44 protein-coding genes (1 of these 44 running past the window's edge) are annotated in these 57671 nt (G+C 69.7%); 18 read left to right on the forward strand and 26 right to left on the reverse strand.

From position 1 onward, the window contains the following. Window positions 1-2 precede the first annotated feature (2 nt). The 6 genes from budA to ACT3S3_RS09150 all read right to left on the reverse strand — a co-directional run bounded on the left by budA (window position 3) and on the right by ACT3S3_RS09150 (window position 6383). Window positions 3-734 carry an acetolactate decarboxylase gene (budA, locus tag ACT3S3_RS09125; protein ID WP_441579872.1) on the reverse strand — a complete coding sequence of 244 codons (732 nt, stop codon included), beginning with the start codon at window positions 732-734 and terminating at the stop codon, window positions 3-5. A gap of 42 nt (window positions 735-776) precedes the next feature. Next, window positions 777-1772, reverse strand: a complete 996-nt coding sequence (locus ACT3S3_RS09130; RefSeq protein ID WP_301441645.1) for an aldo/keto reductase — start codon at window positions 1770-1772, stop codon at window positions 777-779. Then, window positions 1769-2965 (reverse strand): glycerate kinase, encoded by a 1197-nt coding sequence (locus ACT3S3_RS09135; protein WP_301441646.1) that lies wholly within the window; start codon window positions 2963-2965, stop codon window positions 1769-1771. The genes ACT3S3_RS09130 and ACT3S3_RS09135 overlap by 4 nt, the downstream gene beginning before the upstream one ends. Before the next feature lie 34 nt (window positions 2966-2999). Then, window positions 3000-4829: a phosphoenolpyruvate carboxykinase (GTP) gene (locus tag ACT3S3_RS09140; protein WP_301441647.1), complete on the reverse strand. Its 1830-nt coding sequence runs from the start codon at window positions 4827-4829 to the stop codon at window positions 3000-3002. A 73-nt stretch (window positions 4830-4902) separates the two neighbouring features. After that, window positions 4903-5457, reverse strand: a complete 555-nt coding sequence (locus ACT3S3_RS09145; RefSeq protein WP_444626692.1) for a DUF6802 family protein — start codon at window positions 5455-5457, stop codon at window positions 4903-4905. Further along, on the reverse strand, window positions 5454-6383 hold the full coding sequence (locus ACT3S3_RS09150; RefSeq protein WP_444626694.1) for a hypothetical protein: 930 nt from the start codon (window positions 6381-6383) through the stop codon (window positions 5454-5456). Before ACT3S3_RS09150 ends, ACT3S3_RS09145 begins: the two co-directional genes overlap by 4 nt. A gap of 106 nt (window positions 6384-6489) precedes the next feature. Here ACT3S3_RS09150 and trmB point away from each other — a divergent pair, with 106 nt between their 5' ends. From trmB to ACT3S3_RS09175, 5 genes are read left to right on the forward strand one after another with little or no spacing between them, the layout of a single operon-like run. Then, window positions 6490-7275, forward strand: coding sequence for a tRNA (guanosine(46)-N7)-methyltransferase TrmB (gene trmB, locus ACT3S3_RS09155; RefSeq protein ID WP_301441650.1), 786 nt, complete (start codon window positions 6490-6492; stop codon window positions 7273-7275). Next, complete coding sequence (locus ACT3S3_RS09160; RefSeq protein WP_301441651.1) at window positions 7272-7937, forward strand: NYN domain-containing protein; 666 nt, start codon at window positions 7272-7274, stop codon at window positions 7935-7937. Before trmB ends, ACT3S3_RS09160 begins: the two co-directional genes overlap by 4 nt. A 15-nt stretch (window positions 7938-7952) precedes the next feature. After that, the gene (locus ACT3S3_RS09165) at window positions 7953-10430 is read left to right on the forward strand and encodes an MMPL family transporter (protein ID WP_444626696.1); all 2478 of its coding nucleotides are present in this window, start codon (window positions 7953-7955) and stop codon (window positions 10428-10430) included. 6 nt (window positions 10431-10436) lie between these two features. Next, entirely contained in the window at window positions 10437-11732 is a 1296-nt protein-coding gene (locus ACT3S3_RS09170; RefSeq protein WP_444626698.1) for a lysylphosphatidylglycerol synthase transmembrane domain-containing protein, read from the forward strand. A gap of 37 nt (window positions 11733-11769) precedes the next feature. After that, the gene (locus tag ACT3S3_RS09175; protein ID WP_301441654.1) at window positions 11770-12189 is read left to right on the forward strand and encodes a DUF3054 domain-containing protein; all 420 of its coding nucleotides are present in this window, start codon (window positions 11770-11772) and stop codon (window positions 12187-12189) included. On the opposite strand, the gene ACT3S3_RS09180 is transcribed toward ACT3S3_RS09175, so the two are convergent. Next, complete coding sequence (locus ACT3S3_RS09180) at window positions 12164-13063, reverse strand: LysR family transcriptional regulator (protein ID WP_301441655.1); 900 nt, start codon at window positions 13061-13063, stop codon at window positions 12164-12166. The two genes, ACT3S3_RS09175 and ACT3S3_RS09180, sit on opposite strands and share 26 nt — an antisense overlap. 120 nt (window positions 13064-13183) lie before the next feature. On the opposite strand from ACT3S3_RS09180, the gene ACT3S3_RS09185 reads away from it, so the two are divergent. The 3 genes from ACT3S3_RS09185 (at window position 13184) to ACT3S3_RS09195 (ending at window position 16560) form a co-directional block, all read left to right on the forward strand. Further along, entirely contained in the window at window positions 13184-14413 is a 1230-nt protein-coding gene (locus tag ACT3S3_RS09185; RefSeq protein WP_441579733.1) for an MFS transporter, read from the forward strand. Window positions 14414-14542: 129 nt separating this feature from the next. Beyond that, window positions 14543-15112 (forward strand): DUF6230 family protein, encoded by a 570-nt coding sequence (locus ACT3S3_RS09190; protein WP_301441657.1) that lies wholly within the window; start codon window positions 14543-14545, stop codon window positions 15110-15112. After that, window positions 15112-16560: a DUF6114 domain-containing protein gene (locus ACT3S3_RS09195; protein ID WP_444626700.1), complete on the forward strand. Its 1449-nt coding sequence runs from the start codon at window positions 15112-15114 to the stop codon at window positions 16558-16560. The genes ACT3S3_RS09190 and ACT3S3_RS09195 overlap by 1 nt, the downstream gene beginning before the upstream one ends. 105 nt (window positions 16561-16665) lie before the next feature. Here ACT3S3_RS09195 and ACT3S3_RS09200 read toward each other — a convergent pair whose 3' ends face one another. The 12 genes from ACT3S3_RS09200 to ACT3S3_RS09255 all read right to left on the reverse strand — a co-directional run bounded on the left by ACT3S3_RS09200 (window position 16666) and on the right by ACT3S3_RS09255 (window position 37702). After that, window positions 16666-18282, reverse strand: coding sequence for an acyl-CoA carboxylase subunit beta (locus ACT3S3_RS09200; RefSeq protein ID WP_301441659.1), 1617 nt, complete (start codon window positions 18280-18282; stop codon window positions 16666-16668). A gap of 10 nt (window positions 18283-18292) precedes the next feature. Beyond that, entirely contained in the window at window positions 18293-23317 is a 5025-nt protein-coding gene (gene pks13 / locus ACT3S3_RS09205; RefSeq protein WP_441588171.1) for a polyketide synthase Pks13, read from the reverse strand. 157 nt (window positions 23318-23474) lie between these two features. After that, on the reverse strand, window positions 23475-25349 hold the full coding sequence (locus ACT3S3_RS09210) for a FadD32-like long-chain-fatty-acid--AMP ligase (RefSeq protein ID WP_301441660.1): 1875 nt from the start codon (window positions 25347-25349) through the stop codon (window positions 23475-23477). 77 nt (window positions 25350-25426) lie between these two features. Further along, window positions 25427-26371 carry a cutinase family protein gene (locus ACT3S3_RS09215; RefSeq protein ID WP_301441661.1) on the reverse strand — a complete coding sequence of 315 codons (945 nt, stop codon included), beginning with the start codon at window positions 26369-26371 and terminating at the stop codon, window positions 25427-25429. 69 nt (window positions 26372-26440) lie between these two features. Beyond that, window positions 26441-28792, reverse strand: a complete 2352-nt coding sequence (locus tag ACT3S3_RS09220) for an alpha/beta hydrolase-fold protein (RefSeq protein ID WP_301441662.1) — start codon at window positions 28790-28792, stop codon at window positions 26441-26443. A gap of 351 nt (window positions 28793-29143) precedes the next feature. Continuing rightward, entirely contained in the window at window positions 29144-29665 is a 522-nt protein-coding gene (locus ACT3S3_RS09225; protein ID WP_444626703.1) for a DUF732 domain-containing protein, read from the reverse strand. Continuing rightward, window positions 29662-31644: an alpha/beta hydrolase-fold protein gene (locus ACT3S3_RS09230; RefSeq protein WP_301441664.1), complete on the reverse strand. Its 1983-nt coding sequence runs from the start codon at window positions 31642-31644 to the stop codon at window positions 29662-29664. Before ACT3S3_RS09230 ends, ACT3S3_RS09225 begins: the two co-directional genes overlap by 4 nt. 296 nt (window positions 31645-31940) lie before the next feature. Continuing rightward, window positions 31941-32573 carry a PAQR family membrane homeostasis protein TrhA gene (gene trhA, locus ACT3S3_RS09235; protein ID WP_301441679.1) on the reverse strand — a complete coding sequence of 211 codons (633 nt, stop codon included), beginning with the start codon at window positions 32571-32573 and terminating at the stop codon, window positions 31941-31943. Window positions 32574-32768: 195 nt separating this feature from the next. Continuing rightward, on the reverse strand, window positions 32769-33818 hold the full coding sequence (locus ACT3S3_RS09240; protein ID WP_301441665.1) for an alpha/beta hydrolase: 1050 nt from the start codon (window positions 33816-33818) through the stop codon (window positions 32769-32771). A 172-nt stretch (window positions 33819-33990) separates the two neighbouring features. Further along, on the reverse strand, window positions 33991-35091 hold the full coding sequence (locus ACT3S3_RS09245; RefSeq protein ID WP_301441666.1) for a decaprenyl-phosphate phosphoribosyltransferase: 1101 nt from the start codon (window positions 35089-35091) through the stop codon (window positions 33991-33993). After that, the gene (locus tag ACT3S3_RS09250) at window positions 35088-35648 is read right to left on the reverse strand and encodes a phosphatase PAP2 family protein (RefSeq protein ID WP_301441667.1); all 561 of its coding nucleotides are present in this window, start codon (window positions 35646-35648) and stop codon (window positions 35088-35090) included. The genes ACT3S3_RS09245 and ACT3S3_RS09250 overlap by 4 nt, the downstream gene beginning before the upstream one ends. Continuing rightward, window positions 35645-37702, reverse strand: a complete 2058-nt coding sequence (locus ACT3S3_RS09255; RefSeq protein WP_301441680.1) for a glycosyltransferase — start codon at window positions 37700-37702, stop codon at window positions 35645-35647. Before ACT3S3_RS09255 ends, ACT3S3_RS09250 begins: the two co-directional genes overlap by 4 nt. A 188-nt stretch (window positions 37703-37890) precedes the next feature. Between ACT3S3_RS09255 and ACT3S3_RS09260 the strand changes: the two genes are divergently transcribed. Together ACT3S3_RS09260 and ACT3S3_RS09265 are read left to right on the forward strand one after the other, a co-directional pair. Next, window positions 37891-38727, forward strand: coding sequence for an SDR family NAD(P)-dependent oxidoreductase (locus ACT3S3_RS09260; RefSeq protein ID WP_444626705.1), 837 nt, complete (start codon window positions 37891-37893; stop codon window positions 38725-38727). A gap of 42 nt (window positions 38728-38769) precedes the next feature. Further along, window positions 38770-40542, forward strand: a complete 1773-nt coding sequence (locus ACT3S3_RS09265) for an acyl-CoA dehydrogenase (RefSeq protein ID WP_301441669.1) — start codon at window positions 38770-38772, stop codon at window positions 40540-40542. A gap of 31 nt (window positions 40543-40573) precedes the next feature. On the opposite strand, the gene ACT3S3_RS09270 is transcribed toward ACT3S3_RS09265, so the two are convergent. From ACT3S3_RS09270 to ACT3S3_RS09280, 3 genes are read right to left on the reverse strand one after another with little or no spacing between them, the layout of a single operon-like run. Beyond that, the gene (locus ACT3S3_RS09270; RefSeq protein ID WP_441578819.1) at window positions 40574-41665 is read right to left on the reverse strand and encodes an ABC transporter substrate-binding protein; all 1092 of its coding nucleotides are present in this window, start codon (window positions 41663-41665) and stop codon (window positions 40574-40576) included. A 58-nt stretch (window positions 41666-41723) separates the two neighbouring features. After that, window positions 41724-42551, reverse strand: a complete 828-nt coding sequence (locus tag ACT3S3_RS09275; protein ID WP_301441671.1) for a helix-turn-helix domain-containing protein — start codon at window positions 42549-42551, stop codon at window positions 41724-41726. Then, entirely contained in the window at window positions 42548-43468 is a 921-nt protein-coding gene (locus tag ACT3S3_RS09280; protein WP_444626707.1) for a siderophore-interacting protein, read from the reverse strand. The genes ACT3S3_RS09275 and ACT3S3_RS09280 overlap by 4 nt, the downstream gene beginning before the upstream one ends. Window positions 43469-43661: 193 nt before the next feature. Between ACT3S3_RS09280 and ACT3S3_RS09285 the strand changes: the two genes are divergently transcribed. Continuing rightward, complete coding sequence (locus tag ACT3S3_RS09285; RefSeq protein WP_301441673.1) at window positions 43662-44648, forward strand: ABC transporter substrate-binding protein; 987 nt, start codon at window positions 43662-43664, stop codon at window positions 44646-44648. Window positions 44649-44669: 21 nt separating this feature from the next. On the opposite strand, the gene ACT3S3_RS09290 is transcribed toward ACT3S3_RS09285, so the two are convergent. Beyond that, the gene (locus ACT3S3_RS09290; RefSeq protein ID WP_301441674.1) at window positions 44670-45752 is read right to left on the reverse strand and encodes an ABC transporter substrate-binding protein; all 1083 of its coding nucleotides are present in this window, start codon (window positions 45750-45752) and stop codon (window positions 44670-44672) included. 47 nt (window positions 45753-45799) lie between these two features. Further along, entirely contained in the window at window positions 45800-46810 is a 1011-nt protein-coding gene (locus ACT3S3_RS09295; RefSeq protein WP_301441675.1) for an ABC transporter substrate-binding protein, read from the reverse strand. 190 nt (window positions 46811-47000) lie between these two features. On the opposite strand from ACT3S3_RS09295, the gene ACT3S3_RS09300 reads away from it, so the two are divergent. Beyond that, window positions 47001-48653 carry an ABC transporter transmembrane domain-containing protein gene (locus ACT3S3_RS09300; RefSeq protein ID WP_441578818.1) on the forward strand — a complete coding sequence of 551 codons (1653 nt, stop codon included), beginning with the start codon at window positions 47001-47003 and terminating at the stop codon, window positions 48651-48653. Further along, window positions 48650-50401, forward strand: coding sequence for an ABC transporter ATP-binding protein (locus ACT3S3_RS09305; protein WP_441578817.1), 1752 nt, complete (start codon window positions 48650-48652; stop codon window positions 50399-50401). Before ACT3S3_RS09300 ends, ACT3S3_RS09305 begins: the two co-directional genes overlap by 4 nt. 469 nt (window positions 50402-50870) lie before the next feature. Here ACT3S3_RS09305 and ACT3S3_RS09310 read toward each other — a convergent pair whose 3' ends face one another. Then, window positions 50871-52571, reverse strand: a complete 1701-nt coding sequence (locus tag ACT3S3_RS09310) for a long-chain-fatty-acid--CoA ligase (protein ID WP_444626708.1) — start codon at window positions 52569-52571, stop codon at window positions 50871-50873. Window positions 52572-52647: 76 nt separating this feature from the next. Between ACT3S3_RS09310 and ACT3S3_RS09315 the strand changes: the two genes are divergently transcribed. From ACT3S3_RS09315 to ACT3S3_RS09330, 4 genes are read left to right on the forward strand one after another with little or no spacing between them, the layout of a single operon-like run. Then, entirely contained in the window at window positions 52648-53091 is a 444-nt protein-coding gene (locus tag ACT3S3_RS09315; RefSeq protein ID WP_301443833.1) for a VOC family protein, read from the forward strand. Between the two features lie 59 nt (window positions 53092-53150). Further along, the gene (locus ACT3S3_RS09320; protein ID WP_301443832.1) at window positions 53151-53828 is read left to right on the forward strand and encodes a response regulator transcription factor; all 678 of its coding nucleotides are present in this window, start codon (window positions 53151-53153) and stop codon (window positions 53826-53828) included. Between the two features lie 4 nt (window positions 53829-53832). Next, window positions 53833-55182, forward strand: coding sequence for a sensor histidine kinase (locus ACT3S3_RS09325; protein ID WP_301443831.1), 1350 nt, complete (start codon window positions 53833-53835; stop codon window positions 55180-55182). 57 nt (window positions 55183-55239) lie between these two features. Continuing rightward, window positions 55240-55917 carry a hypothetical protein gene (locus ACT3S3_RS09330; protein ID WP_301443830.1) on the forward strand — a complete coding sequence of 226 codons (678 nt, stop codon included), beginning with the start codon at window positions 55240-55242 and terminating at the stop codon, window positions 55915-55917. 157 nt (window positions 55918-56074) lie between these two features. Here ACT3S3_RS09330 and glf read toward each other — a convergent pair whose 3' ends face one another. Then, complete coding sequence (gene glf / locus ACT3S3_RS09335; protein WP_441578815.1) at window positions 56075-57250, reverse strand: UDP-galactopyranose mutase; 1176 nt, start codon at window positions 57248-57250, stop codon at window positions 56075-56077. Window positions 57251-57320: 70 nt separating this feature from the next. On the opposite strand from glf, the gene ACT3S3_RS09340 reads away from it, so the two are divergent. Continuing rightward, on the forward strand, window positions 57321-57671 hold the 5' end (the start) of the coding sequence (locus ACT3S3_RS09340; RefSeq protein WP_301443986.1) for a zinc-binding alcohol dehydrogenase family protein. Its footprint extends 687 nt past the window's final position; the window shows 351 of its 1038 coding nt (coding positions 1-351); the start codon lies at window positions 57321-57323; its stop codon lies off the right edge, out of view.

The following is a 57671-nucleotide window of genomic DNA, read 5'->3' on the forward strand; positions in this document are numbered from 1 at the left end:
GCTCAGTCCTTGACCTCGGTGGCGTGCAGTTGCTCGTCGAGGTCCTCCGGGTCGAGGTTCGCCTCGGAGAACGTCGAGTTCAGCGGCAGCCGCAGGTCCAGGTCGGTGCCCGGGCACAGTTCGATCTTGCCCTCGGCGAGGGTGAAGTCCAGGACGTGCCCGCCGACGGTGCGGCCGTCGTCGATGAAGTGCACGTGGCACCCCGGTACCGAGATGCCCTTCTCGAACACCGGCGTACGGAAACCGGCGATGACCCCGGAGACGTCGGTGAAGTGCTGTTCGGCGTCGTCGCCGACGGCCTGCGTCATCGGCGGGTACGGCTTCGACTGACGCACCACGGTGCGGGTCGTGACGTCGCTGAAGCGTCCGGTGATGCGCACGGCGTACATGTAGTTCGCCGAGGGGGTCATCTCGTCGATGAAGTCGGAGAGCTCGGAGCGCCGGATGTTCTCCGGTGCCCGACGCCGGATCCGCGGCACGAAGTTCGTCGCTACCGCGTAGGGGCTGCGTGCCTCCAGGTCGGCGCGGGTGGCGCTGCCGTCGTGTCGCAGCTGGTAGCAGGTGCCGTCGATGATGACCATCTCCCCGTCCAGGGCGTCGAACGTGCCCAGGCCGAAATTGCCCTTGCCGAGCAGCTCGCCGACGGTCATCTCACCGTCGTAGATGCCGTCGAGCAGGGCGGTCATCAGGGAGTTCTGGAAGATGGTGTGCCGGGTGACGGGGCGGTCAGTCATGCCACCCAGGGTAACCGTCACCCGCCCTACACGGCAGGACCGTCACCAGGCGTAGGACATCGGGGCCTCCCCCGGGCCGGGCCAGATGCGGTCCAGCTCGTCCAGCGTGGCCTGGTCCAGGGTCACGCCCAGCGCATCGACCGCGGCGTCGAGGTGAGCGACCGTACGCGACCCGGCGATCAGGGTGGACACCGCTGGCTGGTGCAGCAACCAGGCCTGCGCGACCTCTGCCGGGGTGTGGCCGAGTCGTGCGCACAGTGCCTCGTAGGCCTCGAGCTGCCCGGCGAGCGCACCATATTGCTCACCGAGGGCACCGCGACGCTCGGTGTGCTCGCCGTCCTTCGGCCGGCCGGCCAGCAGCCCCGCGTCCAACGGGCTCCACGGGATGAGGCCAACTCCGAAGTACTGCAACGCCGGGATGAGCTCCTGCTCGACCGCGCGGTTCGCCAGGTTGTAGATGCTCTGCTCGGAGACCAGCCCCATGAAATTGCGCTGACGGGCGGTCATCTGGGCGGTGGCGACGTCCCAGCCCGCGTAGTTGCTCGAGCCGACGTAGGTGATCTTCCCTTCGGCCACGAGCTGTTCCATGGCCTGCCAGATCTCCTCGAACGGGGTCGCCCGGTCGACGTGGTGCATCTGGTAGACGTCGATGTGGTCGGTCTTCAGTCGCCGCAGGCTCGCCTCGCAGGCGCGTTTGAGGTGGTAGGCCGACAGGCGACGGTCGTTGGGCCCCAGCCCCATCGGCTGGTAGGCCTTGGTGGCCAGCACGATGTCGTCACGCCTGCCGGACCTGGCCAACCAGTTGCCGACGATCTCCTCGGAGGTCCCGTAGCCCTGCGCCATGTCCGGCGACTGGGGACCGCCGTAGACGTCGGCGGAGTCGAAGAAGTTCACGCCGCGCTCCACGGCGCGGTCCATGATGCCGAAGGCGTCGTCCTGGCCGGTGGCGTCGCCGAAGTTCATCGTTCCCAGCCCGATCCTGCTGACGAGGAGTCCGGACCGGCCGAGGTGTGCGTACTGCATAGTCGTGTCGCTCATGGTCCCGACGATACGTACGTGCACCCGATCTCCGCCCCGATGCGTTCCAGGATCGGCAGCGGGTTGCGCATGCACTCCGCCACGTCCGGTTCGTGGTCGGTGAGGGCGTGGATGGCGGTGAAGAGACCACCGTCGTCGGACGCCGCGAGCCGGTTCTCCCCGCACACCGCGATGACAGGAACGCCTTGATCCCCGTGGACACGGTGGTCACGGTGGCCACGGGCGCGTTCGGCGACACCGGCCGGCGCCTTCCCGCTGAGCGTCTGGGAGTCGATGCGCCCCTCCCCGGTGACGACCAGGTCAGCCCGTCCCAGGGCGTCGGCGAACCCGGTCTCCTCGAGGATCAGCTCGACCCCGGAGCGCATCTGCGCGCCCGCCAGCGCCATGGCCATGAACCCGAGCCCACCGGCGGCGCCGGCGCCGGGGCGTCCCGCCACGTAGGACGTCCCGAGCGCGTCCTCGACGACGGTGGCGAAGTGCGCCAACGCCGCGTCCACGTCGGCGACGTCGCCTGCGGCGATGCCTTTCTGCGGTCCGTAGACCGCGGCCGCACCGTCCGGCCCGCACAGCGGGTTGCGCACGTCCGAGGCGATCACGACCTCGACCTGTGCCAGGCGCGGGTCGAGGTGGCTGAGGTCCACGACCCGGACGTCACCGAGGTCGGCCACGGAGTCCACGCTGGAGCAGTTCACGCCGGGGAACTCCACGCCGAGGGCACGGGCCATGCCGAAGCCGGCGTCGGTGGTGGCGCTGCCGCCGAGGCCGAGGATGATGCGCCGGGCGCCGTCGTCGAGGGCAGCGCGCACGAGCTCGCCGACGCCCCAGGAACCGGCGGCCCGGGCGTCCTGCGCCGAGGGGGTCGCGCCGCCGGGCGAGACCATGTCCAGCCCGCAGGCGCGGGCGACCTCGATCACGGCGGTGGGGACGGCAGGCGCTGAAGACTCGGTTGTGTCGGTACCCAGCGCGTACTCGGCGTCCACCGGCCTCCCGCCGGAGTCGCGTACGCGGGCGGTGCGGCGACGGAAGCCGAGGTCGTCGAATACCTCGAGTGTGCCGTCACCGCCGTCGGCAAGGGGCCTGATCAGCACGCGGCAGCCGGTGGACTCCAGTCCGCGGCCCAGTGCGGAGGCCACCGCGCGCGACGACGCCGACCCCTTGAACTTGTCGCAACAGATCAGGACGGTCGGCGTCATCGGTTATCCGGGGGTACGGCCGGAACAGGAGTGGTTAGGCCTTGGCCTTGGCGTCCTGCACGCGCTGCTTCAGGGCGCTGAACTGCTCCCAGACCTCCTCGGGGACCTTCGGGCCCAGGAAGGTGAGGTACTCGGCGTTGTCCTCGATGTCGCTGGCCCACTGCTCCGGCGGTGCGGTCAGGGAGGTGCGGATGTCCTCCTCGGGCTCGGTGACACCGTCGAGGTCCAGGTCCTCGTAGCGGGCGGTGTGGCCGACCACGGTCTCGTCGGCGCCGACCTGCCCCTCGATGCGCTCCACGATCCACTTGAGCACGCGGCTGTTCTCGCCGAAGCCGGGCCACAGGAAGCGGCCGTCGTCGCCGCGGCGGAACCAGTTGACCAGGAAGACGTCCGGCATCTTGTCGCCGCCGCGCTTGCCCATGTCGATCCAGTGCTGCAGGTACTCACCGGCGTTGTAGCCGATGAAGGGCAGCATGGCCATCGGGTCGTGGCGCAGGGTGCCCACGGCACCTTCCTGGGCGGCGGTCTGGCCGGAGGCCATCAGCGCGCCGACCATGGTCGCGTGCTCCCAGTCGTAGGTCTGGGAGACCAGCGGCACGGTGTCGGCACGGCGACCACCGAACAGGATGGCGTCGACCTTCACGCCCTTCCAGTCGTCGAACTCCGGTGCGGCGACCGGGCACTGGGCCAGCGGCACGCAGTAGCGGGAGTTCGGGTGCGCGGCCTTCTCGTCGGACTCGGGCGTCCAGTCGTTGCCCTTCCAGTCGATGAGGTGGCCGGGGGTCTCCCCGCCGATGCCCTCCCACCACACGTCGCCGTCGTCGGTGAGCGCGACGTTGGTGAACAGGGTGTTGCCGGCCTCCATGGTCTCCATGGCGATCGGGTTGGAGCCGTAGCTGGTGCCCGGGGCCACGCCGAAGAAGCCGTTCTCCGGGTTCACGGCGTAGAGGTGGCCGTCCTCGCCGAACTTCAGCCAGGCGATGTCGTCGCCGACGACCTGGGCCTTCCAGCCCGGCACGGTCGGGGTGATCATCGCCAGGTTGGTCTTGCCGCAGGCGGACGGGAAGGCGCCGAGGATGTGGTAGTCCTTGCCCTCCGGGCTGGTCAGCTTCAGGATGAGCATGTGCTCGGCGAGCCAGCCCTCCTCCTTGGCCATGACCGAGGCGATGCGCAGGGCGTAGCACTTCTTGGCCAGGATGGCGTTTCCGCCGTAGCCCGAGCCGAAGGACCAGATCTCCTTGGTGTCGGGGAACTGGGTGATGTACTTGGTGTCGTTGCACGGCCACGGCACGTCCTGCTCGCCGGGCTCCAGCGGGGCGCCGACGGAGTGCAGGCAGCGCACGAAGGCGCCGTCGGTACCGAGCTTGTCCAGGGCCTCCTGGCCCATTCGGGTCATCACACCCATGGACAGCACCACGTAGGCGGAGTCGGTGAGCTGCACGCCGAGCTTGGGCTCGGGGTCGCTGATCGGACCCATGCAGAAGGGCACCACGTACATGGTGCGACCGCGCATGGAACCGGCGAAGTGCTCGGACATCTCCTGCTTCATCGCCGCCGGCGGCGCCCAGTTGTTGGTGGGGCCAGCACCCTCCTGCTTCTCGGAGCAGATGAAGGTACGCGACTCCACGCGGGCGACGTCCGCCGGGTTCGAGCGGGCGAGGAAGCTGTTGGGACGCTTCTCCTCGTTGAGCTTGGTCAGCGTGCCGGCGTCGACGAGCTCACCGGTCAGACGGTCCCACTCCTCGCGGGAGCCGTCGACGAAGACCACGCTCTCCGGCTGGAAGAGTTCGACAGCCTCGGAGATCCAGGCGAGGAGTTCCTCGTGCTGGGTGGGTGGCTGGCCGACGAGCCCGGGGATGGTCATGAAAACTCCTGACGAGATGTGTTTTGAGAACGGTGCGTTCTTGTGTGTCTGGTTAGTTCTGCGTCTCCCCAGACTAACCCCAGTTCCCCCTGTCCACACATTCCCACCCGCGCGGGTCCCACGAACCACGTCCGTTTCCGGGGGTGGACGGGGGGACGTCGTACCACTCGCCGTCCCGTCGCCCCTGCTCCGCGCCGTGTTCGCCCTGTTCCGTGTGTTCTTCACCGAGCATACTCTCCCCGGTACCTTCGCCGTTAGTTGTGATAGAAGACACATTTGCCGATATCTCCGTCACACCCCTCACCCCGGCCATGCAGTCCTGCCGACGCCACGACGACCACCCGCCGTCGAAGGTGACCACCGAGACGGCGTCCACCCGCCCGTCGCCGTCGGTGTCCGAGCAGATCGTCATGCCCGTGTCATCGCTGAGCGTGACGGACTCCTCGACCCCCGCGACCTCCTCCAGCCCGTCGAGCACGTGCGACGCCGGCAGGCCGAAGGTCTCGTCGCCCAGGTCCAGCAGCAGGCCGTCACCGACACCGCCCACCTGAGCGGGGTCGACCGGGTCCAGCCCGGACGCCCCGGGGAACAGGGGGAAGCCGTCCGCCCCGAACTCCCAGCCGCTCATGACACGGCCCCCTTAACCTGGCCCTTAACCTTGCCCGCCACCGTGCCGGCGACGGGCGGGACGACGAGTCGGGCGACCACGTCGGTCACCGTCGCCGCCCAGTGGCGCCGCAACGTCGCCGCCAGGCGCGCCGCCTCACGCTCCCGGCGCGCGGCACGTCCCGCCCACCAGCGTGCCCCGGCGGTCGCACCCGCCACCAGGGCGCCCGCCGCGACGGCGGCGAGCAACGAATCCGTCAGACGCAGGACGCCCGCAGCCGCGGCCACACCCGCGCCGAGTGCCGCGGCCGCGGTCACCAGGCGTCCGGGCACCCCAGACGTAGAGGACGTGCCGGGGCCGCCGGACGCCCCGGCGTCCTGCGGTGGTTCCGCAGGTGCCAGGTGCGGCATGTCCACGCCCTGTTCGAGCACGGTGACGGTGAGCCTCGCACGGAAGCGTGCGTCCAGCTCGCCGGCGCCCACACCGGCGGCCGATCCGTCCCGCACGTCGAGACCGTCCAGCAGGACGGTGGCGGCGCGGTCGGCGGCCAGGCGCACGGCGATGCGCACCCGGTCGAGACGTTCGGCATCGGCACGGCGGGCGTCCGCCTCCCACCGGTCGGCGTCCGCCCACATCCCGTCGAGCACCCCGCTCAGCCGGGCCAGCTGCCCCGGTTCGGCGGCGGAACCGCCCTCCCACGTGCAGTGCACCACGCCGACCTCGTCGGCGAGCGCGTGGGCCGACGCCGGGGCGTAGAGCACGACCACGCCCATCGCGTCGCGCACCGCGCGCAGCACCTCGAGGTCGGCACCGCCAGCACCATCAGCACCGCTGCCACCGTCCGGCGGCACGACCGCCACGACCCCGTCCGCCTGCCCGGGGCCCGCCCCGGCGACGTAGGTGCGCCGGATACTCCCCCCCGGTACGGGCGTCCAGTGCCCTGACACCCGCCGTAACCTGCTCGACGACCCGCGCGTCCGGGCCGATCACAGAAATGACCGTCACACTTCCCCCTAGTTCCCTGTACCGCTGTGTTCTGCCACAATGTGAGGGATGTCTAATACCGATAACCCCCCAGCACCGCGTTCGGGTGGCCGTGGCCGCCCCCTGCAGACAGAGTTTAACGACGGACGCGACTATCCGCGACTGGGTAGCTTCAGTTTCCGGCGCGGAACACTCACCGACAACCAGGAGAACCTCTGGGAGGAGAACTGGCCGTCGTTGGGCATCGAACTCACCGACGACCTCACCGACCCGGTCGACCTCGACGGATGGTTCGGACGCACCGGCCACGACACCATCGTCGAGGTCGGCTCCGGCACGGGAACGTCCACCGCGGCCATGGCCCCGCTGGAAGAGGACACCAACGTCGTCGCCGTGGAGATCTACCGTCCGGGCCTGGCGAAGCTGCTGGGCTCGGTCGTGCGCGGCGACATCGGGAATGTCCGTATGGTCAAGGGCGACGGGGTCGAGGTGCTGCAGCGTCTCTTCGCCCCGGGCAGCCTCGCCGGGGTGCGCATCTTCTTCCCGGACCCGTGGCCGAAGGCGCGGCACCACAAGCGCCGCATCATCCAGACCGGCACGCTGCACCTGATCGCCTCGCGTCTGCGCCCCGGCGGCATCCTGCACGTCGCCACCGACCACGCCGACTACGCCGACTGGATCGACGAGCTCGTCGACGTGGAACCGGACCTGGAGTACCTGGGCTGGCCGCAGGACGAGACGACCCGCGCCGAGGTGGCGCCGGTGCTCACCGACCGCCAGATCATCACCAAGTTCGAGGGCAAGGGCCTGGACAAGGAGCACACCATCCGCGAGTACCTCTGGAAGCGGCGATGAGCGGCGCGCGCTCCGGCAACGCCGAGGCCCTGTCCTACACCGGGCAGGCCGAGCAGACGCCGGTGTACCTGCTGGTCTGGGACGCGCCGAACATCGACATGGGTCTGGGCTCCCTGCTGGGGGGACGCCCCGACGCCGTGCACCGCCCGCGCTTCGACGCGGTGGGCCGCTGGCTCATCGACGAGGCGCGCGACGCGTCCGGCGAGGCCGTGGAACTGACGCCGGAGGCGACGGTGTTCACCAACGTCGCGCCCGGCTCCGCCGAGCAGATCCGCGGCTGGGTGGACGCCCTGCGCAACGTCGGTTTCGCCGTCTTCGCCAAGCCGAAGCTCACCGAGGACTCCGACGTCGACCCGGACATGCTCGAGCACATCCGTCGTCGTCGTGACGAGGGCGTGCTCGACGGTCTGGTCGTGGCCAGCGCCGACGGGCAGAACTTCCGCGAGCTGCTCGAGGAGCTCGCCGGGGAGATCCCGGTGACCGTGCTCGGCTTCCACGAGCACGCCCACTGGGCCGTGGAGAACGAGACCATCGGCTTCCTCGACCTCGAGGACATCCCCGGGGTCTTCCGCGCGCCGTTGCCGCGCGTCAACCTCGACTCCCTGCCGGACGACGGTGCCTGGCTCCAGCCGTACCGCCCACTCTCCGCGTTGGTTCGCTGAAAGGAGCCTTCCTAAGTGTTCACGAGATGGGGCGACTTCGCCTTCCGTTTCCGACGCATCATCCCCGCCGTCATCATCGTGCTGATCGGCGTGCTCTACCTGGGCATCGGCACCCAGCTGGACGACCGGATGAGCCAGGAGGGGTGGGACGACCCGACGAGCGACTCCACCCGCGCCGCGCAGATCGAGCAGGAGACCTTCGGACGCGACGCCTCCGGCGACGTGATCGTGCTCGTCACCAGCGATAGCGCCGATGGCGCCGACCTGACCGATCCGGGCCTGATGGAGAACGTCAGCAGCCAGCTCAACGCCATCGCCGTCGGCAACCAGGACGCCGTGGCCGGGATGACCAGCTACTTCGACACCGGTCAAGAGCAGATGCTCTCCGACGACGGCACCTCCGCCTTCGCCGCGATCAGCCTGCACGGCACCGAGGACGAGGTGCTCGACAACTACCGGGTCATCGAGGACGAGCTGCACCAGATCACCGTGGACGGTGCCACCGTGGAGATCGGCGGGGCCACGGCCGTCGCCGGCGCCCTGGACTCCGGCATGGGCGACGACATCCAGCGCGCCGAGCTGATCGGCCTGCCGGTCGTCGCCCTGCTGCTGCTGGTGATCTTCGGCAGCGTGGTCGCCGCCTGCATGCCGCTGGTCGTGGGCATCCTGTCGATCCTCGGGTCGATGGGCATCCTCTCGGTGCTCGCCGGGGTCACCCAGGTGAACACCTTCTCCCAGTCGGTGGTCACCCTGCTGGGCCTGGGCCTAGCGATCGACTACGGGCTGTTCATGGTCTCGCGTTTCCGTGAGGAGCTCGCCGAGGGCAACGACACACGCACCGCGGTACGCAACACCACCGCCTCGGCGGGCAAGACCGTGGTCTTCTCCGCCCTGATGGTGGCGGTCGCCTTGTCGAGCCTGCTGATGTTCCCGCAGGCCTTCCTGAAGTCGGTGGCCTACGGCGCGATCTCCGCGGTGGGCCTGGCGGCGCTGATCAGCGTGGCGGTGCTGCCCAGCCTGTTCGCGATGCTCGGCCACCGCATCGACAAGTGGACGATCATCCGCCGCGGGCGTACCCGCGAGGCCACGGTGGCGTCGTGGTGGGGCAAGGTCCCGGCGTTCGCGATGAAGCACGCGAAGCTGATGACGGTGGGCATCGTGGCCCTGCTGATCCTGCTGACCATCCCGTTGAGCGGGGTGAAGTTCGGCGGCATCAACGAGACCTACCTCCCGCCGGGCAACGACACCCGCATCGCCCAGTCGCACTTCGACGACAACTTCCCGGAGTTCCGCACCGACCCGGTGAAGCTCGTCGTCGAGGGCGACAACGCCGCCGTCGGCGAGGTCTTCCAGAAGGCCAACGCCATCGAGGGTCTGACCGGCACCTTCCAGGTGTCTCAGCCCACGCAGGACGGGGTGACGGTGCTGTCGGCGGGCATCGCCGACCGCGACGACAACGACCGCATCGTCAACGAGCTGCGCGACATCGCCCACGGCCTCAACGCCGACGGGACCGTGCTCGTCGCCGGCACCCCGGCGATGGAGGTCGAGTCGATCGAGGCGCTGTTCGACAAGCTGCCGTGGATGCTGGTGTACATCATCGCCGCCACGTTCATCCTGCTGTCGCTGGTGTTCGGGTCGGTGATCCTGCCGGCGAAGGCGGTGATCATGAACATCCTCGGCACCGGTGCGACGTTGGGCATCCTGACCGCCCTGTTCGTCGACGGTGTGGGCGCGGACCTGTTCAACTTCTCGCCGGGCCCGCTGATGAGCCCGGTGCTGGTGCTGATCGTGGCGATCATCTACGGACTGTCCACGGACTACGAGGTGTTCCTGGTGTCCAGGATGGTCGAGGCCCGGGCGCACGGGGCCTCGACACCACAGGCGATCAGGTTCGGCACGGCCACGACCGGCGGCATCATCACCGCCGCGGCGTTGATCATGATCGTGGTGGCCGGGGCGTTCGCGTTCTCCGACATCGTGATGATGAAGTACATCGCCTTCGGCATGATCGCCGCGCTCATCATCGACGCCACGGTGATCCGCATGCTGCTGGTGCCCGCGGTGATGTTCCTGCTGCGCGAGGACTGCTGGTGGGCGCCGCGCTGGGTCACGGCCCTGTCGCGCAAGATCGGCCACAACGAGCAACTCGAGGGCTACAGCCCGGAGCAGGCCACTGGACCGACCTCTGGGCCGACCTCTGAGCCGGTCCGCGAACCGGTCACCGTCGGTGCCCCGGAAGAGACGCAGGACGAGGCACAGGACGCAGCGCCGGACGCACGGGGCGCCGTCGTGTCCCGCTCGCCGCTGCCCGCGGCGCGTCCCGCCGGGGTCGAAACGCAGGACGCGACGGACGCGGCGGACGCACCGGACGCCGAGGAGCACGACGAGGCGGCGTCCTACGGTGCGCACGCGACGTCGGACGACGCGGTCCCCTTCAGCGAACTGATGCGGCGCCTGCAGCAGGAACGTCCCGACGACCGGGAGAATTGACCGCCGATGACCTCCGACCCCCAGCCCAGCCGTTTCCGCGACCGGTGGCGCATGATCCTCCAGTGGTTGAAGGATCCGCGCGTCCGGGCGTTGCTCACCCTCATGCTGCTGGGGGCGATCATCTTCCTCGCCCGCGACCACTACCACTTCCTCGAGGAGGGGTGGGCGGCGATGCTGCAGGCCAACAACTGGTACATCCTGGCCGCCGTGGTCGCGATGGGCCTGTCGATGGTCGCGCAGGCCGAGGTGATGGTCGCGCTGCTGCGGCCGGCGGGCGTGCCGGTGAAACGCACCAGCGCCAATGCGCTGGGGCTGTCGGCCAACGCGTGGTCGTCGTCGTTCCCGGGTGGGCCGGCGATCTCGGCGGCGATGATCTTCCGCGAGCAGATGAAGTGGGGTGCGACCCCGGTCATCGCCAGCTGGTACCTGGTGATCTCCGGGGCGTTGTCCGGTGCGGCGATGGCCATCCTGGGCTTCGGTGCGGTGTTCTTCCTGCAGGCCAACGTGCACGTGTTCTCGCTGACGTTCTCCCTGGTCGCGCTGATCGCCCTGCCGCTCGCGGCGAACTGGGTGGCACGCAACCCGGAGAAGGTGCAGGCCGGCCTGCTGGCGGCGATGACCTGGTTCAACGAGAAGCGCCACAAGCCCGCCGACCGGTTCCACGAGCAGATCCGCAGCTTCGCCGACCAGTTGCGGGCCGTGGACCTCTCGCCGAAGTGGCTGGGCTACGCGGTGTTCGTCTCCCTGCTGAACTGGGTGCTGGAGATCGTGTGCCTGTTCCTGTGCATCCTGGCCATCGGCGCCGAACCCAGCGTCGCCGGCGCGGTGCTGGCGTTCATCATGGCCAAGCTCGTGGGCCAGGCGCAGATCACCCCCGGCGGGCTGGGCCCGGTGGACATCACGCTGACCACGATGCTGGTCGGTACCGCGGGGCTGGGGTCCGGGCAGGCGGTGGCCGCGGTCATCGTGTTCCGCATGATCAGTTTCGCGCTGCTCACCCTGGTCGGTTGGCTGGTGTTCCTGTGGACGTTCGTGCGCCCGGAGGAGGCGCAGGACGCCGCGGCGTCCGGGGCGGGCACCGGCGGTGCCGGCGACACGACCGGCTCTGCCGGTTCGGCGGGCGGGGCGTCCGGTACGTCCGACGTCCGGCGCCGCAGTGGCCGGGGCCTGACCTTCCGGCAGATCACCGGCGGCTCGGCGGCTCGACGCCCGCACGACGACCGGGACGGTACGGGGGACGGTACGGACGACGACGGCATCATCGACCGGCTCCCCCGTCATCCGGAGCGTCCGGAGGAGTGACCCCCACGGGCGGTGGTCACGCCCTAGAATGGTCGGTATGACGAAATCCCCCGATGTGTCGTCCGGCCCCGCCGGTCCGTTCTCCGCCACCGCCGGTACCTCGACCACGATGGCGCTGGTCATCGACGCCGTCGCCGTCCTCGTTTTCGCCCTGCTGGGCAGGCTCTCCCACGACTCCGGCTTCTCCATCCTCGGCTGGTTGGGGACGTCCTGGCCGTTCCTGCTCGGACTGGCCGTGGCGTGGGCGCTGGTGCTCACCGGGACCGTGCGTCCCGCCCCCGGCACGGGCCTCGGCGTGCTGATCGTGACGTGGTTCATCGGCATCGTGGTGCGCAGTGTCGTGAACCTGTCGCTGCCGTGGATGTTCCTGCTGACCTCGTTGATCTTCCTGGGGATCCTGATGATCGGGTGGCGTGTGGTCGCCTCCTTCGTCACCCGTCGACAGCCCGCCGCCTGACGAGTTCCAGGAAGCGGGCCACCGGCAGCGTGAGGTTGGTGCCCGCGGCGTCCCACACCACGCCGAGCTCGCGCACCTTGTCCGTGTCCAGGGGGATCACGGACATTCCCTCCATCTGCAGGTTCGGGTCGCCCAGCGGCAGCAGTGCCACGCCGAGCCCCGCGGTGACCAGTCCGGCGACGGTGGTCAGCTCCATGGACTCGAAGACCAGCCGGGGGCGGAATCCGTTGTCGGCGGCCAGCCCGTCGAGCAGCAGGCGGGTGCCGTAGCCCTCCAGCATCGCCACGAAGGGTTCCTCCGCCGCCTCCGCCAGGACGATGGACGCCCGGCCCGCCCACCGGTGGTCCGAGGACACCGCCAGCCCGAGGCGTTGCTCGGCCAGTTCCGTCCAGCCCACCACCCCGGAGGACACGTGGTCGACGGGGCAGGGCCCGACGATCGCCAGGTCCAGGCGCCCGTCCAGCACCTGGTCGACGAGGCCCAGTGCCGCGCCCTGCACCAGTTCGAAGTCGATGCCGGGGTGGGCGGTGCGGAACTCCCTCAGCAGGTCGGGAACCAGCCAGGTGCCCAACGAGTGCATGAAGCCCAGGCGCACCGTTCCCAGTTCCGGGTCGACGAGCCGACGGACCTCGTCGACGCCGGCGCGCCAGGTGTCCCGGGTGTCCACGGCGGCCGCGGCCAGCACGGCGCCGCGGTGGTTGAGCACGAGGTTGCGGCCCCGCCGGTCGAAGAGTTCCACGCCGACGGCGGCCTCGAGCTTGCCCAGACGACGCGACAACGCCGACTGGCTGATGCCGGTCGTCAGGGCGGTGTCGACCATGTTGCCGGTCTCGACGAGGTCGAGGAACCAGTCGAGGTCCACGGGGTCAGCCACGCACGACACCTCCCCTGACGAGCCTGTGACGGCCTGCGCGCCGCCTGATGCATTATTCGGGACAGGTTCGTCATTGTAATGCATTTTGATTGTCAGCGGGAGGTGACCACGATGGGCGGCATGAACGACACAGGCGGCACCGGTGACCCAGACGGCACAGACGGTACAGACACGCGGCTCTCCCCGGGCGACCCCGGCTACCGGCGGGTGATGGTCGCCGCCGCCACCGCCGGACTGGCCAGCTTCAACGCCATGTACCTCACCCAGGCCGTCCTGCCGGCGATCCACGACGGCCTGGGGGTCACCCCCACCACCGCCGCACTGACGGTGTCGGCGACCACCGGCATGCTCGCCGTCGCCGTGATCCCGGTGAGCATCCTGTCCGAACGCGTCGGTCGTCGCCGCGTCCTGCAGGTGTCCGTCCTGGCGGCCACCGCGCTGAGCCTGCTGCTGGCGATCGCCCCCGGCATCGGCATCCTCATCGGCCTACGCGCCCTGCAGGGCCTGGCGGTCGCCGGCGTCCCGGCGGTGATGATGAGCTTCCTGTCCGAGGAGATCCGCCAGGACCACCTGGGCCGGGTGATGGGCCTCTACATCGCCGGCACGACACTCGGCGGGCTGCTCGGACGCCTGGTGCCGTCCGGCGTACTGGAGTTCACCGGATGGCGCGGCGCCGTGCTCGCCGGCGGGCTGGTCGCCTTCGCGCTCGGACTGGTGTGCGTCTGGGCACTGCCGCCGCAGCGCCACTTCACGCCGAAGAAGATCACCCTGCGCCACGAGGTCGCCGCCTTCCGCCGCCACTGGCACGACCGCCGCCTGGTGGCCCTGTTCATCCTGCCGTTCCTGATGATGGGCGCCTTCGTCTCCCTGTACAACTACCTCGGCTTCCGCCTGACCGGCGAGTTCGGCCTCACCGAGGCTCTCGCCGGGGCGGTGTTCCTGCTCTACCTGTCCGGGACGTGGTCCTCGGCGCGGGCCGGGGCGATGGTCGCCAAATACGGGGCGGCACGGGTGCTGGTCGGCGGAGTCACCCTGACCACCGTGGGCCTGTGCCTCGCGCTCGTGCCGAACCTGGTGGTCACCGTCCTCGGCGTGCTGCTGTTCACCGCCGCCTTCTTCACCGTGCACTCCACCGCCTCCACCCTGGTCGGCCAGATCGCCGACCGCGACCGGGCGGAGGCCTCCTCGATCTACGTGATGAGCTACTACCTCGGATCCTCGGTGATCGGGTGGCTCTCGGGCTACTTCTTCCAGATCGGGTGGGTCGCGCTGGTGGTCGCGCTTGTCGCACTACAAATCAGTGCGCTAGTGTTATGCCTGGTCAGCACGTCGGCTACCCGCCGATCGTGACACGCCCCACTACAATTTGCGCATTCTTCACAGAAACAAGTACGACAGCGATACGATGTTGCGAAGTCGGCTTCATATTTACTAACCGAGGGGCGTGGAGAGCGCCACCTCACCAACGGAGGAACGAACATGGGACACATCAAGGGAAAGCGGTTCGCCGGCGTCATGGCGGTCGGCCTCCTGGCCACCGCCGGGGTGGGCGTGGCAATGGCCCAGGGCGGTATCTCCGCCAATCTGGCACTGTCGAACACGATCTTCAACCAGGAGGTCAGCAACCTCGACGCCAGCGGTGTGGCCATCTTCGGCGGCACCGACGACCAGCACGACGGCGCCCAGGGCGTGGCCCGTCTGGTGTTCGACGACGCCACGATCACCGACATGTGCATGACGGCTCCGCTGAACCTGCCCGGCCTGGGCGAGAAGCGCTTCCAGATGCTCGTCCCCGGCGAGAACACCACCGCCGAGCACCTGGTGCTCGGCGCCCCCGGCCTGGTCGGTGGCCTCACGCTGAACAACGCGCAGATCGGTGTGGACGCCAGCCAGCTCGACGACGAGCCTGCCGCCGGCTCCTGGGGCCTGCACGCGGACAGCCTGACCGGTTGGGACCAGGTCATCAAGGCCACCTCGATCAGCGCGGACAAGCTCACCGCCGCAGGTGCCAAGGTGGGTGTCGTGAGCGTTGACGAGGCTGAGTGCTGATGCCTGACGACTCCACCTCGTCCCCGGACAATCCCAGGGACGAGGACACCACCGAGCTCATCGACGCCGTCGACGACAACGCCGTCAACGACAACGCCACCGGCGATTCCGCCGGCGACGCGGCGTCCGGCGACGCTGCCGGTGCCACCGCGTCCGACGATGCGTCCCGCTCGGAGAAGCTCGAGAAGCAGAACCGGCGCTTCACCCGTTGGCGCAAGCAGCGCCCGTTCGGTGCCGGCCTGCTGATGATCCTGGCCGGCATCGCGATCATGGCTCCGGCCTACCTGTCTCTGGAGATCTCCAACATCCAGATCCAGATCTCCACCATGGGCGGGGTCTCCACCCTGGTCATCGGCAACCTGCTGATCACCTGCGGACTGATGTGCTGGTTCCGTGGTGAAGGGCGTGTGATCGCCGGCGTCGCCGCGATGATCCTCTCGGTCCTGTCCCTGTGGCAGACGAACTTCGGCGGGCTCATCATCGGCCTGATCCTCGGCCTCGTCGGCGGTGCCCTGGCCCTGGCCTGGGACCCGCAGTCCCGCGAGGACGCCAAGGACGAGAAGCGCCAGAAGAAGGAGGCCAAGCAGGCCCGGAAAGCAGAGAAGTCAGGGAAAGGAGCCGCGAACGCGAAGCCGGTGATCGCCGTGCTCGCCGCGCTCGCCGTCGGTGTCGGCATCCAGACGCCCGACGCCCGCGCCCAGATCCCCGGCCTGCCGGACATCCAGCTGCCGGACCTGCAGATCCCCGGCCAGACCGGCAACGGCGACGGAGACACCGACGGGGAGACCAACAACTCCCCCGCCCTGCCGAACCTTCCGGAGCTTCCCGAGGTCCCCGACCTCAACCTCCCCGAGCTCACCCTGCCGGACGGCAACCAGCTGCAGGACGGCATCGACGGCTCCCTGGAGTCCCTCGGGGTGGAGATCCCGGGGCTGAACGTGGCACCGCCGGAGCCGGTGGCGAACATGCGGCCACCGTACGGCGACACCTTCACCATCAAGACCGACAACGCGACGATGACACCGGGCATGAAGCTGTCCTACGTCACCATCGACACGGTGCAGGGGCCGAAGAAGGCGATCCGTATCGACGCCGACCAGGCTGTCATGGAGAACCTGCGCGTGCAGTTCCCCAACTCCCTGGGCCCCGACCTGCTGGACGACACCAAGGGGAACACCAGCACCCTGACCGGCAACTTCCACATCTTCGTGCAGGAACTGACGATGACGCTGGAGCTGCTCGGCGTGGACACGATGATCCCGATCACCATCAACGCGGACTGGGCCCCCGACGACATCGCCGCGGAGCTCTCCAAGATCGGTCTGGGCCTGCCGGACCTGCTCTCCGAACAGACCCGCGTGCTCGACGTGCGACTGGAGACCTACCAGGTCATGGCGGACAAGATGGACTTCCCCGTCACCGACATCGGCCCCTGGCACGAGAACTGATCCCCCGCAGGGGTACCAAGTTGGGCCTGGGAGCGTTGAGTTGGCCAACTCAACGCCCCTAGGCCCAACTTGGTACCCGGGGGGACGACACCGGGCACGCGAGGATCACATCGGCATGATCGTGTGCTTCTTCTCCGGCTCGAGCACCTGCTTGTCGCGCAGCAACCGCAGCGACTGGCGCAACCGCAGGCGCGTCTGCGCCGGGTCGATGATCTCGTCGACGTAGCCACGCTCCGCCGCCACGTACGGGCTGGTCATGTTGGCGTTGTAGAAGTCCATGAACATCTTCTTCGCCATCGGGCGCTGCTCCTCCGGCATGGCGGCGAGCTGACGGCCCTGGATCATCACCGCGGCGCCCTCGGCACCCATCACGGCGATCTGCGCGGTCGGCCACGCCAGGTTCACGTCGGCACCGAGGTTCTTCGAGCCCATCACCGCGTAGCCGCCGCCGAAGGCCTTGCGCACCACCACGGTCACCTTCGGGACCGTGGCCTCCACCATCGCGAAGCCCAGCCGGGCGCCACGGTGGATCAGCCCCAGCTTCTCCTGCTCGGCGCCCGGCAGGTAGCCCGGGGTGTCGACCACGAAGACCAGGGGGATGTTGTAGGCGTCGCAGATGCGGATGAACCGTGCCGCCTTGTCCGCCGCCTCGGCGTCCAGGCAGCCGGCCAGCGACATCGGCTGGTTGGCGACCACGCCGACCGGGCGGCCGTCGATGCGGGCGTAGGCGGTGATCACGTTCTGCCCGTAGTCCGGCTGGACCTCCAGCACGTCCTCGTCGTCGAAGATGCGGCTGAGCACCTCCATCATGTCGTAGCCGGAGTTCGGATCGTCCGGGATGAGGTCGACGAGCTCGGCGTCGCGCTCGCTCGGTGCGTCCGACGGGGCAGGCACCTGCGGCGTCGCCTCGAAGGCGCTGCTGGGCAGGTGGGCGAGCAGTTCGCGGACGTAACCGAAGGCGTCGTCCTCGTCGCTGCCGACGTAGCTGATGTTGCCGTTGGCGGCCTGCACGCGGGCGCCGCCGAGGTCCTGCATGCTGATCTTCTCGCCGGTCACCGACTCGATGATCTGCGGGCCGGTGACGAACATCGTCGTCTGGTCCTCCACGGCCACCAGGAAGTCGGTGGTCGCCGGGGCGTACACCGCGCCACCGGCACAGTTGCCCAGCAGGATCGAGATCTGCGGCGACTGGCCGGACAGCGGCAGCTGACGCCGGGAGAGCTCGGAGTACATCGCCAGGGACATCACGGCGTCCTGGATGCGGGCTCCGCCGGAGTCGTTGATGCCGATGACCGGGCAGCCGATGCGGGTGGCCATGTCCATGACCTCGCAGACCTTCTTGCCGAAGGTCTCGCCCACCGAGCCGCCGTAGACGGTCTTGTCGTGGGCGTAGACGGCGACGGGACGCCCGTCGACCCGGCCGTAGCCGGTGACCACGCCGTCACCGTAGGGCGCGTCCGGCACACCCGGGGTGCGCCCCAGGGCTCCGATCTCGGTGAACGACCCCTCGTCGAGCAGCGCGTCGATGCGCTGGCGCGGGGTGGTGCGTCCTTCCTCGTCGCGTTTCTGGCGTGCACGCTCGCTGCCCGGGTCCTGCGCCTCCTCGAGGCGGGAGTGCAGGTCGTCCAGCTTCTCGGCGGTGGACCTGCCGGTTCCCGGTGCGGTGCGTTGCGCGGCGACGTCCGCGTCGCCGAACCAGGGGTCTTCGGGTGTTCCTGTCATGGATCCCACGCTAGCGCACCTGGTTCCGCTGGGGGATGTCGCGCAGGTGCTCGGTGATCCGTGCACCGACGATGCCGATGGACGGTTCGTCCGGCACGGCCAGGTGGTCGCCGGCGAGCTGGACGAGCTCCAGGTCGTCGACCACGCCGTCCCAGCCGCCGTCGGCGGGGATGTCGGCGAAGGACGGCTCGAGTTCGATCGCGCCCTCGTGCATACCCTCGGACTTGTACAGCGTGACCGGGGCGGAGACCTCGGCCCAGCGTTCGAAGTCGAGGGTGTTGAGGATGCGGGTGTCCACGAAGCTGGCGCGCTGGTGCTCCAGAACGCCGGCGGCCAGACCGTGCGAGGAGGCGTCGGTGTTCTGCAGGAACATGCTCATCATGCCGATGAGCGCCTCCTCACCCTGGGCCTCGAGCAGGTCGTGCGGGACGGGCAGCTCGATACCGTAGGTCTTCGCGGCGAAGGCGGCGTAGCGGTCCCAGCGCGCGTGCATCTCCTCGGTGGTGTCCGGGGCCGGGTTCGCCGGACGCACCAGGTCGAGCAGCTCCAGGTGGCCCACGGTGACCTCACCGGCCTTCTCCAGGCGGTGGGCGACCTCGAAGGCCAGCGCGCCACCGAAGCTCCACCCGCCGAGGACGACCGGACGGCCGTCGGCCAGTTCGGTGATGTCGGCGACGTAGGCGTCGGCCCGCTCATCCAGCGTGCCCTCCAGACGCTCCACACCGTAGACCGGCACGTCGGCGGGCAGACGCCTGGTCAGCGGCTCGTACACCACGCTGGACCCGCCGGCGGGGTGGAAGACGAAGACCGCCGGGCTGTCCGACCCCTCGGGGCGGGCACGCAGTACACGGATGTTGCCGTCCACCGCGGTCTCGAAGACGTCGCGCACCAGGTTGGCCAGCGGTTCCAGGGTGCCGGCCTCGGCGACCTGGGTGGCGCTGATCTCCGCGCCGGAGCGTTCGCTCAGCCGGGCGGCGATCGCCGCGGCGGTGTCGGCGTCGACCTGCGGCAGTGCGCTGGTGACGCCGGCCGGGGCGGCACCGGTGAGCGAGGCCCACGTGCCGAAGACCATGCGCTCGGAGGCGTCACGCGGGGCGACGCCGACACCCTGGGAGTCGGCTGCCTCGGCGGCCTCGGCTGCCGGTGCGGCGTCGGCGGCAGTCTCGGCACCCTCAGCGGCCGGCGTGTGCGTCACGCCGTCGAGCTTCTCCTGCACCATCTGCTCGACCAGGGAGATGACCTCGTCGACCGAGCCGTCGCGCAGGGCCTGCACGTTCAGCGACGGCAGGTCGAAGTCGTACTCCACCCGGTTCTTGATCCGCATGCCCATCAGCGAGTCCAGGCCCAGGTCGATCAGCGGCAGCTCACCGGGAAGGTCGTCGACGTCGTAGCCCATCGACTCCGACACGATGCTGCGCAGCCGGTCTGCCACGCTCTGCCCGGACTCCGGGGTCCACCGCTCGGAGTCGGTGTCCACCGACGGCAGGGCGTTGCGGGCGCCGGACACCTGGCCTGCGGCCGGCTCCGTCTGCGGCGTCGCGGAGGACGCACCGGCGGCGCCAGCGGCCCCGGCGACACCGGCCGCCATGCCGCCCGCCGGCGACGCGGCGAAGGCCTCACCGGCCAGGCGCGACTCGTCTGCACCGTCCATGGCGTAGACCTGCACACTCAGCCCGCCGAGGGTACGTGCCACCAGGGTGGTCACCTCACCCTCGGTCGGCAGGGAGCCGTAGGTCTCCACCGCGGCGAGCACGGCGTCCGGCACGACCGCTCGCGCGGCGGCCTCGGCGACGGCGTCCACGCTGGGAACCTCCGCGGCGGCGACGGCGAACGCGGTCCGTCCGTCCGGCAGCGCCACCCGGCGCCCCGGCACCCCGCGCACCGACCCGCCGCCGGGACGCGCCGCGGTCCAGTAGCGCTGCAGGTTCCAGTGCACCCCGGGGATGCCGGACACCGCGCGCCCACGGCGCAGCGGGCGCCCGTCGGAGGAGTTCAGGCAACGGAAGTCGACCTCGCCGCCACGCACGTAGAGCTCGGCGACGGTGGCCAGCAGCGTGTCCACGCTGGGCTCCTTGCGCTTGAGCAGGTACATCAGGCTGGACTCGCCGGCGTCGTGGGCGAAGGCGGTGTTCATCATCGGCATCAGCGCGACCGGGTTCGGGGAGAACTCCACGAAGGTGCGGAAGCCCTCGTCGAAGAGCCGTCCGGTGGCGTCCGACAGCCACACCGAGTAGCGGGTGCAGCGCAGGAAGTAGTCCGCGTCGTGCACGGTGTCGCCCGGCTGGTAGACCACGCCGCGGTCCACGCTGCTGTACACCGGGGTGTGGATCGGGAGCGGGGTGATCCCGGCGATCTCCGCGTGGAGCTCACCGAGGATCGGGTCGAGCATGCTGGTGTGCCCGGCGCCCTTGACCTTGAGCATGCGGGCGAACTTGCCCTCGCCCTCCAGGTGGGCCACCAGGTCCGCGACCGGCTGGGCGGGCCCGCCGACCGTGGTCATGCCCGGGGCGGCGTACACCGCCGGCTCCACGGCGGCGAACTGCGGGTTCTCCTTCTGGAACTCCACCAGGTCCTCGACGCCGAGCTCGATCACGGCCATCGCGCCCTGCTTGTCCTCGGGCAGCAGCTTCTCGCCCTCGCCCATCAACCGCGCACGGTGGCAGGCGATGGTCACGGCGTCCTCCATGGACAGCCCGCCGGCGGCGTAGGCGCCGGCGATCTCGCCCATCGACTGGCCCACGATCGCCGCGGGACGCAGCCCCAGGGCGGTCATCAGGTCGGTCAGGGCGATCTGGATGGCGGTGATGCCGACCTGGGCGGTCTCGGTGGTGAAGTTCTGCGCGTCGTCCCGGATCATCTCGACCACGGAGTAGCCGGCCTCCTGCTGCACGACCTCGTCGACGTCGTCGAGACGCTGGGCGAACAGCGGCGACAGGGTGAGCAGCTCCTTGCCCATCTTGCGGTGCTGGGAGCCGAAACCGGAGAACACCCACACCGCGCCCTCGCGCTCGGGGCTGTCGGCGACGGAGATGCCCGCGCCCTTGCGCCCCTCGGCCAGGCGGGTCAGCCCGGCGACGGCCTCGTCGGTGTCGTGGGCGAGGACCACACCGCGCGAGCGGCCGTGGTTGCGCTCGCCGAGCACCCCGGCGGCACCGGCGAGCACGGCGTTGCCGGCCCTGCCGGTCTCCCCCAGCCAGGACGCGATGTCCGCCGCGGCGGTCCGACGCCGCGAGGGCAGCAGCCCGGAGACCGGGAGCAGACGCGGCAGCGCGCGTCCCGCCGGGTCACCGTCCGACTCCTCGCCGCCGTACTCCTGGACGCCGGCCCAGTCGATCACGTCGGGACGTTCGGGGACGTCCCGCGCCGCCGGTGCCGCGCCCTCCGGCGCGACGAGCACGACGTGGGCGTTGGTGCCGCCGAAGCCGAACCCGGAGACGCCGGCGACCGCTGCGCCGGAGTACTCCGGCCACTCGCGCGGGTCCTCCACGACCTCCAGGTGCTCGCGGTCGAAGTCGATGTAGGGGTTGGGGCCGGTGAAGTTCACCGTCGGCGGCAGGACGCCGCGCCGCATGCCGGAGACCACCTTGATCACCCCGGCGACACCCGCGGCCGCCTCGGTGTGGCCGAAGTTCGTCTTCGCCGAACCGAGCAGCAGCGGCGAGGCCACGTCGCGACCGGCGCCGAGGACCTGGCCGAGGGCGCCCGCCTCGATCGGGTCGCCGAGGATCGTGCCGGTGCCGTGGGCCTCCACGTAGTCCACCTGGGACGGGTCGATGCCGGCGTCGGCGTAGGCGGCGGCGAGCACCGCGGCCTGCGCCTCCGGGTTCGGGGCGGTCAGCCCGTTGGACCGGCCGTCCTGGTTCACCGCGGAACCGGCGATCACGGCGAGCACGTCGTCGCCGTCGCGGCGGGCGTCCGACAGACGCTTGAGCACCACGACACCGGCGCCGTCGGAGCGCACGATGCCGTCGGCGTCCTCGGAGAACGCGCGGATGCCGCCCGTCGGGCTCAGCACGCCGAGCTCGGAGAAGGCGATGGTGGCGAAGGGGCTGGCCAGCAGGTTCACGCCGCCGGTGACGGCCACGGAGGCCTCCCCGTCTCGCAGGGCGCGCACCGCCTGGTGGATGGCCACCAGCGACGCCGAGCAGGCCGTGTCCATCGCGACCGAGGGGCCGCGGAAGTCGAAGGCGTAGGAGATGCGGTTGGCGATGATCGCGCTGGAGTTGCCGGTCAGCGCGTACGGGTGCGCCTCGGACGGGTCGGCGCTGATCAGCATGCCGTAGTCGTTGTTCGTGGTGCCCATGAACACGCCCACGTCCGTGCCGCGCAGGGTGTTGGCCGGGATGCCGGCGTCCTCCAGCGCCTCCCACGTCAGCGACAGCAGGATGCGCTGCTGCGGGTCCATGTTCGCCGCCTCGACCGGGGAGAGCCCGAAGAACTCCGCGTCGAAGGAGGCGATGTCGTCGATGTAGCCGCCGGTGAGCACGGCCTCGGCCATGCGCCGGGACATCTCCGGGTCGTCGTCGTACTCGCTCCAGCGCCCCTCCGGGAGCTCGCCGACGCCGCTGCGGCCCTGCTCGAACATGCGCCACATGCCGTCGACACCGTCCGCGCCCGGGTAGCGCCCGGCCATGCCCACCACGGCGATCTGCCGGTCCTCCGGCTCCAGACCGGCACCGGCACCACCGGCACCGCCGCCGTGCGCGGTGCGTCCTCCCGCGACGCCGCGTCCGGTACGCGTGCCACCGGCGAGGACGAACCCGGCCAGTGTGGCGATGGTGTTGTACTCGTAGGCCACCGTGGCGTCCAGGGGCACGCCGGTGAGGCGCTCCAGCTCGCCGGACAGCACCACCACGTCGCGGCTGGACAGCCCGAACTCCTCCATCTGCCGGTCGTCGGTGATCTCAGCGGCGTCCAGGCCGGTGGTGGCCTGGACCCAGTCGCGCAGCCAGGCGCGCATCCCTGCCGGGGTGCTCGGTACGGCCGGTGCAGCGGGAGAGTTCTCGGGACCGGAGAGATCAGACGTTTCAGTCATATCGGGGACGATCATCCTTGTTTCATGGTGGACGGTTGGGAGGGGCGGCCTGAACGGGCACGACGGCCACCGTCAACATGCAATCGACGGTGGCCGTCGCCACGCTACAAAAAGGACGTCAACCACTCTAGTCGACGGTGACGGCGGGGACCGGTCACTACCGGTCGAAGCGGCCGTCCAGGTAGGCGGTGGCGCACACGCGGCGGGCGATCTTGTTCGCCGAGGACCGGGGGATCGTCCCCTGGTCCACGATGCGGATGTCCGCGGGCGTCACACCGTGGGTGGCGGTGACGGCCTGGCGGATGGACGCCACGGCCTCCGCGTCACCGGACGCGGGTGCCTCCGGGTCACGCTCGGCGACGAGGACGAGCTCCTCGGAGCCCGAGTCGCTGCCCGCACCGCTCACCGCGAAGGCGGCGAGCACGCCGGGCAGGACGTGGCCCTGCGTGGCGTCGGCGGCGGTGGCCTCGATGTCCTGCGGGTAGTGGTTGCGTCCGGCGACGACGACGAGGTCCTTGATGCGGCCGGTGATGTAGAGCTGGCCGTCGACGACGACCGCCAGGTCACCGGTGCGCAGCCAGTCGTCCTGCGGGGCGTCCTGGACGGCCGAGCCGTCGGAGAGACGGTTGGCCGCCGGCAGGGAGTTGCGGAAGGTCTCGGTGGTGTCGTCCTCGCGCTCGAGGTAGCCGGCGGCGATGTTGCCGCCGTTGAGCCACACCTCGCCCACGGTGCCCTCGGCGAGCTCCTCACCGGAGGTGGGGTCGACGATGGCCATGAACAGGGACGGGCCGGGCTCGCCGACGCTCATGATCGGCACGGCGTTCTCGGCGTCGTCGGCGACCTCCACGGCCTGACCCTCGGCGAGCTTCTCGCGGTCGAAGACGCGCAGCTTCGGGCGGTCCTCGGTCTGCGGGGTGGTCACGAAGACGGTCGCCTCGGCCAGACCGTAGGACGGGCGCATCGTGGAGCGGCGGAACCCGGCCGGCTCGAAGACGTCGCAGAAGCGGTCCACGGACTGCAGGCTCACGGCCTCGGCACCGTTGATGATGCCCTCGACGTGGCTGAGGTCGATGTCCGCCAGGTCCGCGCGCTTGGCCGGGTCGGCGTAACGCGAGGCGAGCTCCAGGGCGAAGTTCGGGACACCGGTGTACACGTTCACGCCGTCGCCGCGGTCGGCGAGCTGGCCGATCCAGCGACCCGGGTCCTGGATGAAGTCGCGCGGGGCCATGATGTCCTGCGGGATGCCCAGGATCAGCACGAAGGACGACAGGATGATGCCCATGTCGTGGTGGAAGGGCAGCCAGTTGACCAGGCGCATCGGCATCTGCAGCTGGCCGGCCTGGAAGACCTGCAGCACGTTGGTCACGATGCTGCGGTGGGTCAGCACCACGCCGGCCGGGGTGCGGGTGGAACCGGAGGTGTACTGCAGGAACGCCGCGTCGCCGGCGTTCGGCGCCAGCTCCGGGTGCTCCATCAGCGCCATCATCGGGTTCTGCCACTCCTCGGCGAGCGAGTCAGGCAGGGCGTCGATGGTGAGCACGCGGGGACGCTCGGAGGACGGCAGCGCGGCGAAGTGGCTGCGCACGTGGCCGGCGGAGGTCTTGTTCGTGAGCACCACGGTGGGCGTGGACGAGTCCAGGACGGCGGCGAGGTGGTCGGCGTGACCGGGCTCGGTGGGGTCGTAGAGCGGCACCGGGACCGTGCCGGCGTAGAGCGCGCCCATGAAGCCGAAGAGGTACTCCGGGCTGTTGTTGGCCAGGATCGCCACCCGGTCCCCACGCTCGGTGACCTGCTGCAGGCGTACGCAGACCGCCTTGACGCGGGTGTTGACCTCCGCGCGCGTCCAGGTGACGGTCTCCCCCTCGGCACCGGAGGCGAAGTCGTGGAAGGTGATCAGCGGGGTGTCGACCGTCCCCTCCATCTGGGCCATGGTGAACAGCATCTCGCACATGGCGGAGAGCGAGAGCTGGTCCGGGATGGCGATCTCGCCCTTGTCGTCGTAGAACTGCGCCATCGCGTCGCTGATGTCCATCAGGTCTCCCTCGTTACTGTCTGTCGGATTGCTTTCCGCAATGAATCCTATCGTCCCCGGGACGTCTCCCGTGACAATTACCGCCCTTCGGCGATGATGTCGCCGACCCAGTTGTTGATCCACTGCGGGACGGTGCCGCCGTCGACGACGGTGCCGTTGCTGGAGTACTCCGCGTGCACCTTGTTGGCGTCGATGAGGTCGTTGGCACGCTGCACCGCGTTGCCGATGTCCCGCGGCGCACTGCACACCAGGTCGGCCGGGGCGCAGAACTGCAGCGTGCTGTCCTGGAGGGCACCGAAGTCCTGCGGGCGTGCACCGCGCATCGACGCCCCCGGGACGATGGGGCTGACCAGGGCGCTGACGGGGCTGAGCGCGATCTCCGCGCCGATACCGGTGGCGTCGGGGCTGCCGACGAGCTCACCCTTGCCGTCCTCCCGACGACCGTCGGCGATCAACGCGACGCCGGCGACGGCGTCCGCCGGCACGCTGGACTGGCCGTTGCCGATGGCGGTGGCCAGGTCGCCGGTGAGCACCGCACCCTGGCTGAACCCGACCATGATCATGCGGGTGGCCGGGCACTGCTCGTTGACGGCCGTCATCTCGGCCTCGAGCGCGGCGTACCCCTGGTTGCGGGAGTCGTCGTAGGACATCTCGCGCAGCGCCTGGATGTTGCGGAACTGTGCGGCGTAGGGCAGCGTCCAGCTCTTGAGCTGGCCCCCGTCGACACCGTCGCCGAACTCCTCCTGCAACGGCTGGGTGACGTTGAGCAGCAGCGAGTTGGGGTGCGACGTCGGGTGGATCGGGTCGTCGTCCGCGGAGGACTCCCAGGTGCCCGGCGCGGCGAACAGCTGGTAGTCCGGGCAGGACGCCGGCTGCTCCGGGTCGGTGGTGCGGGTGGCGTCCGGCTCGGCGGTGTTGTCGGAGCCTGGGCCGCCGGCTTCGCGGGAGAGCCACGAACCGATGCTGACGACCAGGACGACGGCGAGGACGATGACCGCCGCGATGGTGAGGAACTTTCTCATGGGCAGTCAGAGTACCCCGTTTTCCTGGCAGCGCTCTGCCAGGTGGTGGGCAGCTCGCGTGAGTACGCGTCAGCTCCGGTGCACGGTGCCGTCGGGATCCTGCACCAGCGTGCCGCCCTCGAACTCCACCGAGGCCGAGCCGTCGGCGTGCCCGGTGTAGTCGCCGGTGATGAAGCCGAGCTCGCCGCCCTCGTACCCCTGGGCACGGTAGGCGTCGAACAGTGCGCCGTGGCGGATCACGAAGGTGCCCTTGTCCGAGGTGTAGAGCACCCCGTGCTCGAAGTCGCGGAACTGTCCGCGGGTGCCCTCCGGCGACGCCGCGGTGTCACCGGGCGTGCGGTCCATGTCCGGCAGGCCGAGGAGCCCGTCCGGGCCGTCCAGCTCGTCGTAGCGCTCGGCGATCGCACGGTTCGGCAGGGTGTAGACGGTGTTCCCGCCGTCGGCGCCACCGACGGTGAACAGGGTGCCGCCGGTGAAGTCGGCGCGACGCGAGCCGTCCGACGCGACGGTCTCGTCGCCGGTGAGGAAGCCGTAGCGTCCCCGCTCGAAGTCCTCCCGGCGGTAGGCGTCGAAGAGCGCGCCGTGACGGATCAGCGCCGTGCCGTACTCCTGGGACCAGTAGATGACCCCGTTGTCGAAGTCGGTGAAGTAGCCGGGCACGTGCGTGGCGCTGTGGTCACCGGTCGGGAAGCCCAGCTCCTCACGCTGGGCGACGCTCGTGGCGTCCGTACCGAGGTAACGCGCGGCGATCGCACCGTGCAGCAGGTGCACGTCCCCGTCCGGGGTGCGCAGCGCCGCACCGTTCTCGAAGCGCTGGACCTGGCCGGTGCGTCCGGCGACGGTGATGTCCTCCTCCGGGGCGACCGGGTAACCCCACGCGCCGTACTCCCAGTTCGTGGCGCTCCACTTGTCGACCACGTCCTGGGCCACGGTCACCGGGCCCTTGCCGTCCTGCACCTGCGACCAGTAGATGAAGCCGTGCTCGAACTGCGCCCACGCGCCACCGTCGCGGGCCCAGGAGTCCGGCTCCACCGGGTAGCCGAGCCAGGAGTTCGGGCCGCCGAGTTCGCGGTACTTCGCGCCGGTGCGGCCCCAGGTGGCCACCGCACCGGTCTCCTCGTCCGCGCCGTCCTTCAGGTAGACCACACCGCCACGGAAGTCCTGGGCGGTACCGGTGACCTTTCCGTCCTCGTTCCTGATCTCGTAGACCTCGCTGATGCAGTCGCCGAGGTCGTAGTTGTTCTTGTTCGTGCGGTAACGCTCCACCGCCTCGGCGAAGGCACCCTCGGCCTCGCACTGCACAGAGGTGTCGGACTCGTCGAGCCCCAGGGCGTCCGCCATGTACGGCCACGCCTGCTTCATCTCGTACTCCCAGTACGGCCAGGTGTGTGTGCCATTCGGACGGAACTTCGTCACGGTCTTCACCCCGGCGAGGTTGGCGAAGTTCACGAACGTCTGGCTGGTCACCCGCGACGCCGCCTCCATCGCACCGGAGTTGATGTCCGCCGCGCTGCCCGGGATGTCGCCCTGGGCGTCCCACGCGCCGGCCAGACCGTTGCCGGCGGCCACGTAGACGGTGGTCCCCGCGCGACGGAAGTTGCCGACCAGCAGTTTCGGGTCGTGGGTGAACCACTCCGGCGAGTAGTAGTTGCCCCACATCTTGCGGGCGTCGTAGCCGGCCTGCTCGGTGATCATGCCGAACGCGCGCGGCATCAACGGCGACGAGGTGTCCAGGTAGCCGGAGAAGGACGCCGCGAAGTCGAACATCTCCGCGTTGCGTCCGGCGAGCACCATTGCGCCGGTCGCGCCCATCGACAGCCCGCTGACCGCGCGGCGGTCGTTGGTGCGCCAGCCCTGCTCCAGGATCGGCGGCAGCTCCTTGGTGAGGAAGGTCTCCCACTTGAAGCTCTTGCCGCCGTCCGCCGACTGCCAGTCAGTGAAGAACGACCCGCCGCCGCCGATCGGCAGCACCAGGTTCACGTTCTTGTCCGCGTAGAACCGGACGGCGTCGGTGGCGTAGGACCAGGCGCTCTCGTCCTCGCTGCTGTAGAGCGGGCCGAGCTGCCAGACCGAGGGGAAGGTCTTCTCCGGGGAGCTGTACCAGTCGCGCGCCAGGTGGACCTGCACCTTCACCGTCTCCCCCGGCATGGCGGCGGAGTTGATGTGGAGCTTCACCCACCGGTCGGTGATCCACTCGACCTTCTCCACCGAGACACCGTCCGGCAGTCCCGGCAGGTCCTGCTCGGTGACCGACAGCGGCTCGCGCTCGGGGGCGGCACCGGGGTCCATGAACGCCAGCGGGGAGTTCTCCGGGGCGGTGTCCGTGGCCGCCTCGGCGGCCGCGGCGGCCTCCGGGGAGACCCCCGAATCGTCCTGGGCGGCTTCCTGGGCCGCTTCCTGGGCCGTATCTTGGGCGGTCACTTGGCCGGTCTCTTCGGCGGATGCCGGTGCCAGCGGCGTGAAGATGAGGGCACAGGCCAGCAACGTGCCGGTTACCCGGGCATGCCGCGATGGGCGATGGGACACTGGGGTTCTCCTTGGATGGAAACGTCGGTACAACCCCTGCCTTATCGCCGGGCCCCCAGAAACCGATACACGGTAGTATAAATATCACTTAAAAAGTGACGCAGGACACCCTGCGGGTGCCCCCGTCTCCGCATGTCGAGAAGTGTTACCACTTTTTCCGGGTCTGCTTTTCAGCGACCTGCGGGTATACCGCGAAAGGGCCCGGAGAAGTGGTAGCACTTCTCCGGGCCCCTTCCCCTGCGCGGGTCAGCCGCAGTAGTGGTTCTCCGCGGCCTCGGTGATGATGCGCTGGGCATCCTCGGCGGACACGTCGGTGAGCTCCTGCACCTCGAGCTGGCCGGCGATCATCGGCACGGCGAACCCGTCGCGCCCCTCCTCGTTCGCCAGGCACTGCTCACGGGCGGCGGCGATGACCTGGTCCTGGATCGCCGAATCCTCCACGTCGATGCCGTTGTCCTTGATCTGGGAGAGGAAGGCGTCGTCCTCGTCGGTCCGGGGTGCGACCTCGCCACCCGGCTCCTCGACCTCGTTGACCTCCCCGTCGCGCGGGGAGTCGCCGGAGCCGTAGCCGGTGTCCGGCGCGGCGGACGTCGGTGCGTCCGACGAGGACGGTGACGCCGATGACGAGGCGGACGAACTCACGCTGGGGACGTTGGTCTGCGTGTCGTCGTCACTGTCGACCGTGGAGTCGCCGCCGCAGGCGGCCAGGGTGCCGGCGAGCAGCAGTGCAGACGCCGCAGCGCCGAACCGCTTCATCGGGATGCTCATCGCGGATCCTTCTCGACGTTGCCGTTGACCTCGCGGATCTCACCGTTCTGGAACTTCACGACCTCGCCGCCGGCGTCGATGGACTGCTGGTCCTCGACCGGGAAGCCGAAGCGACCCTGCTCCCACTTCTCCTCGCCCCAGGCGTCGAAGATCGAGCCGTAGCGGATGATGTGCGCACCGGTGGAGGCGGACCAGTAGATGTTGCCGTGCTCGAACTGGGTGAACGCGCCACCCTTGATCTTGATCTCCTCGGAGGTCGGGAAGCCGAGTCCGGAGTCGTCGGGGCCGCCGGCCTCGACGTACTTCGAACCGATCTGCCCCTCGATCATGCGGACCTTGCCGGACTTGTCACGCACGGCGACACCGTTCTGGAACTGCTGGGCGGCACCGTCCTTGACGGTCTCCACGGCGGAGACCGGGTAGCCGAAGGCGCCGCTCTCCCACTTGGTGGCACCCCAGGCGTCGACGATGTCGTTCTTCACCGCGACGGCACCGGTCTGCGGCGTCCAGTAGATGATGCCGTTCTCGAAGCGCTGCAGGATGCCGCCGTCCTTCAGTCCGGTCTGCTCCTCGCCGGTGGGGTAGCCCAGCCAGCTGCCGGCACCGCCCATCTCGGAGTAGCGGGCACCGATGCGGCCCCAGCTGGCCCAGGCCTTCTCGGCGTCCTTCTTCCAGTAGATGCGGCCGTTGCGGAAGTCCTGCACCTTGCCGCCGTTCGCGGCGTCGTACTCGTTGGTGGTGCAGGTCCCCAGGTTCTGGCTGCGCTGGCGCTTCTCTGCCTCGGCGATGCGTCCCACGGCGGCGCAGTTGGCGCCACGGTCCTCGTCGGACAGCCCGAAGGTCTGGGCGATGTACGGCCAGGCCTGGGTCATCTCGTACTGCCAGTAGGGCCAGTCGTGGGTGCCGGAGCTGCGGTACTTGGTGACCACGTCCACGTCGGCGCGGTTGGCTGCGTTGGCGAAGGTCTGCGTGGTCATCCGCGACATCGCCTCCAGGCCGAAGGCCGCCGGGTTGGCCGGGTAGCCGGGGATCGGCCCCTGCTGGTCGTAGGGACCGGCGTTGCCGTTGCCGGCGGAGACGTAGACCGTCATGTCCTTGAGCTGGTCGACGTGCTGCTTGGGGTCGTTCTCGTTCCAGCGCTCGGAGCCGTAGGATCCCCACATGCGCTGCGCGTCGTAGCCGTTGCCCTCGTTGGTGGCGAAGTTGATGGCCTGCGGCACACCGGGCGAGGTGGTGTCGAGGTAACCGGAGAAGGAACCGACGAACTGGAAGAGCTCCGGGTGGCGCTGCGCGAGGTTCACCGCGGCGGTACCACCCATGGAGATGCCGGTGATGGCACGCTGCTCGGTGGTGCGCCAGCCTTCACGCAGCACCGCGGGCAGCTCCTGGGTCAGGAAGGTCTCCCAGTTGTAGGTGGTGCCGTCCTCGGGGTCCTCCTCCCAGTCGGTGTAGAAGGACGATGCGCCGCCGACGGGCATGATCACGTTGACGTTCTTGTCGGCGTAGAACTGCTGGATGTTGGTCGACAGGGTCCAGCCGGACTCGTCGTCGCGGGCGCGCAGGCCGTCCAGCGCCCACACGGACGGGAAGTCGCGGTCGGGCTGGCTGTACCAGTCGCGGGCCAGGAGGATCTGCACCAGCACCGGCTCGCCGGGCATCGACGGGGTGTTGATGTAGACGTTCGCCCACCGGTCGGACAGCCACTCGACGCGGTCGACGTCCACGCCGTCGGGCAGTCCCGGCAGGTCCTGGTCGGTGGTCTCCTGCGTAGGACGCTCCGGCACGTCGTCCGGGTCGAGGTAGTTGCCGAGGCCGCCGAGGCTGCCGCCCTGCGCCGCGGCAGGCGCGGCGAGGGGCAGCGCCAGGGCCACCGAGAGCGGCACCGCCAGGATGGCGGCACCGACGCGCCGTGAAGCCCCACGGGACGAGGGGCGGCGGGCGAGGGACTTCCCGGTGCGGGTGTTCGCAGCGTTACTCATGGTGGTGGCGTTCTTCCTTCGTAGGTACGTCTCGACGGTCACGGCGGCATCGGCTGTGGAGTGACCGGTGCACCGGCAGCGGGTTCCCCGCCCACTGCCGACGTCCGGTCGAAAACCGGTGCCCGCCACCGCGGCCCGGCCCCGGTACGGAGGACGGACGGAGGGTGACGGCAACACCGGCAATTATGGCAACCGGGACGCGAAATGCCCCGGACAACACGCCAGAACCTTGAAGTTTTACTTGAGACTTAGTTTCTCCACGGAGTCTAACACCCCACCACACCCCCGCACAGCCTTCAGGACAGAACGAGGATCCAGATCGCGATGTGGTGCAGTCCCCCGGCCACGATCGTCGCGGCGTGGAACACCTCGTGGAAACCGAACCAGCGCACCGAGGGGTTGGGACGCTGCCGGCCGTACACCACCGCCCCGGCGGAGTAGACCAGCCCGCCGACCACGATGAGGATCCCCGGCACCACCGGGATCGACTCCACGAAGCCCCCGAGCTTCAGCACCGCCAGCCACCCCAACGCCAGGTAGACGACCACGTCCAGCCAGCGCGGGTGGCCGATCCAGAAGATGTTCATCGCCACCGCGCCGATCGCCAGCACCCAGCAGACCGGAAGGATCCACAGCCCGTCCGACCAGGAGTCGAAGGCGAACACGGCGATGGGACCGTAGGTGCCGGCGATGAAGATGGCGATCATCGAGTGGTCCGCCCGACGCCACGCCTGCACGGTGGCCTCGCTGCGCCACGGGGCACGGTGGTAGAGCGCGGACACCGCGAAGAGCGCGATCAGGCACAGCGAGTACAGCGCGGTGATCCAGGACAGCGCGGCATTACCGTGCAGCATGAATGCGGCGGCGGTCAGGGCCGTCCCGGTTCCCCCGAAGTACCAGGCGGCGTTCTCGTGGAGCCGTCCCCGCATGAAGGGCCGCGCACCGCGGTCCACCGCCGTGAGCCGGCGACCGTTCCCACTGTGCCCGACGTGCGCCCGCTCCCCCTGCTGCCCCGGTTGGTTCTCTTCTGTTTCCATACTCGCCGAGTGTATGCCTACGGCCCGGGAGATGGTGATCATCTCCCGGGCCGTGGGGGCACTGCTTCAGTCAGGCTCTCAGTCAGGTCAGCAGACGACCTGGCCGGCGCGGTAGCAGACGTTCAGCGCGTCGAGGATCGACGTGCGGGCCTTCTGCAGCTCCGGGGTCCACAGCGTCCAGTTGTGGACGCCGACCGTGGGGTAGCTGGCCGTCACGTTCGCGCCGGAGGCGCGGGCGGCGAGCTCGAAGGTGGCGGTGGATCCGCGGGAGCCCCACTCCAGGCCGATACCGGCGATACCGCCGACCGGGTTGGCCATGAAGTCGTCGCGCGGGCCGGGGATGCCGGCCGCCGCGGAGATGTACACCGGCATGCCGGACAGCTTCGGCGCGTTGAGCAGCGGGTCGTTGGCGAAACGCGTCGGGTGCAGCGGGTGACCCCACATGTCCCAGATGTTCGCGCCGCGCGAGCCCTCGTTCATGGCGAACTGCAGGGCCATGTACATGCCCGGGGCTGTGGTGTTCAGGTAGCCGGACAGCGAGGTGACCTGCTTGAACTGGTCACGGTGACGCGAGGCGAGGTTGATCGCCGCGGTACCGCCCATCGACAGGCCCACCAGCGCGTTGTTGGTGCGGCTGATGTTGAAGTTCTGCGCCAGCTGCGCGGGCAGCTCACTGGTGAGGAAGGTCTCCCAACGCGGCTTCTTCGGGGTGGTGGAACCGTTGAACGGGCCGATCCAGTCCGAGTAGAACTGGGAGGCGCCACCGACGGGCATGACCACGTTGACGTCGTCGTTGACGAACATCTCCGGGGCGTGGCCCTGGTAGGTCCAGGCGTTCCAGTCGTCACGGGCACGCAGCCCGTCGAGCAGGTACATCGCGGCCTGGCTGTTCGAGCGCTTGATCTGGACCTGGATGTCCTGGTTCATCGACGCCGACCAGAACCAGCAGTTCTGGACGTAGTAGTTGTAGTTCGCCCAGGTACAGCGCGGTCCCAGCGTCGCCCGCTCGTCTGCCGAGGCAGTCGGGGCCACGACGGCGGCCAAGCCGAAGGCGGTGCCGATCGCGACGATCAGGGCCATGATCTTGCGGCCCAGCGAGCCGGTCGCGGACCGGTGCTTTCCGGTGGCAGTCGTCATGTTTTCCTTTACTTGCGGTTGTTCAGTCAGCGTCGTCAGGGTCGTGCAGGTCGTCTCTAGTCAACGAACCGGACGTTACCAAACAGTGATCTTTTCCGCCAAGAATATCGTCAAGCCCGCCCCAAGCGTTACGCCAGGGACGGGCCAGCGGGATGCCAGGTTCGACAGGCCCCTAGGTAACGGCCGGAATCACGTACACGGCCACCGCGATCGTGGCGACCCACAGCAGCGCAAGGGCCTGCAGCGTCCTGTCGCTCAGTGCGATCTCGTCCGGTGCACCACCCTCGCCCCGGTCGACGTCCGCGGCGTAGCGCAGGATCGCCACGGTGAAGGGCACCATGGAGACCTGGTACCAGACCGAGGCGTGACCCGGGTGCTGCTGGCTCATGTCGAAGCCCCACAGGGCGTAGGCCAGCACCACGGCCGTGGCGGACAGCGTCCACACGAACCGCAGGTAGGTCGGAGTGTAGCTCTCCAGCGACTTGCGGATCTTCGCGCCCGAGCGCAGCGACAGCTTGAGCTCCGCGTACCGCTTGCCGGCGGCCATGAACAGCGAACCGAACGCGGCGACCAGCAGGAACCACTGGGACAGGTCGATGCTCGCGGCCACGCCACCGGCCATGGCGCGCAGCATGAACCCGGAGGACACCAGCGCGATGTCGATGACCGGCTGGTGCTTCCAGCCGAAGCAGTAGCCCAGCTGCAGCCCGATGTAGATGGCGATGACGATCGCCAGCGAGCCGCCGTTGGACGCCAGGAAGCTCAACCCGATGGCGGCGACGATGAGCACCACCGCCATGGCGTAGGCCAGGCCCACCGGAAGCACGCCCGCGGCGATCGGCCGGTAGCGCTTCGTGGGGTGCTGACGGTCGGACTCCACGTCCTTGGCGTCGTTGACCAGGTAGATCGACGAGGCGCCGAGGCAGAACACGACGAAGGCGATGATGATGTCGGTGATCACCCGCCCCTGGAAGAGCAGGTCACCGCCGGCGGCCGCGGGCGCAGCGACGACGAGGACGTTCTTCACCCACTGCTTGGGGCGCAGCGCCTTGACCATCGCCTCGGGCAGGTTGCGCGGGGCACGGTGGCCGGTACCGGCACCGGTGTCCTCCGTCGACTCCTTGGCGTAGGTCTGGTCCTCCCACTCCGCCGGCTCCTCGAGCCCGGAGGTGTGCGGTTCGGACCCGATGAACACCTGACGCTCCCCCGGACGCTCGTTGGTGTCGTTGGACTCGGTGGGGTCGAATTCGGGGTCCGTCCCGGGTCGGGTCATCGGTTGATCTCCTTCGCAGTTCGGTGGACGGCCTTCTCGGTCGCCACCCCGAGGGCGACGCCGGCGAGGACGTCGGTGGGGTAGTGCACCCCGAGGACCAGGCGGGACGCCATCATCACCGGCACGCCGGCGAGCGGCAGCCGGGACCCGGTGACCCGGGTCAGCGACGTCAGCGCCGCGGCGGTGGACGTGGCGTGTGACGAGGGGAAGCTCAGCCGCGACGGCGTCGCCACCCCGACGCGGATGCGCGGGTCCGAGGGCCGGCGGCGTCGCACGACCCGCTTGAGGACGACGGACGCCGCGTGGGCGGTGAACGCCGAGACGCCCAGCTCCACCCAGGGTGCCACGCCGGCCGTCGCGCCGGCCGTGTCCTTACGTCCGCGCACGGCGGCGACCGCTGCGCCGGTGCCGGCGAGGGCGAACCAGCCGAGCGCGTGCTCGCCGAAGTGGCTCAGCCCGCGGGCGGTGGCGAGGACGGTACGGTCGGCCGGCGCCTTCAGGACGGCGTCCTGCACGGCGACGAGCACGTCCGCCTCGGAGCGGACCGCAGAGGTCATGACGTCTCCCCCGGCTCGAAGATCTTCGCCCAGGCGTCCACGCTGGTCAGCTCGGGGTGTGCCACGCGGTAGCGCTGCCGCATCTCGTCGAAGCGGGTCGCCACCTCCTTCTGCAGGCGCGCGGACTCGCGGGCCAGGTCACGGGCCTTGTCACGGTCGCGCTTGCGGTAGACCACGCCACGGCCGTCGGCGGTGGTCACGGTGACCCCGTCGAGACGGCCGAGGGAGAACCAGCGGGCCTCGATCGGGGGCAGGTTGACCTGCGGCACCTCGTGGTGGTGCGGGTCGGCCGGGCGCAGGTTGTTGGCCACGACCTTCGCCAGGCGCGAGACCTTGGCGAACGGCGACAGCGGGATGTCCGTCAGCTTCGCCGGTCCACCCACCGGGGCGGGCAGCTGCGCGGCGGACGGCACGACGACGGCGTCCGGGTACTGCTTGCGCAGCGCGTTGATGCGCGGCAGCGCGGTGTCGAGGATGTCGAAGAGCTGGTCCGGGCCGGCGAGGAAGTCCTTCATCGCCTCGTTCTGGATCGCCACGGTGGAGTACTCCAGGCACATGAGGTGCTTGGCGGTGGCCTTCGTCATCGAGGTGATGATGCCCGTCGGGCTGCCCTCGTGCTGCAGGGCGGCGACGATGAGCCGGTTGCGCAGGTGGAAGTAGGCCTGCCAGTCGATGGCGTCGTCCTTGTCGGACCAGGCCATGTGCCAGATCGCAATGCCGGGCCAGGACGCCGTGGGGAAGCCGTGGTCGCGGGCGCGCAGGCCGAACTCGCCGTCGTCCCACTTGATGAACAGCGGCAGGGGCTGGCCGATGGTGTCGGCGACGACGCGCGGGATCATGCACATCCACCAGCCGTTGTAGTCGGCGTCGATGCGGCGGTGCAGGTCCTTGGAGTCGACCGCCTCGCCGGAGGCGTTCTCCCCGTACTCGCCGCGGTCACGCAGCGGGTGGTTGTAGAAGTCGTGGTCGTAGTGCGTGTGCGGGGCGGCGGTCCACATGAAGCTGCCACGGTCGATGATCTCGCCCATGGTGTGCAGGTGGCTGCGCTCCTGCAGGTTCAGCATCTGACCGCCGACCAGCATCGGCGAGGTGGCGTAGCGCGACGCCGCCAGGGAGCGCAGCACGCTGTCCGGCTCGATGGCGATGTCGTCGTCCATGTAGAGGATGAACGGGCTGTCGGTGCCGCGCTCCGGGTGACGCGCCTCGTACATGATGCGCGAGTATCCGCCGGAGCCACCGAGGTTGCCCTGCACCGGCATGCGCAGCCGGTCGCCGTAGTGCTCCTCGACCGCCGGGAAGCCCGGCTCGTCCTTCGGGTGCTTCGTGCCCTGGTCGGGCATGATCAGCGTGTCCACGACCGAGTCGACGACCGGGTCGGACGACAGCGCCTCCAACGCGGCGACGGCGTCCGCCGGACGGTTGAACGTGGGGATGCCGATCGTCACGCGCGGCTCCGGGGCGGGCAGGACGTCTCCCGCCTTGAGCGTCTTCTTCCCGCCGGTGACGGGATCGGTCACCACGGTGTCGGAGACCACGCGCTGCTCCCCGGCGTCCTTCGTGGCGAACCAGCCGGCGCTGTGGATGACGGTCTCGGACTCGCACGTGATGTCGAACCAGATCCAGCCGCCGTCCTCGAACGGGTCCAGGGACATGGTGAACTCCGCGACACCGCGGCCGTCCTCGTCGACCTCCACGATGCCGCCGGTCACGGCGATACGCGAGCCGTCGATCTTGGAGCGGTAGATGTCGATGCGCGCGTCGCCGGTGAGGTCGACGCGCAGCTGCACCTCGTCGAGCTGGCTCCACCGGCGCCAGTAGGACGCGGGGAACCCGTTGAAGTAGCTCTCGAAGCTGATCTCCTCGCCCGCGGGGATGCGGGCGGACGTGCGCGACAGGGCGGTGACGCGCCCCGGGGTCTGCTCGTTCTCCACGATGTAGAGGGAACGCACGTCCCGCGGTTCACCCCGCTTCGGCAGAATGACCCGGGCGAGGCGCCGCGGGTCGTATCGATCCTCGCTCCCGACGGCAGCCCGGTCGCCGGACTGGTCGCTCATCTCAGTGGTTGCGCTCATGAAGTTCTACGCCGGCCTCCGTTAGACAGTTGTACGCCGCCGATTATTCCCCATCAGCACCGCAGGGACGTAGTCGGGCACGCTGCATACGCCTGTGAGTCCTCTGTGGGTTCGGGCAGGGACACGGGTGCAGATACGGGTGAGGGTACAGGTGCGTAGCCTGGGCGGGCATGAATGACAGCAGAACGATCGTGATCACCGGCGCCAGCGACGGCATCGGCGCCGCAGCGGCGCGCCACCTGGCGGCGTCCGGCCACCGGGTCGTCCTGGTCGGCAGGTCGCCGGAGAAGACACGCGCCCTCGCCGACGAGCTGGACGCCCCCTACCACCTGGCGGACTTCCAGCACCTCGACCAGGTGCGCGACCTGGCGTCCGACCTGCTCGACGCCTACCCGCGCATCGACGTGCTGGCGAACAACGCCGGCGGCATCTTCTCGCAGGATACCACGCAGGACGGGTACGACAAGACGTTCCAGGTCAACCACCTGGCCCCGTTCCTGCTGACGAACCTGCTGCTCGAGCGGCTACGCGAGTCGCACGCCACGGTGATCCAGACCGCCAGCATCGCCGCCCGCCTCTTCGGGGACCTTGATCTCTCTGACCTCGACAATTCAGGGAAGTGGAGCGCGAACAAGGCCTACGGCGACGCCAAGCTGGAGAACATCCTGTTCACCGGCGAACTGGACCGCCGGTTCGGCGACGAGGTCAACGCCGTGGCCTTCCACCCCGGCGTTGTCAGCACCAGTTTCGCCTCGGACACCTCCAGCCTCATGAAGATCGTCTACCACCTCCCCGTGGTCTCGAAGCTGCTGATGACCAGCCCCGAGGACAGTGCACGCCTCCTCGTCGACCTGGCCCTGGGCGAGCCCGGCACCGATTTCACCCCTGGCGGCTACCACGAGCGCGGGAAGCTGGCCACGAAGGTGAATCCGCAGGTCCACGACGCGGCACTGGCGGAGGGGCTGTGGGAGCGCAGCGCGGAGCTGACCGGGGTGGGGCGCCCGTAGGTTTCCGCACCGACATCCCCGTCGGTACTTTAGGGTGGAAACATGACCGCCGAGATCCTGTCCCGCGACGACCTGTCCTTCCTGCTCCACGACTGGCTGCGTGTCGAGGAACTCACCGACCACGCGCCGTTCGCCGAGCACTCCAGGGACACCTTCGACGCGATGCTCGACGCCTCCCGCGAGCTGGCGGTAACGTCCTTCCGCCCGCACATGCGGGCCTCCGACCTCGACGAGCCGACGTTCACCAGCCGCGACGGCAGCGTCCACACCCACGAGGCCATCGCCCCGGCACTGCGCGCCTTCGCCGACTCCGGCCTCGCCGCCGCGTCCTTCGGGGAGGAGCACGGCGGGGTCGACCTGCCGCTCACCGTGTCCCGCGCCTGCTTCGCCTGGGTCCAGGCCGCCAACATCGCCACCGCCGCCTACCCCATGCTCACCATGGCCAACGCCGCCCTGATCATCGCCCACGGCTCCCCGCAGCAGGTGACCGACTACGCCGACCCGCAGCTCGCCGGAGTCTTCAGCGGGACCATGTGCCTGTCCGAGCCCCACGCCGGTTCCTCGCTGGCCGACGTGACGACCCGCGCCCGGCGCGACGACGACAGCGGTACGTGGCGCCTCACCGGCACGAAGATGTGGATCTCCGGCGGCGACCACCAGATGACCGACAACATCATCCACCTCGTCCTCGCCCGCACCGGCGCAGCCGGGGTGAAGGGACTGAGCCTCTTCATCGTCCCGAAGGTCCTGAAGGACGGCGAGCGCAACGACGTGACCCTCGCCGGCCTCAACCACAAGATGGGCTACCGCGGCACCACCAACACCCTGCTCAACTTCGGCGACGGCACGCACTCCCCCGGCGGGTCGGCGGGCGCGGTCGGCTACCTCGTCGGCGAGGAGAACCGCGGGCTGCAGTACATGTTCCACATGATGAACGAGGCCCGCATCGGCGTGGGCACCGGCGCGGCCGCCCTGGCGATGACCGGGTACCTGGAGTCCCTGGACTACGCGCGCAACCGCCCGCAGGGCCGGCCCGTCGGTGCGAAGGACCCCGCCCGGCCGCAGGTGCCGATCATCGAGCACGCCGACGTCCGGCGCATGCTCCTGGCGCAGAAGGCCTACGCGGAGGGGTCCATGGCCCTGTGCCTCTACGCCGCGAACCTGGTGGACCGCTCCACCGTCGCAAGCGGTGAGCAACGCCGACGGTTCGACCTGCTGCTCGACGTGCTCACCCCGGTGGTGAAGAGCTTCCCCTCCCAGTACGGGCCCGCCGCCAACGACCTGGCGATCCAGGTCCTCGGCGGTGCCGGCTACACCCGCGACCACAACGTGGAGCAGTTCTACCGCGACAACCGGCTCAACCCCATCCACGAGGGCACGCACGGAATCCAGGGCCAGGACCTGCTCGGACGCAAGGTCGTGATGCAGGACGGCGCGGGCCTGCGCCTGCTCGCCGAGACGATCACCGCGACGGTGGACGCCGCCGCGGCGTCCTTCCCCGCGTTCTCGGACGCCCTCGCCGCCCGCCTCGCACGCCTCGTGGAGGTCACCGCGACGTTGCGGAAGGACGGGGACGCCTCAGCCGCACTCGCCCACGCGACCGACTACCTCGAGGTCACCGGGCACGTCGTGGTCGCCTGGATCTGGCTGGACATGGCACACGCCGCCCGTGAGGCCGGCTCCCCGCTGGCGGCCGGCAAACGGGCCGCCGCCGAGTACTTCTTCACCCGCGAACTCCCCCTCGTCGACCCGGTGCTCGACCGGCTCGCGCACCCGGACTCCCTGTTCACCGGACTGGACTGCGCTGATCTGTGACGCCGTGTGACGCCGTGGCTACCCGACGGTCTCAGCGTGCCGGGCGCACCACGGCACCGCCGTCCAGCGCCTCGGACAGGTCGTCGAGGAACCCTTCGTCCAGCGCCCAGCGGATACTGAGCGGACTGGGACCGTTGGTCGCCGAGGCGAGCGTCTCGTCCTCGAGGATGTAGTAGTTGCCGTCCTCGATCGGTCGCCACCGCGACATCGCCGGGGTCTCCAGCGTGTCCCGCGTCTGCTGCGCACTGCTCGACCAGCCGACGAAGAGGTCGGTGTCGACCCGTCCGACGTTCTCCAGACTGACGGTGCCGAAGAAGGAGTCCTCCTCCTCCAGGTCCATCGAGTCGGCGAGGTTGGAGCTGTCCACCAGGCCGAACTCCCGCAGGAAGGCGACCCGCGGGTCACCCGACACGTAGAGGCCCAGCTCCTGGGAACCGCCGTCGAAGGTCAGCCCGTAGACGAAGGACGAGTCCTGCAGGTTCGGGTACTCCGCGGCCTCGTCCGCCATCGCGGTCTCGGTCTCCCCGATGAGCTCGGCACCGCGCTCCTGCTCCCCCATCGCGGTGGCCACGGTCTCCGTCAGTTCCTGCCAGCTACCGGACTGCCAGGGGCTCTCGGTGTAGGCCACGGTCGGGGCGATGTCGGTGAGACGACCGTAGTCGACGTCGGTGATCCCGGAGTGCGGCGCGAGGATGAGGTCGGGTTCGGTGGCCGCGATCTTCTCCACGTTGATGCTCCCGTCCTCGGAGTCGGTGAGTTCGGGCATGTCGGCGTCCAGGACGTTCTCGACCTGGTCGCGGAACCACGGGCTGAACCCCTCGTCGTCGCCTCCCCAGGTCTCGTCGACCCCCACCGGGGCGGTGCCCAGGGCGGCGACGATGTCGTGGGTGATCCATCCGATGGTGACGATCCGCTCCGGCTTCTCCGGGATCTCCGTCTCGCCGTAGACGTGTTCCATGGTGACCGGGAAAGTGCCGGATCCGCTGTCACCGCCACTGCCGCCCGAGCTGTCCCCATCGTCGGACCCGCATGCGGTCAGTACCGCCGCCGACGCCAGCGCCACCGCGCTCAGCATCCCCAGCCAGGCCACTCGCATGCCCTGCACTCCACCTGTTTTTGTCATGGTCCCACTCCTGTTTTTTCTGCTTTTTCTGTTGTCATGTTGTCGTCCCGCGAGGAACTCACCGCACGGTGCGGAAGTACTGCGGGCCGCGTCCGGTGACGCGTTTCATCGCCGTGCTGAAGGCACTGGCGGAGGTGTAGCCCACCTTCCTGGACACCGCGCCGACCGGCGCGCCGTCCGACAGCAGCCGCACGGCCTCGGACATGCGGGCGGCCGTGCGCCACTCGCTGAAGGTCATGCCGGTGTCCGCCCGGAACGCCCGGGCGATGGTGCGCCCGCTGGTGTTGAGGATCCACGCCCAGTCGTCCAGGGAGCGGTCGTCGTCCGGACGTTCCATGACGTGACGCATGATCGGCTGGATCAGCCGGCTGTCCGGCAGCGGCAGTTCGAGCCCCGGCAGGCACGGCTCGGACATGAAGTCCAGGCACAGCCGCTGCGCCCGGAACCGCCGGTCGCGTCCCATCGCGTTGTAGGCCATCATCACCAGCATTTCCCTGGTGGCGGCGTTCACCGCGACATCGTGCACCCGGTCCGCCGGCCCCTCCCACGCGTCCGGTCGCACGTAGACCGCGGTCAACGTGCTGGACGCACCGGTGTCGGCGGCGTGCCCCACGCCGGCGGGCACGAAGACCCCGTGCCCGGGTGGGAGGTGGTGACGGTGCCCGTCCACGTCCACGTAGGCGCTGCCTCGCATCGGCCAGAAGACCACGTGGTGGTTGAGGTGGTGGTGCGTGTCCCCCGTGCAGACCTCCGGTTCGAGCGGACTGGGGTAGCGCAGTTCCCGCATCGTGAGCAGGTAGTCTCCGGGGATCAGGTCGTCCTGCTCGGCGGACATCGGCGGGACGGACTCCGGCGCGTCGAGTACCGCGCCCTGCAGCACGGTCACAGCCCGTTCGTCTCGTAGAGGCTGTCGACGAGGTCGGTGACCTCGTCGGGGTCGCGGTCGCTGTCGTAGAGGTCACGGACCTTGTCGGCGAACTCCTCGCCCAGCGCGTCGTAGGCGGCGATCCACCGCTCCTTGTCGTGGACCCAGTAGCCCATCGTCGTCGCCGCCGTCCGGGCCAGGCCCTTCTCCTCACGCAGCTGCCGGCGCAGCGTCCGCGAGACGCGGGTCTCCGTGCCCACCCACACCGCGGCGTCCTGCGGGATGTCCAGGTCCGACAGCGCCTCCGGCAGACGGGAGGGACCCACGCCGTTGCCACCGCCGGGCAGCCAGACGCATTCGACCTCGCCGCGACGCGGCGCGACCTCGTACCCGGCGTCCCGGACCTCGCAGACGAGGGTGGACGTCATGCCCGCCGGAGCGTCCTCGCAGATCCGCAGTGCCGCCGGCAGGCCCGGCTCGTCGCAGAGCAGGACCTGGTGGGTGGCGTCCTGCGCCCGCCGGTACACGGCGACAGGCTCGGTCAGGCCGACCTCGCCGCCGACCTCGACGGTGGTCGCCCACGTCGTCGCCACGCCGGTGCCGTGGACGACGAAGTCGACGTCCACCTCACCGGGACGCCAGTCGCGGATGGTGTAGGTGCGCATCTCCGAGGCCTCGACGCCGTCCGCGTACACCCAGCCGGTGCCCTCCACACGCGGCAGGCGGACGGGCTCGGTCGGGGCGTCCGGGAAGAAGACCCGCACCCACTCGTCGCCCACGTCCGTGGTGGGGTAGTCGGCCATGTCCGGTCCGCCAAGACTGACCCGCACCATCGCCTTGCCGACCCTCGTCACCGCCGTCACCCGGGCCCGGTGAATCCGGGGATCGGAACCTCCCTGACCTGCATCCACGCGTTTCTCCCGCCGTCCGCGCAGCACCCTGGCGGGTACCGCTGCACTTATTTTCGCTAAGGCAACCCTACATGTACCGGTCTTCGCGCAACGGACAGGTCACCTCGCACAGACGTCAGGGATGCGGTGCTGCCACGACCGGCGCCCCGGGCGCAGGGCTGTCGTGAAACAGACACAATCTGTCCGATGCCCGCAGATACCGACGGTTAGCGTCGACTCCATGACATCACGAGGACGTTTCACCGCACCGCTGCTCGCCGGCCTGTGCGCCGTATCCCTGACCGCGCTCGCCGCCTGCTCGTCGGACGAGGACTCCGCGACGGGTGGCGACTCCGGCGCCGACACCATCACCTTCGACTACGCCGACCAGCAGGTGGAGATCCCGGCGGACCCGCAACGGGTGGTCTGCATCGAGACCCGGCTCTGCCCCGAGTTCGCCGAGATCACCGGGCTCAACCTGGTGGCGACCCCCGAGATCACCGCGGAGTCCGCACAGAACAACGTGGTCAACGACGACCTGCCGGACACCGTGACCAGGTACGACTTCAACACCACCGACCCGGACGCCGAGGCCGTGGCGGACATGGACCCCGACCTGATCATCACCACGGCCGCCTGGTTCGACACCTACGACAGCGAACAGCAGCAACGCCTCGAAGAGATCGCCCCCGTGATCGGACTCGACGGCGACCTCGCCCGGGATGCCAGGGCGTCCTCCCTCGGAGACGACGCCTGGCTCGAGCCACTGCTCGACCAGGCCGAGCAGATCGGCAAGAGGGAGGAGGCAGAACAGAGCATCGCGGACTACCACCGCGTCGTCGAGGCCGGCGCCGAGGACCTCGGCGAGTACGCCGGACAGACCGTGGCCATCGTCGCACTGCAGGACGACCAGTTCGTGCTCGAGGACGAGAACCTCGCCCCCGAGGTGCTCACCGACCTGGGCTTCACCGTGCTGACCGACAGCGGGTCACGCGAAGCCGACGGATCGCTGCGGATGTACAGCAAGGAGAACCTGAACATCCTCACCGAGGCGGACGTGATCCTGGTGCAGAACCCCGACTCCGCCGTCGCCGACGACACGATCTGGAAGAACCTGCCCGCCGTGGTCGACGGCAAGACCCCGCAGCTGCTCTACAACCACCGCGCAGGGTACTCGAAGGTCGGGGCTGACTTCGCTGACTACGTCGTGGACCAGCTCACCGACTGACAGTCGAGCGCTACCCCGGCGCTACCCCACCGAAGCGGACAGGACATCCGCGATGTCCTCGACCGCCCAGGAGAGGCTCAGCGGCGTCGAGGTCGCCAACGCCAGGCCCACGTCCGGGTCCTCGATCACCGAGGCATCACCGTCCGCGACCGGCCCCCAGGCGGCGAACGTCCGGTCGGCGTCCACCGCGGCGTCCCACTCCTCGCGGCTGACGGTGCTCACGTTGGTGTCGGCGTCGGTACTGATCAGCCTTTCGACGGCGACGTTGAAGCTCGACTCCCCGTCCGCCTGCTCCGCCAGGGCGGCCAGGTCCGGCGACGGGGTCAGACCGAGCTTCTCCAACGTCCCGACCCGCGGGTCCGCCTCGGAGAAGATCACGACCTGGCCGTCCGTCGGGAGGAAGCCGTAGAGGAAGGACACCCCGGACAGTTCCGGGTGGGAGTCCGCGACCCCGCTGATCTTCTCGTCCAGCTCACCGGTGATCTCCGCCGCCCGTTCGGCGCGGCCCAGCGCCTCACCGACCATCGTCAGGTGGTCCTGCGCGGACGTGGCCCAGGGCTCGTCCGGGAAAGCGACCGTGGGGGCGATGTCGGTCAGCCGGTCGTACTCCTCGGCGCTGATACCGGAGTTCACCGCGAGGATCAGGTCGGGTTCCTGGGTCGCCACGAACTCCGTGTCGACCTCACCACGCTCCAGCGACTCATCGGTCGCCGGCAAGGGTGCGCCGAGTTCCTCGACGGCCTCGCGGAACCACGGGTGGTACTCGGCGCTGTCACCCTCGCCACCGGCGATGCCCTGGGCGACCGGGACGGTGCCGAGCTGTACGGCGAGGTCCGCGCCGCCCCACCCGACCACGAGGACACGCTCCGCCTGCTCCTCCACCGTGGTCTCCCCGTAGGCGTGGTCGATGGTGACGGGGAACGCGCCGTCGTCGGGTTCGGCGAAGACGCGTTCCGCGCCGTCGCCTGAGCCGGACGAGCCGGACGTCTCGTCCTGCGCCGAAGAACATCCGGCGAGCAGGGCGGGGACGGCGGCGAGCGCCAGGACGGCGACGGCCGCACGGCGGCGTGCCGGACGGACCCGTCGCGGCAGGGTGGTGTTCATGTGACTCCAGTCATCGGGAATAGGGGTGGAGCGGGGACAACGACAGGTCAGCCCTGCAGCGGGGCGAGGACCTTCTCCTCGATGATGTCGAGGAAGTCGACCGCAGAGGCATAGTCGGTGACCGACCCGTCGACGGGCACGACGTGGTCGTCCTGCGCGGCCTTGAGCTGCTGGAACAGCGGGTTGTCCATGACCTCCTGCATGCCCGGGTCCACCGTCCCGTCCGCGTTGAGGGGCACCATGACCACGTCGGCCTCACCGAGGAGGGAGCCGATGTTCTCCGTGGAGTACTCCTCCCACCCCTTGGGGAACTCGCCGGTGGGCACCGACGACGCCGTGGTCATGCCCACCTCCTCGAAGATCGCGCCGAGGATGCCGGAGGGGTAGTTGATGTAGAAGTTCGTCGGGTCGTCCATCGGGCCGATCGAGGCGAAGGTGTACTCGTCGAGCACGTCGGCGTAGTCGTCCTGCAGTTCCGCCAGGCGGTCCTCGTAGGCCGCCTTCGTCTCCTCGAGCTCGTCCTCGGTGCCCACGGCCTCGGCGATGGAGGCGACGATGGCCTTCCAGTCACCCCGGTCCTCACCCTCCACGATGACCGTCGGGGCGATCTCCGCGAGCTTCTCGTAGACGTCGTCGTCGATCTCGAGGACGTCGCCGACGATCAGGTCCGGCTCAGCCGCGGCGACCGCCTCGATGTCCAGCTCGAAGAACTTGCCGACCGGTTCGGCCTGCTCCACGAAGTCCAGCTGTTCCTCGGTGAACCCCTGCGTGTAGTCGCTGTAGTCCTGGGTACCGACGGGCGTGACGCCGAGGGACTTCAGCTGCCACGGGGTGTCGTAGGAGACGGCGACGACGCGCTCCGGGGTCTCCGGGACCTCCACCTCGCCGTAGGCGCTGTCCACGGTGCGGACGTTGTCGGCGTCCTGCCCGTCGTCGTCGCTGCCGCAGGCGGCGGTCGCCGCCACCAGCCCGGTGGCCACCGCCACCGCTGCGACGGTCCGGCCCACTCGCCGGCCCAGTTTCGTGGCCCAGTGCGTGGCCCCGGTTGTCGTCCTCATCTGCTGCTCCTCATCTGGTTCTCCTCGTGGCGTCCAGAAAACTCCATGGACATTCATCCAGACCGTAGCGGGCGGTCGGTCGGCGCAGCGGACACTGTCTGCAGCGCAACGGACACAGGAACCGACCCTGTCCGCTGCACGACGACTCCCGTCCGCCCCGCCGCGAGCCACGGCCCTAGCGTGAACTGTCATGCGGACCACCGACCCTTCCGGCGACCCCACTGCCGCTCCTTCCGGCGTCACCACCGGCCACGTCCTGCGCATCGCCCTGACCGGCGACGGCCGGGCGCGGCGCCTGGCGGCGTGCACCCTCGGCCTGGTGGTGCACAACCTCGGCGATGCGGCCGTGCCCGTGCTCATCGGCGTCATCATCGACCGGGCCGTCATGCCCGGAGACCCCCGGGCGCTGGCCGTGTGGCTGGGGGCGCTGGCGGGGGTCTTCCTGCTCACGTCGCTGAGCTACCAGCGCGCGATGCTGGGCATGGTGCGGGTCTACGGCCACGGTGAGCACGACCTGCGCCAGCTCGCGCTCGGCCGCGTCCTGCACCCGCGTGGGCACGCCCGGCGCTCCACCGGCGAGGTCCTGTCGATCACCACGAACGACACCTTCCAGGTCGCCGGGGTCTCCTGGAGCATCGTGCAGCAGCTCGCCACCGTCGCCGGACTCGTCGCCGCGGCCGGGGCGTTGCTGGCCGTCTCCGCTCCCCTGGGCATCGGGGTCCTGGCCGGGGCGGTGGCCGTGCTGGTGCTGATGCAGCGGCTCTCGCGTCCGATGTTCGCCCGCGGACGCACCGAGCAGCGGGCCGTCGCCGCCGCCAGCGACGTCGCCGCGGACGCGATGGCGGGACTGCGCACGATCCGCGGCCTCGGGGCCGAGGACGAGGTCGCCCGCCGGTACCGCGTCGCCAGCGCACATTCGCGCGATACCGCGGTGGCCTCGGCATTGTCGCTGCGCGGCTACGAGGCGGTCAGCGACGTGGTTTCGCTGGTCTACCTGGCAGTACTCACCTTCGCCGCCGGCTGGCTCGCGCTCGACGGGACGATCACCCCGGGTGAGCTCGTCACCGTGATCGGGTTGGCGCAGTACCTCAAGGGCTCGCTGTCGCACATCGGCACGTTCGGGGCGAACTGGGCGTACAAGCGCGCCTCCGCGGCCCGGCTGCGCGCCTTCGTCGCCGAGGAGTACCAGCTGCCCGGCGCGGCGCACCCGGCGCCGCGCCGCAGCGGCGACGCCGGCGTCCTGACCTGGGAGGCGACTGCAGACGCCTCGGCGGCCACCGCGCCGACGGTGACGGCACGCGCAGGACGGCTCGTCGGCGTGCACGTCGCGACGTCCGACGCCGGACGCATCGCCGACCGGCTCGGCTTCCGCACCGTCCCGGCGCGCGGCGAACTCACCCTCGACGGGGTCGACGCGCTCGACCTCGGGCCGGACGCCTGGCATCGGGCCGTCACCGTGCCACCGCGCGACTCGACGCTGTTCACCGGCTCCCTGCGGGAGAACGTGACCTTCTCCGACGCGCAGGTGGACGCCGATGTCGCCACCGCCACCGCGTTGGACGACGTCGTCACCCACCTTGGTTCCGTCGAGGCCCCCGTCGGCGAGGGCGGCCACCGGCTCTCCGGGGGCCAGCGGCGCCGCGAGGTGCTGGCCCGCGCCCTACATGCTTCCGGGCATGTGCTCGTCCTCGACGAGCCGACGATGTCCCTGGACCCGGTGACCGCCCGCGACGTCGCCACCGGACTCGCCGCGCTCGTGCACGACAGGCCCGGGCTGGCGGTGCTGGTCATCACGTCCGACCACCTCATGCTGGACGCCTGCGACGAGGTGGTGGAGCTGTGAACACCACCACGAACCGGCTGCCCGAGGCCACCGTCCGGCAGACCGGTCGGGTCGTCGCGGAGCTGCTGCGACCCCGCCTGGGTGCGTTGTCGCTGGTGGTCGCGTGCCTCACCCTCGGCTCGGCCGCGGCGCTGGCCGTGCCCGCCCTGCAGGGGCGCCTCGTCGACGACGTGATCGACGGACGCGGCCTGGACCGTCTCGCACTCACCGTCGGCGGCGTCGTCGCGGCCGGCGTGGTCGCCGCACTGCTCGTCCTGTGGGGCGGTCGCCTGCTGGTCAGGACCCTGCAGGATGTGCTCGCCACCCTGCGGGAGGACGTGCTGGACGCCGCGGTCCACCTCGACCCAGGGGCCGTGGAGAGCGCCGGCAGTTCCGACGTGGTCTCCCGCGTGACCGGGGACGTGGAGTCCGTCACCACCGCGGTGACCGAGGTGCTGCCGCGCACGACCCAGGCCCTGTTCACCCTGGTGGTCACGGCCCTGGGCTTCGCCGTGCTGGACCCGTGGCTGGCGCTGGCCGCACTCGTCGCCCTGCCGGTGCAGGTGCTCTCCGGCGCGGTGTTCCTGCGCAGGTCACGTCCGCTCTACGTCCGTCAGCAGCGGATGGACGCCGAGCGCGGGCAGGCGCTCATCGAGACCGTGAACGGTGCGTCCACCGTGCGCGCCCACGGGCAGGGGGCGAACCGGTTACGCCTGGTGGCCGAGCGCAGCCTCGCGTCGGTGGAGATCGGGCGGGCGGCGACGAAGGTGCGCAACGTCTTCAACGGCGGGTTGAACGTCGCCGAGTTCCTCGGGCTGGCCGCGGTGCTGTGCGTGGGTTTCTGGCGGGTCGACGCCGGGGTGCTGAGCGTGGGGGCGGCCACCGCCGGCGCACTGTTCTTCCAGCGCATCTTCGCCCCGGTGAGCGTACTGCTGGCCAGCATCGACGACCTCCAGCGCGCGGAGGTGGGCCTGGCCCGGCTCGTCGGCGTGCTCGGGGTGGGTGGGGATGGGGTTGGCGCTGCTGGCGGGGCGGGCGGTACAGATGGCACTGTGCAGATCACGGACGTCCACTTCCGCTACGGCGGTGACCAGCGCAGCGGGACCGTCAGCGGGACCGGGCTCGACGGCATCACCCTCAGCGTCCCCGACGGGGCGCGGGTGGTGCTGGTCGGCGCGTCCGGATCGGGGAAGTCCACGCTGGCCCGTGTCATCTCCGGGGAGCTGCGCCCCGACCAGGGCCGGATGAGCGTGGGAGGGGTGGACGCCCACCGTGCCACAACGGCGTCCGGGAGACCGGCGGCGGTGCTGGTCACCCAGGAGGTCCACCAGTTCACCGGCACCGTGGCGGACAACCTGCGGCTGGCCTCCCCCACGGCCACCGACGCCGAGCTGACCGAGGCCCTGACCGCCGTCGGGGTGAACACCGACGCCCCTCTCACGTCCGCCGACACCCTCGACGAGGCGACGGTCCAGCAGTTGGCGTTGGCGCGCGTCCTGCTCGCCGATCCCCCGGTCGTGGTCCTCGACGAGGCCACCGCCCACGCGGGCACCGGCGAGGGTGCCGGACGCCTCGACGCCGCGGTGGACACCGTCGCCGCCGGCAGGACGGCGATCATCGTCGCCCACCACCTCTCCCAGGCGCAGACGGCCGACCTCGTGGTCGTCCTGGAGGACGGCCGGGTGGTCGAGTCGGGGACGCACACCGACCTCGTGGAGCGCGGCGGGCGCTACTCCCGACTCTGGGAGGCGTGGCTGCCCGCGGAGTGAGTCGCCTGCCCCGCTGAGCCCGTACCCAGTACCCCGCGCTGTTGTTGGTTTTCCGGAGCCAGACCAACAACAACGCGGGGTGATAGAACATCCCCCTCCGGTACGTCCGTGGGCCCCTCTACACTGATCAATGGCGCGGTCCTTTGACCGCCCTCCTCACTGCTGCGTGGCCCTGGTGCTCGCGCGCGACAGCGACGACGACCACGGCGAAAAGCCCGTTCACGGCAAAAGCAAAAGTCGCGGCCACCGTCCTCGTGCTGGGGACTCCGGTGGTCCGCGACTTCACAGAAATCGTGACCGCAGTACTTAGCTGGTTTACTAGCTAGGCACTACAGAGCACGTTGATGTTCGGCAGCCTCCGGAGATTAGGTCCTCCGGGGGCTGTTTTTATGATCAGAGCAACTCCCGCGGCGACGTGGGATCACCCTGATAGAAACCAGCCTACAACGGAGCGACGGAAAAACACCGCCTAGTCCGTCATCTGCTCCCGGACCTCCACACGTCGCACCTTGCCGAGCTGGTCGGCCGGCAACTCCTTGAACACCTGGAACACGCGCGGCACCTTGTAACGCGCCAGCCCCTCACGGCAGTGGTCCTTGAGGACCTCCTCGTCCAGCCGGGCGCCGTCGGCGAGGACCACGCCGGCGGCGACGGTCTCCGAGCCGTCCTCCCGCGGGAGGCCGACCACGCTGGCCTGCGCGATGGACGGGTGCTCGGAGAGCACCTCCTCCACCTCCGCCGGGTACACGTTGAACCCGCCGGTGACGATCATCTCCTTGATGCGCGAGACGATCTTCACGAAGCCGTCGGTCTCCTTGACCGCCATGTCACCGGTCCGGAACCAGCCGTCGACGAAGGCCTTCTCGTTGGCGTCCGGACGGTTGAGGTAGCCGCCGAAGACCTGCGGTCCCTTCACCACCAGCTCGCCGGCCTCGCCGTCGGGCAGCTCGCGGGCGGGGTCGTCCTGGTCCACGACGCGCACGTCGGTGTCCGGGAAGGGGATGCCGACGTACCCGGGGCGACGGTCGGTGCTCATCGGGTTGCCGATCACGATCGGCGAGGTCTCGGTGAGCCCGTAGCCCTCGACCAGCAGACCACCGGTCATGTTCTCCCAGCGCTTCACCAGTTCGACGGGCAGGCCGGACGCCCCGGAGAAGCTGGCCTTCACCCCGGAGATGTCGATCTTCTGCTGCTCGGCGATGTTCATGATCGTCTGGTAGAGCGTCGGCACACCGGGGATCCAGGTGGGCTTCTGCTTCTTCATCGCCGACGCCAGCAGCGGCTTCTCCGGCGCGGGCAGCAACAGCACCGTGCCGCCGATCAGCGGCCCGAGTGTGATGTTCATCGTCAGCCCGTAGGCGTGGAAGATCGGCGGCGCACCGAGCATGCGCTCGGGCTCCTCCCCCTTGCCCAGCCCCGGCACCCAGGCCACGCCCTGGATGATGTTCGCGCACAGGTTGGCGTGGGTGAGCTCCGCACCCTTCGGCTTGCCGGTGGTGCCGGACGTGTACAGCACGATCGCCGGGTCGGACGCCTCGACCTCGGCCGTCTCGATCAGCGCGCGGCCCTCGGACTCCGAGGCGTCCGCCACGAGGTCCGTCCACTCGGTGAGCCCGTCGGTGCTGCCCTGCAGCTTCTTGCGCATCGCCTTGACCGGGCCGACGGGCAGCTTCAACGCCGCGCGCAGGTAGGCCGGCATCGCCCGGGTGATGGTGACCGGGATGATCTGCTCGAGCGGGGCGACGGTGCGCAGCTCCCGGGCGACGTCCACTGCCTTGTCCCAGAAGATGCCGACCTTCGCACCGTGGTCCTTGAAGGCCACGGTGAGTTCGCGGGCGGTGTACAGCGGGTTGTGCAGCGTGGCCGTGGCCCCCAGGGAGAGCACCGCGTAGAAGCTGATCAGTGCCTGCGGGCAGTTCGGCAGCGCGATCGCCACCCGGTCACCCTTGCGCACGCCGCGGTTGTGCAGCATCGCCGCGGTCTTACGGACCTCGCGGGCGTAGTCGGCGTAGGTGAGGCTCGTGCCGAAGAACGTCATGGCAGGACGGTCCGGCCACGTCCTCACCGCGCGGTCGAAGACGGCGGCGAGGGTGTCCTCGCCGGGGGCGTCGTAGTCCAGCTCCGGGCTGGTCCACTCCGGGTAGTACTGCTGCCAGGTTTTGTCGGTCATGGTGAACAAGGTTACGCCTGTAACATAGGTCACTCCCCCATGCTCACAGCGTGGATCACACCACCGAGAGGTCACCATGTCCACCTGGCTCAACCCCTACCTCAAGTTCCGCGACACCGCCGCGGACGCACTCGCCTTCTACGCCGGGGTCTTCGGCGGGAAGGCGGACGTCCTGACCTTCGGGCAGGCCGGTGCCGCCGACACCCCCGAGCGCGAGAACCTGGTCATGCACGGTCACCTGGAGACCCCCGACGGCTGGACCTTCATGGCCTGCGACACCGCCGACGCCGACCCCCGCGACTTCGAGGCACCCCCGGTCGACCTGTGCGTGGGCGGCGACGCCGACGAGTACGACAAGGTCGCCGGCTGGTTCGCCGCCCTGTCCGAGGGCGGCTCGGTGTTCCTGCCCCTGGAGAAGCAGATGTGGGGCGACTGGTTCGGCCAGGTCCGCGACAAGTTCGGCGTGTCCTGGATGGTCAACGTCGCCGCGGACGGTGCCGCCGGGGACGCCCCCAGCTGAGCCGTTCCGCGCCTCGCTCTTCAGCACCGCTTCAGCCTCGCCGTGCAACACTGGGCGCCATGCGGATTCTGCTGGTGGACGACGAGAAGCGGCTCGCCGACGGCGTGCGCCGCGGCCTGGAGGCCGAGGGCATGGTCGTCGACGTCGCCCACGACGGTGCGTCCGGACTCGACCTGGCGTCCGACGCGGACTACGACGTCATCGTCCTCGACGTGATGATGCCCGGCATGAACGGCTACCGCGTGTGCCAGGCACTGCGCGCCGACGGCGACCACACCCCCGTCCTGTTCCTCACCGCGAAGGACGGCGAATGGGACGAGGTCGAGGGCCTCGACACCGGCGGGGACGACTGGCTGACCAAGCCCTTCTCCTTCCCGGTGCTGATCGCCCGGATCCGCGCACTCGCGCGACGTGGTGCCCGCGAACGCCCCGCCACGCTCCAGGCCGGCGACCTGACCCTCGACCCGGCGGCACGTCAGGCGTTCCGCGGTGACCAGGAGATCACGCTCACCGCCCGCGAGATGGCGGTGCTGGACTTCCTGCTGCGTCGGCGTGGGGAGGTCGTGACCCGTCGGGAGATCATCGCCAACATCTGGGGCGACTCCTTCACCGGGGACGCCAACATCATCGAGGTCTACGTCGGCCACCTGCGCGCCAAGGTCGACCGGCCCTTCGGGCGGCAGGCCATCGAGACTGTCCGCGGCGTGGGCTACCGGTTGTCCGGGACGGGTGGGTGAGACGGTGCGAGGCACACGTCACTCGATCCGTGCCCGGGTCACGGCCGGCGCGACCGTCATCGTCGCCCTCATCCTCGTCACCAGCGCGGTTCTCGCCGTCCTGGTCCTCGGCCGGGTCCTCACCGCGTCCGTCGAGGAATCGGCGGAGCAGGACCTCGAGTCCCTGAGCTCCCAGATCGAGGACGACCCGGCGCGGGCGGAGAGCATCGTCGCCGGGATCGACGACGACCAGCTCGTCCGGCTGAGCACCTCCGGTGGCACCGTGGTCAACGACGAGGACGCCCACCTGCTCCCGGAGCCCGGCGACTCCCCGCAGCAGGTCACCGTCGACGACGAACCCTACCTCGTGGTCTCCGACGACGCTGAGCTCGCTGGGGACGCTGAGGACGCCGGTACGCTCACCGTCGCCCGGACCACCGAGCACGTCGACGAGACGGTCACCGCGACGACGACCCTGCTGGCGATCGCCGTGCCGCTGGTCGTCCTGCTCGTCGGCGCAGTGGTGTGGATCGTCACCGGTCGGGCGCTACGCCCGGTCGACCGGCTCCGCCGCCAGGTCGACGCCATCACCGCCGAGGAACTGTCCCGACGGGTGGACGCCGGGGACGACGAACTCGGTGCCCTGGCAACCACCATGAACCGGATGCTCGCTCGCCTCGAACACTCCCAGGCCGTCCAGCGCCGGTTCGTCAGCGACGCCTCCCACGAGCTGCGCTCACCGCTGGCGACGGTGCGGCAGCACGCGGAGCTCGGGGCGTCCTACCCGGACGCCACCTCCCTGCCCGAGCTCAGCGAGGTCGTGCTCGACGAGGGCGAACGGATGCAGGACCTCGTCGAAGGCCTGCTGCTGCTGGCCAGACTCGACGAGGACCACCGCCCGCCCACCGAGACCGTGGACCTCGACGACCTGCTCTTCGCCGAGGCGGCCAGGCTGGCCCGGGTCAGCGAACTCGACGTGGACGTCACCTGGGTGGAGGCGGCGCAGGTGCAGGGCAACCCCCGGCTCCTCGGCCGCGCCGTGCGCAACCTCGTCGACAACGCCGCACGCCACGCGGCGTCGCGCATCGTCCTCGGGCTCCGGGACGCCGGCAGCACCGGCGGCGCGACGGTCGAGCTGACGGTCGCGGACGACGGAGACGGCGTCCCCACCGGCGACCGCGAGCGCATCTTCGACAGGTTCGCACGCCTCGACGACGGACGGGCCCGCGACACAGGTGGGAGCGGCCTGGGACTCGCCATCGTCAAGGAAGTCGCCCAGGCCCACCACGGTCAGGTGACCGCTGGCGAGAGCACCGGGACCGGAACACGCGGCGGCGCTGTCTTCACCCTCACCCTGCCGACTGGCGGATCCTGAAGGCGCTTTCAGCAAGCTTCAGAATGGGTTCAGTACCTGTCGGGCAGGGTGAGTGGCATGACAGAGAACACCGCACCCCAGAACCAGCAGAACGAACCATCCACCGACACCGCGGCACAGCCGAACAGGAAGCGCACGGGCCTGGCCATCGGCGCCGGCGCAGTCGCCGCCCTCGTCCTCGCCGGCGGAGTCGCCTACGGCGTGACCGGGAACTCCGGCGGCGACGGCGGAACCGTGGGCACCGCCGCCGCAGAGTCTTCCGGGAACTCCGGAGCCTCCGAGGCCTCCGGGTCAGACGCCGGAACGCTCCGCGAGGTCGCCGAGCAGGCGGTCTCCGAGGCCGGCGGACGCGGCGCCAGCTCCATCGAGGTCGAGAAGGACGGCCACGAGGTCGAGGTTGAACTCGACGACGGCCGGTCCGCGGACGTCCACGTCGGTGCCGACGGCACCGTTCGTGTCGACCCCGAGGATGAGGACGACGACGCGGACGAGGCCGATGCGTCCGGGCAGGACGAGCCCGTCCTCGACCTCGCCGCTCTCCAGGACGCCGTGGACGCCGGCTTGTCCTCAGCCGGTGAGGCCGGTGTCGCCGACGGTGTCGTGGAATCCGTGTCCGCCTCCGATGACCGGGGCGTGGCCTACGAGGTCAGCGTCCAGGGTCAGGACGGCCGTGAGGTCGATGTCGACCTGGCCGAGGACTTCTCCGTGGTCGCGACCGACATCGACGACGACTGACTCCACTCGGAGCCGGTCACACGGCAGCGCAGCAACAGCACAACAGAGCAATCACCCTCCCAGGTAGCGATTCGGGCCGAATGGCTACCTGGGAGGGCGACTATTTTTGATGTTGATGCGCAGTTGAGACCGTTGCGCGGGTGAGGCGGGAACGCCCCTACAGCAGCGGGGAGACCTTGTTGTCGAACATGCTCAGCGCCGCGCCGATGGCCATGTGCATGTCCAGGTACTGGTACGTGCCCAGGCGCCCACCGAAGAAGACGTTGTTGTCGGAGGTCTCGGCGTCGGCGAGCTCGCGGTAGCGCAGCAGCTTCTCGCGGTCCTCAGGCGTGTTGATCGGGTAGTACGGCTCGTCGTCGCCCTCGGCGAAACGGCTGAACTCCTTCATGATCACGGTCTTGTCGGCCGGGTAGTTCTTGCGCTCCGGGTGGAAGTGACGGAACTCGTGGATGCGGGTGAAGGGCACGTCCGCGTCGTTGTAGTTCATCACCGGGGTGCCCTGGAAGTCGCCGGTGTCGAGCACCTCGGTCTCGAAGTCGAGGGTGCGCCAGCCGAGGTGGCCCTCGGAGTAGTCGAAGTAGAGGTCCAGCGGGCCGGTGTAGACCACCGGTGCGTCCGGGTTGGCGGCGCGCAGCTCGTCGCGGACGTCGAACCAGTCGGTGTCGAGGCGCACCTCGATGTTGGCGTTCTTCGCCATGTTCTCCAGCCAGGCGGTGTAGCCCTCGACCGGCAGGCCCTCGTAGGTGTCGTTGAAGTACCGGTTGTTGAAGGTGTAGCGCACCGGCAGGCGGGAGATGTTCGCCGCGGGCAGGTCCTTGGGGTCGGTCTGCCACTGCTTGGCGGTGTAGTCGCGGACGAAGGCCTCGTAGAGGGGGCGCCCGATCAGGGAGATGCCCTTCTCCTCGAGGTTGGCGGCGTCCTCCGGGTTGAGTCCGTCGGTCTGGTCCTTGATGAGGTCACGGGCCTCGTCGGGGCTGTAGTACTTGCCGAAGAACTGGTTGATCAGGCCGAGGCCCATGGGGAACTGGTAGGCGGTGCCGTCGTGCATGGCGAACACGCGGTGCTGGTAGTCGGTGAAGTCGGTGAATTCGTTGACGTAGTCCCAGACCTTCTTGTTCGAGGTGTGGAACAGGTGGGCACCGTACTTGTGGATCTCGATGCCGGTGTCCGGCTCCGCCTCGGAGTAGGCGTTGCCGCCGATGTGGCTGCGGCGCTCGAGCACGAGCACCTTCTTGTCCAGCTGGCTGGCGGCGCGCTCGGCGACGGTGAGTCCGAAGAATCCGCTGCCGACGACGATCAGGTCGTAGGCGCTCTGGTCACTGTTGTCACTCATGGACGGTAACGTTACAGCCCCTGGCCTGCCCGGGTGCGGCGCCATGCCGGTGGCCCTACTATGGGGCCCCATGAGTTCCCGTGCAATCGAGCTGCCCACCACCATGTCGGCCGTCGCGGTCACCGGTGAGTTTCCCGTGGATGACCCCCGCTGTCTCACCGACGTGACCGTCCCACTTCCCGAGGTCGGCCCGCGCGACCTCCTCGTCGAGGTCCAGGCCGTGTCCGTGAACCCGATCGACACGAAGATGCGTCGTCGGGCGGGGGACGCCCTGGCGCGCGGCGAGCAGCCGGTGCTCGGGTACGACGCCGCGGGCGTCGTGCGCGAGGTCGGCGACGAGGTCTCCCGCTTCGAGGTGGGTGACCGGGTGTTCTACGCCGGTAGCCAGTTGCGGGCCGGCACGAACGCCCGCTTCCACGCC

The organism is Corynebacterium sp. AOP40-4SA-5 (assembly GCF_052377355.1).
Classification (GTDB): Bacteria; Actinomycetota; Actinomycetes; order Mycobacteriales; family Mycobacteriaceae; genus Corynebacterium.

What these genes read in the sequence shown, in the direction of transcription:
- budA (WP_441579872.1), bottom strand. Translation starts at nt 734, where the DNA reads ATGACTGACCGCCCCGTCACCCGGCACACCATCTTCCAGAACTCCCTG.
- ACT3S3_RS09130 (WP_301441645.1), bottom strand. Translation starts at nt 1,772, where the DNA reads ATGAGCGACACGACTATGCAGTACGCACACCTCGGCCGGTCCGGACTC.
- ACT3S3_RS09135 (WP_301441646.1), bottom strand. Translation starts at nt 2,965, where the DNA reads ATGACGCCGACCGTCCTGATCTGTTGCGACAAGTTCAAGGGGTCGGCG.
- ACT3S3_RS09140 (WP_301441647.1), bottom strand. Translation starts at nt 4,829, where the DNA reads ATGACCATCCCCGGGCTCGTCGGCCAGCCACCCACCCAGCACGAGGAA.
- ACT3S3_RS09145 (WP_444626692.1), bottom strand. Translation starts at nt 5,457, where the DNA reads ATGAGCGGCTGGGAGTTCGGGGCGGACGGCTTCCCCCTGTTCCCCGGG.
- trmB (WP_301441650.1), top strand. Translation starts at nt 6,490, where the DNA reads ATGTCTAATACCGATAACCCCCCAGCACCGCGTTCGGGTGGCCGTGGC.
- ACT3S3_RS09160 (WP_301441651.1), top strand. Translation starts at nt 7,272, where the DNA reads ATGAGCGGCGCGCGCTCCGGCAACGCCGAGGCCCTGTCCTACACCGGG.
- ACT3S3_RS09170 (WP_444626698.1), top strand. Translation starts at nt 10,437, where the DNA reads ATGACCTCCGACCCCCAGCCCAGCCGTTTCCGCGACCGGTGGCGCATG.
- ACT3S3_RS09175 (WP_301441654.1), top strand. Translation starts at nt 11,770, where the DNA reads ATGACGAAATCCCCCGATGTGTCGTCCGGCCCCGCCGGTCCGTTCTCC.
- ACT3S3_RS09185 (WP_441579733.1), top strand. Translation starts at nt 13,184, where the DNA reads ATGAACGACACAGGCGGCACCGGTGACCCAGACGGCACAGACGGTACA.
- ACT3S3_RS09190 (WP_301441657.1), top strand. Translation starts at nt 14,543, where the DNA reads ATGGGACACATCAAGGGAAAGCGGTTCGCCGGCGTCATGGCGGTCGGC.
- ACT3S3_RS09195 (WP_444626700.1), top strand. Translation starts at nt 15,112, where the DNA reads ATGCCTGACGACTCCACCTCGTCCCCGGACAATCCCAGGGACGAGGAC.
- ACT3S3_RS09200 (WP_301441659.1), bottom strand. Translation starts at nt 18,282, where the DNA reads ATGACAGGAACACCCGAAGACCCCTGGTTCGGCGACGCGGACGTCGCC.
- pks13 (WP_441588171.1), bottom strand. Translation starts at nt 23,317, where the DNA reads ATGACTGAAACGTCTGATCTCTCCGGTCCCGAGAACTCTCCCGCTGCA.
- ACT3S3_RS09210 (WP_301441660.1), bottom strand. Translation starts at nt 25,349, where the DNA reads ATGGACATCAGCGACGCGATGGCGCAGTTCTACGACGACAAGGGCGAG.
- ACT3S3_RS09215 (WP_301441661.1), bottom strand. Translation starts at nt 26,371, where the DNA reads ATGAGAAAGTTCCTCACCATCGCGGCGGTCATCGTCCTCGCCGTCGTC.
- ACT3S3_RS09225 (WP_444626703.1), bottom strand. Translation starts at nt 29,665, where the DNA reads ATGAGCATCCCGATGAAGCGGTTCGGCGCTGCGGCGTCTGCACTGCTG.
- ACT3S3_RS09230 (WP_301441664.1), bottom strand. Translation starts at nt 31,644, where the DNA reads ATGAGTAACGCTGCGAACACCCGCACCGGGAAGTCCCTCGCCCGCCGC.
- trhA (WP_301441679.1), bottom strand. Translation starts at nt 32,573, where the DNA reads ATGCGGGGACGGCTCCACGAGAACGCCGCCTGGTACTTCGGGGGAACC.
- ACT3S3_RS09240 (WP_301441665.1), bottom strand. Translation starts at nt 33,818, where the DNA reads ATGACGACTGCCACCGGAAAGCACCGGTCCGCGACCGGCTCGCTGGGC.
- ACT3S3_RS09245 (WP_301441666.1), bottom strand. Translation starts at nt 35,091, where the DNA reads ATGACCCGACCCGGGACGGACCCCGAATTCGACCCCACCGAGTCCAAC.
- ACT3S3_RS09250 (WP_301441667.1), bottom strand. Translation starts at nt 35,648, where the DNA reads ATGACCTCTGCGGTCCGCTCCGAGGCGGACGTGCTCGTCGCCGTGCAG.
- ACT3S3_RS09255 (WP_301441680.1), bottom strand. Translation starts at nt 37,702, where the DNA reads ATGAGCGACCAGTCCGGCGACCGGGCTGCCGTCGGGAGCGAGGATCGA.
- ACT3S3_RS09260 (WP_444626705.1), top strand. Translation starts at nt 37,891, where the DNA reads ATGAATGACAGCAGAACGATCGTGATCACCGGCGCCAGCGACGGCATC.
- ACT3S3_RS09265 (WP_301441669.1), top strand. Translation starts at nt 38,770, where the DNA reads ATGACCGCCGAGATCCTGTCCCGCGACGACCTGTCCTTCCTGCTCCAC.
- ACT3S3_RS09270 (WP_441578819.1), bottom strand. Translation starts at nt 41,665, where the DNA reads ATGACAAAAACAGGTGGAGTGCAGGGCATGCGAGTGGCCTGGCTGGGG.
- ACT3S3_RS09285 (WP_301441673.1), top strand. Translation starts at nt 43,662, where the DNA reads ATGACATCACGAGGACGTTTCACCGCACCGCTGCTCGCCGGCCTGTGC.
- ACT3S3_RS09290 (WP_301441674.1), bottom strand. Translation starts at nt 45,752, where the DNA reads ATGAACACCACCCTGCCGCGACGGGTCCGTCCGGCACGCCGCCGTGCG.
- ACT3S3_RS09295 (WP_301441675.1), bottom strand. Translation starts at nt 46,810, where the DNA reads ATGAGGACGACAACCGGGGCCACGCACTGGGCCACGAAACTGGGCCGG.
- ACT3S3_RS09300 (WP_441578818.1), top strand. Translation starts at nt 47,001, where the DNA reads ATGCGGACCACCGACCCTTCCGGCGACCCCACTGCCGCTCCTTCCGGC.
- ACT3S3_RS09310 (WP_444626708.1), bottom strand. Translation starts at nt 52,571, where the DNA reads ATGACCGACAAAACCTGGCAGCAGTACTACCCGGAGTGGACCAGCCCG.
- ACT3S3_RS09315 (WP_301443833.1), top strand. Translation starts at nt 52,648, where the DNA reads ATGTCCACCTGGCTCAACCCCTACCTCAAGTTCCGCGACACCGCCGCG.
- ACT3S3_RS09320 (WP_301443832.1), top strand. Translation starts at nt 53,151, where the DNA reads ATGCGGATTCTGCTGGTGGACGACGAGAAGCGGCTCGCCGACGGCGTG.
- ACT3S3_RS09330 (WP_301443830.1), top strand. Translation starts at nt 55,240, where the DNA reads ATGACAGAGAACACCGCACCCCAGAACCAGCAGAACGAACCATCCACC.
- glf (WP_441578815.1), bottom strand. Translation starts at nt 57,250, where the DNA reads ATGAGTGACAACAGTGACCAGAGCGCCTACGACCTGATCGTCGTCGGC.